65 protein-coding genes and 1 pseudogene (1 of these 66 cut by a window edge) are annotated in these 52,630 nt (G+C 67.6%); 24 read left to right on the top strand and 42 right to left on the bottom strand.

Annotation, left to right across the window (positions count from 1 at the left end; translation table 11 throughout):
* From D9C15_RS29915 to D9C15_RS29865, 11 genes are all read right to left on the bottom strand, one after another.
* Window positions 1-279, bottom strand: the 5' portion of a protein-coding gene (locus tag D9C15_RS29915) for a nucleoside triphosphate pyrophosphohydrolase family protein (RefSeq protein ID WP_128003090.1). Its footprint begins 63 nt before the window's first position; 279 of the gene's 342 nt are visible here — the first part of the coding sequence; the start codon lies at window positions 277-279; its stop codon lies beyond the left edge, outside the window.
* Between the two features lie 118 nt (window positions 280-397).
* Window positions 398-1,390, bottom strand: coding sequence for a deazapurine DNA modification protein DpdA family protein (locus D9C15_RS29910; RefSeq protein WP_128003088.1), 993 nt, complete (start codon window positions 1,388-1,390; stop codon window positions 398-400).
* Window positions 1,390-2,100, bottom strand: a complete 711-nt coding sequence (locus tag D9C15_RS29905) for a DUF7694 domain-containing protein (RefSeq protein WP_128003086.1) — start codon at window positions 2,098-2,100, stop codon at window positions 1,390-1,392. The genes D9C15_RS29910 and D9C15_RS29905 overlap by 1 nt, the downstream gene beginning before the upstream one ends.
* Before the next feature lie 104 nt (window positions 2,101-2,204).
* Window positions 2,205-2,441, bottom strand: coding sequence for a hypothetical protein (locus tag D9C15_RS29900; protein WP_128003084.1), 237 nt, complete (start codon window positions 2,439-2,441; stop codon window positions 2,205-2,207).
* Between the two features lie 5 nt (window positions 2,442-2,446).
* On the bottom strand, window positions 2,447-3,079 hold the full coding sequence (locus D9C15_RS29895; protein WP_205854948.1) for a uracil-DNA glycosylase: 633 nt from the start codon (window positions 3,077-3,079) through the stop codon (window positions 2,447-2,449).
* Window positions 3,080-3,093: 14 nt separating this feature from the next.
* A complete protein-coding gene (locus D9C15_RS29890; protein ID WP_128003082.1) occupies window positions 3,094-3,420 on the bottom strand; it encodes a DUF7688 family protein in 327 nt (108 codons plus the stop codon).
* A 118-nt stretch (window positions 3,421-3,538) separates the two neighbouring features.
* The gene (locus D9C15_RS29885) at window positions 3,539-3,808 is read right to left on the bottom strand and encodes a hypothetical protein (RefSeq protein WP_128003080.1); all 270 of its coding nucleotides are present in this window, start codon (window positions 3,806-3,808) and stop codon (window positions 3,539-3,541) included.
* An 8-nt stretch (window positions 3,809-3,816) separates the two neighbouring features.
* Complete coding sequence (locus D9C15_RS29880; RefSeq protein WP_128003079.1) at window positions 3,817-4,611, bottom strand: hypothetical protein; 795 nt, start codon at window positions 4,609-4,611, stop codon at window positions 3,817-3,819.
* A gap of 194 nt (window positions 4,612-4,805) precedes the next feature.
* On the bottom strand, window positions 4,806-6,467 hold the full coding sequence (locus D9C15_RS29875) for a phosphoadenosine phosphosulfate reductase domain-containing protein (RefSeq protein WP_128003077.1): 1,662 nt from the start codon (window positions 6,465-6,467) through the stop codon (window positions 4,806-4,808).
* Window positions 6,468-6,665: 198 nt separating this feature from the next.
* Window positions 6,666-7,526 carry an XF1762 family protein gene (locus D9C15_RS29870; RefSeq protein ID WP_128003075.1) on the bottom strand — a complete coding sequence of 287 codons (861 nt, stop codon included), beginning with the start codon at window positions 7,524-7,526 and terminating at the stop codon, window positions 6,666-6,668.
* A complete protein-coding gene (locus D9C15_RS29865) occupies window positions 7,523-8,728 on the bottom strand; it encodes a phosphoadenosine phosphosulfate reductase domain-containing protein (RefSeq protein ID WP_240668651.1) in 1,206 nt (401 codons plus the stop codon). The genes D9C15_RS29870 and D9C15_RS29865 overlap by 4 nt, the downstream gene beginning before the upstream one ends.
* 109 nt (window positions 8,729-8,837) lie before the next feature.
* Between D9C15_RS29865 and D9C15_RS29860 the strand changes: the two genes are divergently transcribed.
* Window positions 8,838-9,263, top strand: coding sequence for a plasmid fertility inhibition factor family protein (locus D9C15_RS29860; RefSeq protein WP_128003073.1), 426 nt, complete (start codon window positions 8,838-8,840; stop codon window positions 9,261-9,263).
* On the opposite strand, the gene D9C15_RS29855 is transcribed toward D9C15_RS29860, so the two are convergent.
* Together D9C15_RS29855 and D9C15_RS29850 are read right to left on the bottom strand one after the other, a co-directional pair.
* Window positions 9,260-9,535: a hypothetical protein gene (locus tag D9C15_RS29855; protein ID WP_128003071.1), complete on the bottom strand. Its 276-nt coding sequence runs from the start codon at window positions 9,533-9,535 to the stop codon at window positions 9,260-9,262. The two genes, D9C15_RS29860 and D9C15_RS29855, sit on opposite strands and share 4 nt — an antisense overlap.
* 57 nt (window positions 9,536-9,592) lie before the next feature.
* Window positions 9,593-10,210, bottom strand: coding sequence for a DUF7673 family protein (locus D9C15_RS29850; protein WP_128003069.1), 618 nt, complete (start codon window positions 10,208-10,210; stop codon window positions 9,593-9,595).
* 940 nt (window positions 10,211-11,150) lie between these two features.
* Between D9C15_RS29850 and D9C15_RS29845 the strand changes: the two genes are divergently transcribed.
* Together D9C15_RS29845 and D9C15_RS29840 are read left to right on the top strand one after the other, a co-directional pair.
* The gene (locus D9C15_RS29845) at window positions 11,151-11,366 is read left to right on the top strand and encodes a hypothetical protein (protein ID WP_128003067.1); all 216 of its coding nucleotides are present in this window, start codon (window positions 11,151-11,153) and stop codon (window positions 11,364-11,366) included.
* 213 nt (window positions 11,367-11,579) lie between these two features.
* Window positions 11,580-12,125, top strand: a complete 546-nt coding sequence (locus D9C15_RS29840) for a hypothetical protein (protein ID WP_128003065.1) — start codon at window positions 11,580-11,582, stop codon at window positions 12,123-12,125.
* Here the strand turns inward: D9C15_RS29840 and D9C15_RS29835 are convergent.
* Entirely contained in the window at window positions 12,102-12,308 is a 207-nt protein-coding gene (locus tag D9C15_RS29835; protein ID WP_445669285.1) for a hypothetical protein, read from the bottom strand. The genes D9C15_RS29840 and D9C15_RS29835 overlap by 24 nt on opposite strands.
* Window positions 12,309-12,418: 110 nt before the next feature.
* Here D9C15_RS29835 and D9C15_RS29830 point away from each other — a divergent pair, with 110 nt between their 5' ends.
* Together D9C15_RS29830 and D9C15_RS29825 are read left to right on the top strand one after the other, a co-directional pair.
* On the top strand, window positions 12,419-12,685 hold the full coding sequence (locus D9C15_RS29830; protein WP_128003062.1) for a hypothetical protein: 267 nt from the start codon (window positions 12,419-12,421) through the stop codon (window positions 12,683-12,685).
* A gap of 71 nt (window positions 12,686-12,756) precedes the next feature.
* Window positions 12,757-13,242: a hypothetical protein gene (locus D9C15_RS29825; RefSeq protein WP_128003060.1), complete on the top strand. Its 486-nt coding sequence runs from the start codon at window positions 12,757-12,759 to the stop codon at window positions 13,240-13,242.
* Between the two features lie 269 nt (window positions 13,243-13,511).
* Here the strand turns inward: D9C15_RS29825 and D9C15_RS29820 are convergent, their stop codons facing one another.
* The 14 genes from D9C15_RS29820 to D9C15_RS29755 all read right to left on the bottom strand — a co-directional run bounded on the left by D9C15_RS29820 (window position 13,512) and on the right by D9C15_RS29755 (window position 22,661).
* Window positions 13,512-13,940: a hypothetical protein gene (locus D9C15_RS29820; protein WP_128003058.1), complete on the bottom strand. Its 429-nt coding sequence runs from the start codon at window positions 13,938-13,940 to the stop codon at window positions 13,512-13,514.
* Window positions 13,941-14,134: 194 nt separating this feature from the next.
* Window positions 14,135-14,446 (bottom strand): hypothetical protein, encoded by a 312-nt coding sequence (locus D9C15_RS29815; RefSeq protein ID WP_128003056.1) that lies wholly within the window; start codon window positions 14,444-14,446, stop codon window positions 14,135-14,137.
* Window positions 14,447-14,609: 163 nt separating this feature from the next.
* The gene (locus tag D9C15_RS29810; RefSeq protein ID WP_128003054.1) at window positions 14,610-14,912 is read right to left on the bottom strand and encodes a hypothetical protein; all 303 of its coding nucleotides are present in this window, start codon (window positions 14,910-14,912) and stop codon (window positions 14,610-14,612) included.
* A gap of 2 nt (window positions 14,913-14,914) precedes the next feature.
* Complete coding sequence (locus D9C15_RS29805) at window positions 14,915-15,469, bottom strand: thermonuclease family protein (RefSeq protein WP_128003052.1); 555 nt, start codon at window positions 15,467-15,469, stop codon at window positions 14,915-14,917.
* Window positions 15,470-15,677: 208 nt separating this feature from the next.
* On the bottom strand, window positions 15,678-15,914 hold the full coding sequence (locus D9C15_RS29800; RefSeq protein ID WP_128003050.1) for a hypothetical protein: 237 nt from the start codon (window positions 15,912-15,914) through the stop codon (window positions 15,678-15,680).
* Window positions 15,899-16,453, bottom strand: a complete 555-nt coding sequence (locus D9C15_RS29795) for a hypothetical protein (RefSeq protein WP_128003048.1) — start codon at window positions 16,451-16,453, stop codon at window positions 15,899-15,901. Before D9C15_RS29795 ends, D9C15_RS29800 begins: the two co-directional genes overlap by 16 nt.
* Window positions 16,454-16,547: 94 nt before the next feature.
* Window positions 16,548-17,060: a hypothetical protein gene (locus D9C15_RS29790; protein WP_128003046.1), complete on the bottom strand. Its 513-nt coding sequence runs from the start codon at window positions 17,058-17,060 to the stop codon at window positions 16,548-16,550.
* 14 nt (window positions 17,061-17,074) lie between these two features.
* Window positions 17,075-18,520: a 3'-5' exonuclease gene (locus D9C15_RS29785; RefSeq protein ID WP_128003044.1), complete on the bottom strand. Its 1,446-nt coding sequence runs from the start codon at window positions 18,518-18,520 to the stop codon at window positions 17,075-17,077.
* Between the two features lie 15 nt (window positions 18,521-18,535).
* Window positions 18,536-18,814, bottom strand: coding sequence for a nicotinamide mononucleotide transporter (locus D9C15_RS29780; protein WP_128003042.1), 279 nt, complete (start codon window positions 18,812-18,814; stop codon window positions 18,536-18,538).
* A gap of 75 nt (window positions 18,815-18,889) precedes the next feature.
* Window positions 18,890-19,099: a hypothetical protein gene (locus D9C15_RS29775; protein ID WP_128003040.1), complete on the bottom strand. Its 210-nt coding sequence runs from the start codon at window positions 19,097-19,099 to the stop codon at window positions 18,890-18,892.
* Window positions 19,100-19,255: 156 nt separating this feature from the next.
* Window positions 19,256-20,248 (bottom strand): PRTRC system ThiF family protein, encoded by a 993-nt coding sequence (locus D9C15_RS29770; protein ID WP_240668650.1) that lies wholly within the window; start codon window positions 20,246-20,248, stop codon window positions 19,256-19,258.
* A 31-nt stretch (window positions 20,249-20,279) separates the two neighbouring features.
* Entirely contained in the window at window positions 20,280-20,903 is a 624-nt protein-coding gene (locus D9C15_RS29765) for a PRTRC system protein A (RefSeq protein WP_128003038.1), read from the bottom strand.
* The gene (locus D9C15_RS29760) at window positions 20,896-21,651 is read right to left on the bottom strand and encodes a PRTRC system protein B (protein WP_128003036.1); all 756 of its coding nucleotides are present in this window, start codon (window positions 21,649-21,651) and stop codon (window positions 20,896-20,898) included. Before D9C15_RS29760 ends, D9C15_RS29765 begins: the two co-directional genes overlap by 8 nt.
* On the bottom strand, window positions 21,648-22,661 hold the full coding sequence (locus D9C15_RS29755) for a PRTRC system protein F (protein ID WP_164886916.1): 1,014 nt from the start codon (window positions 22,659-22,661) through the stop codon (window positions 21,648-21,650). The genes D9C15_RS29760 and D9C15_RS29755 overlap by 4 nt, the downstream gene beginning before the upstream one ends.
* A gap of 29 nt (window positions 22,662-22,690) precedes the next feature.
* Between D9C15_RS29755 and D9C15_RS29750 the strand changes: the two genes are divergently transcribed.
* A complete protein-coding gene (locus D9C15_RS29750; protein ID WP_128003032.1) occupies window positions 22,691-22,924 on the top strand; it encodes a hypothetical protein in 234 nt (77 codons plus the stop codon).
* Here D9C15_RS29750 and D9C15_RS29745 read toward each other — a convergent pair.
* From D9C15_RS29745 to D9C15_RS29725, 5 genes are all read right to left on the bottom strand, one after another.
* Window positions 22,896-23,102 (bottom strand): PRTRC system protein C, encoded by a 207-nt coding sequence (locus D9C15_RS29745; protein WP_128003030.1) that lies wholly within the window; start codon window positions 23,100-23,102, stop codon window positions 22,896-22,898. The genes D9C15_RS29750 and D9C15_RS29745 overlap by 29 nt on opposite strands.
* 15 nt (window positions 23,103-23,117) lie before the next feature.
* On the bottom strand, window positions 23,118-23,621 hold the full coding sequence (locus D9C15_RS29740) for a PRTRC system protein E (RefSeq protein ID WP_259372617.1): 504 nt from the start codon (window positions 23,619-23,621) through the stop codon (window positions 23,118-23,120).
* A gap of 72 nt (window positions 23,622-23,693) precedes the next feature.
* A complete protein-coding gene (locus D9C15_RS29735) occupies window positions 23,694-25,517 on the bottom strand; it encodes a PRTRC system ParB family protein (protein ID WP_164886915.1) in 1,824 nt (607 codons plus the stop codon).
* 80 nt (window positions 25,518-25,597) lie between these two features.
* Window positions 25,598-26,446 carry an N-6 DNA methylase gene (locus D9C15_RS29730; RefSeq protein ID WP_128003024.1) on the bottom strand — a complete coding sequence of 283 codons (849 nt, stop codon included), beginning with the start codon at window positions 26,444-26,446 and terminating at the stop codon, window positions 25,598-25,600.
* Between the two features lie 51 nt (window positions 26,447-26,497).
* Window positions 26,498-26,788 (bottom strand): hypothetical protein, encoded by a 291-nt coding sequence (locus tag D9C15_RS29725; protein ID WP_128003022.1) that lies wholly within the window; start codon window positions 26,786-26,788, stop codon window positions 26,498-26,500.
* 296 nt (window positions 26,789-27,084) lie between these two features.
* Here D9C15_RS29725 and D9C15_RS29720 point away from each other — a divergent pair, with 296 nt between their 5' ends.
* From D9C15_RS29720 to D9C15_RS29680, 9 genes are all read left to right on the top strand, one after another.
* On the top strand, window positions 27,085-27,327 hold the full coding sequence (locus D9C15_RS29720) for a hypothetical protein (RefSeq protein ID WP_128003020.1): 243 nt from the start codon (window positions 27,085-27,087) through the stop codon (window positions 27,325-27,327).
* Between the two features lie 84 nt (window positions 27,328-27,411).
* Window positions 27,412-28,002, top strand: coding sequence for a JAB domain-containing protein (locus D9C15_RS29715; RefSeq protein WP_128003018.1), 591 nt, complete (start codon window positions 27,412-27,414; stop codon window positions 28,000-28,002).
* Window positions 27,999-28,196 (top strand): hypothetical protein, encoded by a 198-nt coding sequence (locus D9C15_RS29710; RefSeq protein WP_128003017.1) that lies wholly within the window; start codon window positions 27,999-28,001, stop codon window positions 28,194-28,196. The genes D9C15_RS29715 and D9C15_RS29710 overlap by 4 nt, the downstream gene beginning before the upstream one ends.
* A 90-nt stretch (window positions 28,197-28,286) precedes the next feature.
* Entirely contained in the window at window positions 28,287-28,742 is a 456-nt protein-coding gene (locus tag D9C15_RS29705) for a hypothetical protein (protein ID WP_128003016.1), read from the top strand.
* A gap of 47 nt (window positions 28,743-28,789) precedes the next feature.
* Entirely contained in the window at window positions 28,790-29,227 is a 438-nt protein-coding gene (locus D9C15_RS29700) for a hypothetical protein (protein WP_128003014.1), read from the top strand.
* Entirely contained in the window at window positions 29,224-29,805 is a 582-nt protein-coding gene (locus D9C15_RS29695; RefSeq protein ID WP_128003013.1) for a hypothetical protein, read from the top strand. The genes D9C15_RS29700 and D9C15_RS29695 overlap by 4 nt, the downstream gene beginning before the upstream one ends.
* Window positions 29,806-29,879: 74 nt before the next feature.
* On the top strand, window positions 29,880-30,539 hold the full coding sequence (locus D9C15_RS29690; RefSeq protein ID WP_128003011.1) for a hypothetical protein: 660 nt from the start codon (window positions 29,880-29,882) through the stop codon (window positions 30,537-30,539).
* Between the two features lies 1 nt (window position 30,540).
* Window positions 30,541-31,077, top strand: a complete 537-nt coding sequence (locus D9C15_RS29685; protein ID WP_128003009.1) for a hypothetical protein — start codon at window positions 30,541-30,543, stop codon at window positions 31,075-31,077.
* A 217-nt stretch (window positions 31,078-31,294) separates the two neighbouring features.
* On the top strand, window positions 31,295-31,792 hold the full coding sequence (locus D9C15_RS29680) for a hypothetical protein (protein ID WP_128003007.1): 498 nt from the start codon (window positions 31,295-31,297) through the stop codon (window positions 31,790-31,792).
* 340 nt (window positions 31,793-32,132) lie between these two features.
* Here the strand turns inward: D9C15_RS29680 and D9C15_RS29675 are convergent.
* Window positions 32,133-32,402 (bottom strand): annotated as a pseudogene (locus D9C15_RS29675) (DNA repair protein); the annotation flags it as partial.
* Window positions 32,403-32,508: 106 nt separating this feature from the next.
* Here D9C15_RS29675 and D9C15_RS34525 point away from each other — a divergent pair.
* The 3 genes from D9C15_RS34525 (at window position 32,509) to D9C15_RS29660 (ending at window position 35,559) form a co-directional block, all read left to right on the top strand.
* On the top strand, window positions 32,509-33,018 hold the full coding sequence (locus D9C15_RS34525; RefSeq protein ID WP_205854946.1) for a P-loop NTPase family protein: 510 nt from the start codon (window positions 32,509-32,511) through the stop codon (window positions 33,016-33,018).
* Between the two features lie 224 nt (window positions 33,019-33,242).
* A complete protein-coding gene (locus D9C15_RS29665) occupies window positions 33,243-33,743 on the top strand; it encodes a chemotaxis protein CheW (RefSeq protein ID WP_128003005.1) in 501 nt (166 codons plus the stop codon).
* A gap of 37 nt (window positions 33,744-33,780) precedes the next feature.
* Complete coding sequence (locus D9C15_RS29660; protein ID WP_205854945.1) at window positions 33,781-35,559, top strand: methyl-accepting chemotaxis protein; 1,779 nt, start codon at window positions 33,781-33,783, stop codon at window positions 35,557-35,559.
* Window positions 35,560-35,738: 179 nt separating this feature from the next.
* Here D9C15_RS29660 and D9C15_RS29655 read toward each other — a convergent pair whose 3' ends face one another.
* From D9C15_RS29655 to D9C15_RS33770, 4 genes are all read right to left on the bottom strand, one after another.
* Window positions 35,739-36,740, bottom strand: coding sequence for a site-specific integrase (locus D9C15_RS29655; protein WP_128003003.1), 1,002 nt, complete (start codon window positions 36,738-36,740; stop codon window positions 35,739-35,741).
* The gene (locus D9C15_RS29650) at window positions 36,737-37,669 is read right to left on the bottom strand and encodes a tyrosine-type recombinase/integrase (protein ID WP_128003000.1); all 933 of its coding nucleotides are present in this window, start codon (window positions 37,667-37,669) and stop codon (window positions 36,737-36,739) included. Before D9C15_RS29650 ends, D9C15_RS29655 begins: the two co-directional genes overlap by 4 nt.
* The gene (locus tag D9C15_RS29645) at window positions 37,666-38,901 is read right to left on the bottom strand and encodes a site-specific integrase (protein ID WP_128002998.1); all 1,236 of its coding nucleotides are present in this window, start codon (window positions 38,899-38,901) and stop codon (window positions 37,666-37,668) included. Before D9C15_RS29645 ends, D9C15_RS29650 begins: the two co-directional genes overlap by 4 nt.
* 84 nt (window positions 38,902-38,985) lie before the next feature.
* Complete coding sequence (locus D9C15_RS33770) at window positions 38,986-41,481, bottom strand: SMC family protein (RefSeq protein WP_205854944.1); 2,496 nt, start codon at window positions 41,479-41,481, stop codon at window positions 38,986-38,988.
* A gap of 160 nt (window positions 41,482-41,641) precedes the next feature.
* Here D9C15_RS33770 and D9C15_RS29635 point away from each other — a divergent pair, with 160 nt between their 5' ends.
* The 6 genes from D9C15_RS29635 to D9C15_RS29610 all read left to right on the top strand — a co-directional run bounded on the left by D9C15_RS29635 (window position 41,642) and on the right by D9C15_RS29610 (window position 47,548).
* Window positions 41,642-42,001: a hypothetical protein gene (locus tag D9C15_RS29635; protein ID WP_240668648.1), complete on the top strand. Its 360-nt coding sequence runs from the start codon at window positions 41,642-41,644 to the stop codon at window positions 41,999-42,001.
* The gene (locus D9C15_RS29630; protein ID WP_128002996.1) at window positions 41,961-43,151 is read left to right on the top strand and encodes a tyrosine-type recombinase/integrase; all 1,191 of its coding nucleotides are present in this window, start codon (window positions 41,961-41,963) and stop codon (window positions 43,149-43,151) included. Before D9C15_RS29635 ends, D9C15_RS29630 begins: the two co-directional genes overlap by 41 nt.
* A complete protein-coding gene (locus D9C15_RS29625; RefSeq protein WP_128002994.1) occupies window positions 43,148-44,890 on the top strand; it encodes a site-specific integrase in 1,743 nt (580 codons plus the stop codon). The genes D9C15_RS29630 and D9C15_RS29625 overlap by 4 nt, the downstream gene beginning before the upstream one ends.
* 10 nt (window positions 44,891-44,900) lie before the next feature.
* Window positions 44,901-46,784 (top strand): site-specific integrase, encoded by a 1,884-nt coding sequence (locus D9C15_RS29620; RefSeq protein ID WP_128002992.1) that lies wholly within the window; start codon window positions 44,901-44,903, stop codon window positions 46,782-46,784.
* Window positions 46,781-47,200: a hypothetical protein gene (locus D9C15_RS29615; RefSeq protein WP_128002990.1), complete on the top strand. Its 420-nt coding sequence runs from the start codon at window positions 46,781-46,783 to the stop codon at window positions 47,198-47,200. Before D9C15_RS29620 ends, D9C15_RS29615 begins: the two co-directional genes overlap by 4 nt.
* Window positions 47,201-47,317: 117 nt before the next feature.
* The gene (locus D9C15_RS29610) at window positions 47,318-47,548 is read left to right on the top strand and encodes a hypothetical protein (RefSeq protein ID WP_128002988.1); all 231 of its coding nucleotides are present in this window, start codon (window positions 47,318-47,320) and stop codon (window positions 47,546-47,548) included.
* A 35-nt stretch (window positions 47,549-47,583) separates the two neighbouring features.
* On the opposite strand, the gene D9C15_RS29605 is transcribed toward D9C15_RS29610, so the two are convergent.
* The 4 genes from D9C15_RS29605 to merP form a co-directional block, all read right to left on the bottom strand.
* Window positions 47,584-50,040: an AAA family ATPase gene (locus D9C15_RS29605; RefSeq protein ID WP_128002986.1), complete on the bottom strand. Its 2,457-nt coding sequence runs from the start codon at window positions 50,038-50,040 to the stop codon at window positions 47,584-47,586.
* 85 nt (window positions 50,041-50,125) lie between these two features.
* Window positions 50,126-51,811: a mercury(II) reductase gene (gene merA / locus D9C15_RS29600; protein ID WP_128002984.1), complete on the bottom strand. Its 1,686-nt coding sequence runs from the start codon at window positions 51,809-51,811 to the stop codon at window positions 50,126-50,128.
* A 33-nt stretch (window positions 51,812-51,844) separates the two neighbouring features.
* Window positions 51,845-52,252 carry an organomercurial transporter MerC gene (gene merC / locus D9C15_RS29595; RefSeq protein WP_128002982.1) on the bottom strand — a complete coding sequence of 136 codons (408 nt, stop codon included), beginning with the start codon at window positions 52,250-52,252 and terminating at the stop codon, window positions 51,845-51,847.
* 26 nt (window positions 52,253-52,278) lie between these two features.
* Window positions 52,279-52,548, bottom strand: a complete 270-nt coding sequence (gene merP, locus D9C15_RS29590; RefSeq protein ID WP_128002980.1) for a mercury resistance system periplasmic binding protein MerP — start codon at window positions 52,546-52,548, stop codon at window positions 52,279-52,281.
* Window positions 52,549-52,630: the final 82 nt, after the last annotated feature.

The raw sequence follows: 52,630 nt of genomic DNA, 5'->3' as shown, positions 1-52,630 counted from the left end.
AAACAGCGCGAGCTTGTCGCCGGCGCGCTGCTCGATGGCGACGCGATCGAGGCCGAATTGCTGCTGCACGAAGGTCATTGCCGCGGACACGTCGCCCATCTCCTTCTGCATCCGGTCCTTCAACGATCCCGCGCCGTCCGGATGCTCGTCGGTGTGGAAGTACGCGAGCTTCTTTGCCGTCACCTGCGCCAGCTCACCCAGTTCCTCGAGCAGCTTGGCCAGCCCGTTCGCCGTCATCGGCATGCGTGTCTCCTTGCAGTTGATCGCCGGCCCGCGCACGGCCGACCGCCTCGACCGCCGGCACAGCCACGATATGCCGTGGCCGCGCGGCGAGCCACCGTAAATGCCGGCGCCCCGCCCCCCTGAAACCTCCGGTCGGGCCCGGCGCCCCGAGCGTTCATCCGCCCACCCAGGTCCTCATGCAGTGGTGCCAGGCGCTGATCGCGTCCGTCTGGTTGTCGACCACCAGCTCCAGCCATTCGGCCAGCTCGGCCGAGGCCTCCTCGCTCGGCTCCTCGAACAGTTGCAGGTCGTAGGGAACCTTGGGCAGCGAAAGCTGGCCCGCGTTGCGCCGCACCCAGTCGTGCATCACGCCGATGCGCTTCTCCGCGGTCCTCCCGGTCGGGTGCTGACGCCGCGCGGAAAAGTCCCACGCCATCGAGTCGACGCTCGCGATGCGCGGGTGGTCGCTGAGGAAGCGCAGCGCATCGCCCTTCACGCCGAACAAGTGCAGGCCCACGCCGGCCGGCAGCTCCCGGTCCAGCGCCTCCACGACGGCCAGGATGCCGTTGGGCCCGTGCACATGGCGCCTGCACATCGAGCCCACGCCCATCAGCGACGGCCAGGCGGCCAGGGGCAGGTGATCCAGCGACCAGCGGTAGTGGTCGACCTCCCAGCCCTGGATGACCGGCATGGGGTCCGGCAGCCCGCGATCGCGCGCCTGCATCCTCACCTCGGACAGCAAGCGGCAGGTTTCCGCGAGCCGGAACATCACGTCGATCTTCGACGACGCGATCTCCGGCTCGACGCACTGGTCCCAGCTCGCGTACCAGGCCCAGGGCCAGCTTTCCACCAGGTCGAGATACTGCTCGATGGTCCACGGGTAGCCGCGGTAGCGCGACATTGCCACGAAGCCCGCGCTGTCCAGCGCCGCATCCAGGCCGGCGAACTGCACCGGATCCGGCTTGCGCACGCTGATGACCTCGCCGTCCTCGTCGCGCACCATGAACGCGTTGGTGCTGAAGAGCACGCTGTAGCCGGCGTTCCTGGCGGCCTTGAGGATCTTGCCGCCCGGTGTCGGGATGCCCACGCGCAGCAGCGGCCCGGGTCGGCTGGCCGGCGCGCTTTCCTCGACGTCGGCTTCGGGGGCCTCCAGCACCTCGTAGCCCATCACACGGTCTCCGGCAGTTCGCGCTGCGTCGCGCCCACCGCCTTGGCAGCCTCGGCGCCGGCGACCTCGCGCACGGCAAAGCCCACCGGCATGCGCACGGTCGTTTGCATGAACACGAACAGGTGGAACTGGTTCGCGGTGTCGCACAGCCGCGACTCGGCGGGATAGAGCTCGAAGCCCTCGTGCTCGGGCCCGACGATGGCGTTCTTGATCGCCTGCAGCTCGCGCCAGTCGCGGATCACGTCGCGGTCGCGGCGCTTGATGGAGAGCCACGCGACGTCGCCCAGGTCCGGGCCGAACGGCGCCTTGATCAGCTGCACGTTGACCTGATGCGTCTCGCTGAGGAAGACCGAGTGCTGGCGCAGGACGCGCACTTGGCGCTGCGCGGTCGCGAGGTCGACGCCGAAGCGCTTGGCGATCGCCGCGGCGTCGAGCGCGCTCTCGGGCAGCTCGGCCGCGTAGAAGGGAGCGAGCTTGAGTGGCGCCGCCGGCGCGGCCTGCTGCTCGGCGTGTTCCAGAGCGCAAGCCCACGCAGCGAAGGCTGTCGAGCGCGCCGGCCCGACCAGCCGCGGCGCGTCGTCCGGGTGGCTCAGCGTGAAGGCATAGCTCGCTTCGCGCTGCACGGGGCCCGGCGTGCGCTGCACGCTGTAGCCCTTGGCCTTGAGCGCCGCGATCGCGGCGTGAATGTCGTTGGTGTCGAAGTCGGTCATGCGAGATGCCCGTCAGGTCCGTTGTTGGACCTTCAGGATCTCGCGGGCCTCCGCTTCTTCAACCCCGCCCGCCGGCTGCTCCCCGCGACGGCGCGGCGCGGGCGTCAGCGCGCCGGCACTCTGAACTCGCTGGTGCTGGTCCAGCTCTCCCCGAGCTCGTCGTAGGTCGAGCTCGCGATCCGCCAGCGCGACAGGTCGCGCCACTCCTTGCCCAGCAGGTTCCTGCATTGGGCGCCGAGGCCTCCCATCTGGCTGATGCGCAGCTCGTGGCCACGAGGCAGCTCGTGGAGGAGCTGGTAGAGAGGCTGCGGGCCTGCTTGCGCAGCGTGTTCGTCGGCCATGCCGCTCATCCCTGCCTTCGCGCCTTCACGCACGCCTGCATGCCCTCGGCGAACGCACGCGCGCCACCGTTGGCGGGGTGCCGCACTGCCGCCGCTGGCGTGACGCCGAGCCTCGCCAGCTGCTCGGCAGCCTTCTTGCCCACCGCGATCACCTGGGCCTTGGGGTACGCGGCCAGCAGGACCTGGAGCGCTTGCTTGCCGAGCCCGAGTTCACCATCCGTTGGCGTGCGGTTTGTGCTCGGGCTCCCGATCACGAAGGGATGCAAGGGCACCGCGTTCCACATCACCACCTGCTCGGCGATCTGCAGGGCATAGAGCGACCGCCATACCAGCGTGGCTGAAGGCTCGGCGAACGGGGCTTCCCGCGTGGTCAGCCTCGAACCCTGCTCGTCCACCCGCGGCACCGCGCCTTCGACCACAAGCCGCTCGCTGGTGAAGGCCAGGCCGGTGTGGCGCATGCCCTGCCAGCCAGGCGCTTCGCCGCAGAGGATGAAGCGCGCGTCGCAGTCGAGGTGGCGTGCGAGCCGCGCACGCTTGGCTGCGGGCCCGTTCGTGTCCAGGTCATCCGCGCAGATGTCGGCCCAGGGGTTGAACAGCCCAGGCCACCCGCTCGGCAGCGAGCCGATCAGCTCGAGCACCAAATGTTCCTGGCTCACGACAGCCCTTGGTTGGCACAGGTGCCCTGTGCCGCGAACGTGTGGCGCGCCACTGCCTCGCCGTTGATGCACGCCAGCTCGATCGAACTCCCTGGTGCGAGCGGGTCCGTCCGGCCCGGCCAGGCCTCGGCCGTGAACCGGCGCATCCACGCGAGGTACTGGGCGTAGGTCTCCGGCGGTTTGCCTGCGAAGTTCGTGCCGTTCAGGTTGTGGAAGATCACGGACATGCTCGTCTCGTCGCCCAGCCAGATCCACTCGCCTTCGGCATCGCGGATCTCGTGCGTGTAGTCGCGGTCTCGCGCCATCGTCGCCTCGCTTTCCATCGTCGACTCGCTCCTTTCGTAAGCGAGTCTCGCGCGACGGCGGCCAGCTTCAAGTCCCCCGCGGTGTGCACCGGCACGCATGCACCCGCAGGGGTGCCATCTTTCCGGTGCCGCGGCGCTACAAGGGGCGCGCCAGCGGCATGAGGGCCTTGCCGCCGTCGGCGTCGCCCCATGTGACCTGGACGCGACCGTCGAGCAGCAGGACGTCGGAATCGCCGGCCAGCCGCTCGACTGCAAGGCACTGCTCATCGGTGAGCCGATAGTACGGCCGGCGCAGACGCGCGGTGAAGGCCTTGCTGTCGCCCTTGTGGACCTTGTTGGGCAGGGTCGTCAGGCGCTCCATCAGCCGCCGCGGCGTGGGCTTGGTGGCGACGACTGTCGTCGGCATGGGTCGCCTCACCGACCCACCACGGCCAGCTGCTCTGCACGACCGGCGAGCACCTGCAGCGCAAGCTGCCACGTCGTCTCGGTCAGCGCATCCACGGTCGTGTGCGACAGGGGCTTCCTGCTCGCGTGCACCTGAAACGTCGCGGTGTGCCCGTCGACCTCGATCCTGACTTCCGTCACCGCGCGCTGCAGGCCCAGCGCCAGGCGCTCCGGGTCGCCGAGAGGCTTGCTGTCGGCCGCGCTCCCGCTCCCAGCCCCTTCACGCACGCCGTGCGCGACCATCGAACCGCTGAAAGATGCCGGCAGCCAGCCGCGCGCGAAGCCGAACAGGCCGGCCGCCACGCGGACGACATTCACCCCCCCTGAACCGCTGCTCGCCACCGCCTCGGGCAGCGGCCTGCCGCTCAGCTCGAACTCGGCGTAGTCGCCCAGGTGCACGAGGTCGGGATTGAGCTTCTGCCCCTCGACGTAGAACCAGGTGTCGAACTCGGCCTTCACGGCTGCGGCCGGCACTTCCTGCGCGCCGGCGAGCACCGTGATGCCCTTCGCCTGTGCCAGACGGGTGATGGCCGCGACGATGCCGGCGTAGGCCTGCTCGCTCGGCCCAGCCCCCTCCTGCCGCTTGAAGGCAAGCTGCAGCGGCCGCGTGCGGCCGGCCAGCGCGTCGCGCGCGGCGCCGTCCAGGCCGACCACCTCGGTCACGAGGCCGGTCTCGGCATCCTTCGGAAGGGCGTCACCCGCCTGGGCCACCCCACAGAACGCCATCGTCAGGACGATCGTCAGCGTCAGCGCAACGTGCTTCATCTTCGGCTCCCATGTCGGACTGATGCAGTATCCCCGTGCGGCCCGGCGGCACAACCCCAAGTGGCACCCCAGCTGCACTCGGCGCGAGATTGGCACCTCCGGCGGTCGCCTGTCCAACCGAAAGTCGGGTTCTACGACCCCCCGAAACCTCCCCTTCCCGCCTGCTGCCACCGATCATCGGCGGCGCTCCAACATCAGGCCGCCGCCAGGTCGAAGAGGTCCGCTTGACGCGGGTACCGCACGGTCAGCCTGGCTGCCAGCTCGTCGGCGCTGCGCTGACCGTGGAGGTCGTGCCGCTGGCGCCATTGCGATCGCCGCAGGATCTCGTCCACCCGCGCCGACTGGCCTTTCGCCGGCCGAACGATGCCGAACGACAGATAGGTTTCGTAGCCGGCCGTCCAGTAGCCGCTCAGCATGGGCCTGTTGCCCAGCATGCGCTCGAGCTCGAAATCGAGGAACAGCCAGGCCGCCTCTTCGTCGATCTCGCTCTCCCCCTCAACGTCGACCACAGCTCTTCCGCTGGCCAGCGTGCGCAGCCCAGGCCCGCACGTTTCGGCGAAGTCCTCCCACGCGGGATTGCGCAGCCCTGTGACCTCCAGCTCCGACGTCACGTCGTCGTTCCAGCCACCCACGAAGATCTTGCCGAGCTTGGGCACCTCCGTCTTGGGGAAGGGCCGCAGCTTCGGGGGCGTCCAGATCGCGCCGTCCTCGACCTCCTTCCAGATGCGCAGCGCGCTGAAGGGCGCGGCAATCGCGTACTGCGACCAGCGCGCGTCGATCGCGATGAGCTGCGCGGCGCTGACGATCGGCACGCCGGAGAGCTTCTGTGCGCTCAGCGTGTAGCGCAGCAGCTCGGCCAGCATCGCCGGCGAGTAGGTGTCGGCGCCGACCTCGATGAACCCGTCGACGATGCTGCGGCCAACGAACTGCCGACGCGACCAGTCGTACTGCGTGAAGGCGATGAAGTCGCGCAGCGCCGCGAGCGGCTCCATGTAGCCGTAGCGCCCGGGGTCCGTCTCGATCATCTGGCGCAGCGACTTGTCCTCACGCACTGCGGTGCAGGCCCAGCAGCCGAAGCGGCTCGAACACGGCTTGGAGTGCTTCTGCATTTCCGCGTCGGCCACCACCACGCAGCTGCTGCCGCCGGCGGCCTGGTAGGTCTGCATGGTCTCCTCGAACGTGCTGTACGCCGGGATGACGCCGGCGTTGGCCAGGCCCAGGTACTGCCACACGTCGTCAACCGTCCAGTCGAGCACCGGCGTGAGTCGCAGGCGCCCTTCCTTGTCGGTCCACAACGACACGGCCTGCTCGCCCCGGCCGCGAACATTGGACGCGCGCACCATCGATTCATCCCTCCGCACCCCTGTCATGAGCACCGGCTTGTTCCAGCCCTTGGCCTGCAGCTCTCGCTCGATCAGCGCGAGCTCGCGCTCGTTCGGCAACCGCTTGAGGTCGGTCTGGCAGTCGCGCCGCGAGTCAGGAAAGGTCGGCAGCGCGCGGCCGCCGATGACACGCACCGGGTATGTGTCCCAGAACGCGGGCTGCGCCACCCGCACGATGGCCGTCACACCGTGCGCCTTCGCGAAGCGCGCCGCCTTGCGGATCTCGCCCGAGACCAGTCGCTGAATCTCGGGGTTCTCGACGCCCACGTCGCTGTGCGCGATGACCACCAGCGGTTGCCGCCCAGCCTTGACCTGGTCGCTCGCCGCCGTCAGCGTCAGGTTGAGCAAGACCGATGAGTCCTTGCCGCCGCTATAGAAAACGACGGCCGGATGGCCGTCTGACATGAATGACCGGATTGCTTCCAGCGCGATAGCTTCCGGAGTTTCGTGTCGAAGGTCGATGAGCTGCTGCATTCGAGGTCCTGGTGTTCCCCAGGATCTCGCCGGCGACGTGGTCTTCAAGGCCTGCGGCACCGACGCCCAACGGCCGCGTGGAACGATTCCTCGCGCCTCGCTCGACACGCTGTTCCACTCGGCCGCCACCGCCTCCCAGGGCACGCCTTCAGCTGGAACACGCGCGCTCGCATAGCTGGTGAAGACTGTTCCAGTGCCTCAGCGGCCCCGCTCTTCGCCTCGAAGCACCTTGACCCACACCACCTTGCGCCCCTCGTCTTCGCCGCGGCGCCGCGGCCGCGCCGCGGAGCCCCAGTGGCCGCCGGCGCTCTTGCCTACCGGATCCCAGCCTGCCGCATAGAGGCTGGCGCCGGTTTCGTCCTCCGAGGTGTACGTGACCAGCCGCCTGTATCCCATCGCCGAGGCCGACTTCGCGATCGCGCCCAGCAACTTGGTGCAGCCGTTGGTCACCGCAGGGTCGACCGCTACGCGCCGCACTTCGGCCGTCAGGCCGTCGTCCAAGTGGCGCGCCACCGGCCTGGCGCACACCGCCACGCCCACCAGGTCCTGGTCTTCCTCGCGGCGCAAGCCCAGAGCGAACTTGTGTCCCTGCACCTGTCCCAGCCGCCGGTGCAGCCGCTCCACCACCTCGTTGGCCTCGCGCAGGCCCACTGGCACCACCTCGAACTCGAAGCGCGGGCGGTTCGCCACAGCACGCCGGATGGCCGACACCGGGTAGTACTCGGCACTCCCAGGACGGCGGGCCAGCTCCACGCGCACATCGCCCGTCGGATGGATCCAGTTCACCTTGCCGGGCCCGACGCCATCGACGACGACGTCGTCGTTAAGGCGGCAGACGCCAGCCGGGTGTTCCGTCAGCGGCGGCGTGCTGTCGATGCGCGAGCGCGCCGCCACAGCATCGCTGAACCGCGTGTACACGGCGCCCGGCAGCTGCAGCATCGCCGCGCCGCCGGCGACCGTGCTACGCACCAACCAGAAGAGGCGAGAGGAAGCGGACGCGATGTCCACCGCCAGCTCGGGGACGCCGCCAGCCCGGGGCGCCATCGTCGTTGAGTTCATGCTTCGATTCCTTCGTTGTCCTCGAGCGGCAGGCCCGTCGCCGAAGCCTTGGCCACTGCCGCTGCGATCAGTTCCTGGTACCGCGCCAGCACACTGTCGCGATCCGTGTGATTCACCTGCAGGCCTACCGAGACTGCGACGTCGCGTCGCACGCATGCGATGAGCTCTGCCTCTTCGGCCGTGGGCGTCACTGTCGGCCAGCCCTTCACGAACAGCAGGTGTTCGGGCAAGCGCGATTCGGCTTCGACGCGCGTCCTGGCGCGCTCCTTGGCCTCCAGCAGCCTTGCGCGAAGGCTCGCATCGAGAAGGTCGGGTGCAACGTCGCCGAGCCAGCGATTGCTCTGGAAACTGAAGGTCGACGCCACCTCTAGCTCCACCATCTCGCGATAGATCTCGTGGTTGTCAGCGCAGTTGCTGGACGCGCGCAGGTCGTGCTCGGAGCCCATCACGCAGAAGGCGCAGGACACCCTCGTGCTCCCGTAGATGCGGTAGGCCTCATGCAGCAGGTCGCCGCGCGAGCGCACGTAGTCGTTGACGTCCTGGCGGCGCCAGCCCAGGATGGCGTTCCAGGTGTGGCCGATGCCGCGCTTGCGGGTGAGGCGCTCGTCGCGCTTCCACGCGGGCATCTGGGCGCGCCTGGCGCTCTCCTCGCGCCGGATGCCGACCGCCGAGACCACGTCCCCATGCGGGAAGCGCCTGCGCATTTCGCGCGCCAGCACCTGGCTCTTCAGCTCGCTGGTGCAGAAGCGCTGGCTTGCGCTGCTCCACGGCATGATGAGCTTGACGCACTCCAGGTCGGCGTAGCGCGCCACGTTGCCGGCCCACCGCGAGAGCCACCGATCCATCATGTCGCCGGCCTGCCGCCGCACGACGACGAGCTCGACGCCCAGCCGCTGCGCCAGGCGCTCGCACACCGGCAGGCTGTCCCGCCACTCGACGCGCCCGAGGTGGGCGTGGATGAGGAAGCGCTGCCCGCTATGGCCCACATCGTCCAGATGCGCGCAAATGCGGTAGGCGAGCGCCTGTGAGTCCCGGCCGCCGCTGACGCCGATGAACACCGGCGCCGCGGCATCCAGCACCGAGCCGACCTCGGGAGGCACCTCGAGCGCGAACCTCGCCGCGCCGTCGGCCAAGCCGAACAGGTCTGCCTGCGCCGGCAACTCGCCGACCTCTTCGGCCCGATGAATCTTGATCACGTTCACCGGGTCAGGCTACGGGCTGCGAGACGCTGTTCAACCCGCAGCCCTCGGTAGACTGACGCGGTCCGCCTCATCGCAAGAGACGATGAACTCGAACCCGAGAACCTGGCCCGTGCAACTGTCGAACGACCACGCCGGCTACCAGCGCCTGGAGCTCAAGCGCCGGCACCCCGACAGCCCCGACTACGAAGTCATCGTCGTGCGCACCAGCGCGCTGCTCGAGCTGTGGTCGCGTGACGTCGGCTACTTCCTTCCGCCCGTCGATCAATGGGCAGCGGACAAGCGCAACGGCATCCGGGACTTCCTCGATCCGGCTGATCCGGGCTTCGCCGAGATGCCCGTGGTGTCAATGCACACGCGCACGCTTGCCGAGTGGTCATGGCGCCCGCCGTTCCGCAGGTTCTCAGCCGTGCCCGTGGTTGCCTTCACCAACGGGCGCCACCGCACGCGCTATCTCGCCGCCGCCGGCGCGCAGACCTTGCCTGTCGAAGTGACCCGGCGAAGCGCGCCGATGCTCAAGGCCCTCTGCGGCGCCTAGCTCGCGCAGGCCGACTCCAACTCGTCTGCCCACGCCGGGCAGACGTAGACCATCCCGGCCCCTGGCGACTTGCGCCCCAGCGCAACGACGGCGTGCGGTTGACGCAGCCCGAACCAGCAGGATCGGAGCGACACCTCGCCGCGCAGCAGCGCCGCCACGACGTTGCATCGATGTTCGATCTTGAATCGCCACGGGCGTCTTTCCCAGACGTGCATCCGTTCCACAGAGCCGAAGTCGCCCATGTCGGGGGTCAAGCTCGAAGGTTTGCTCATGCAGGCTCCTTGATGCCTGGCTGCCAGGGTGGGCGTCGTGGTTGCGCAGCCGCCATGTCAGGCTTTCTGCACCCACCGCGGAGCCACCTCGCCCTCGCTCGCATCCAGCGGTCGCTTGCCCGGCCGGGACCAGGCGAACTGGTGGACGCGCATGATGTGCTCCGCGACATCGGCCGCGCTGCGCGCGTCGACGTGCAGCTCCAGGGTGATCTTCTCGGACCCGTCCTTCGGCGGGATCTCCTCGCACTCGAACCTGAGGGACACGTCTCGATAGCCAGGGGCATCGCCGTAGGTCACCAGGCGCGCATTCAAGTGGGCGCGGTCCGGCGGCACCGGCGGTTCGGGCGGCGCAACACCCCAGTCGCGGATGACCGCTTCGATGCGCTTCTGGCCATCCGGGATGATCTTGTACAGGTCCGCGCGGCCCCACCGCAGCGCGTCGATGCAGGTGATGACGTCGTCACTGATTGCGATGTCGACCGCGCGCAGCTCGAACAGGTCCAGCGGGTAGGCGTCGCCGTTGTACAGGGCCGCGATGAACCTGGCCACGCGCCGGATCTGTCCGCTGTCGCGCGTCTCCGCCAGCGTGAGCAGCCTGTCGAGCGCGTGCGCCGCCCTCGCCTGCGCTGCTCGCGACCGGCCCTCGAAATCGCTGCCCTCGTCCTTCGTTCCCATCGCGCCCCCATCTCGCCGCCCTGCTGATGCCGCGCCAGATTGTCGAGCACGCTGGCTGCCGCCCAAGGGCCGGGCCGCAGCGGCGCAGGCTGGGCGATCGCCCTTCCCAGCTCGCCTCCTGCTCGCCAAGTGGACAAATGAACATGCGCCGCCTGCGCCAAGCCCCGAATTTCCACTACCCACGGGCGCCGTCGAGTGGCAAACTCACAGGGCTTCCTGCTGGCGATCGTCGCTGGTACAGCCTTCACCGAAAGCCGTCATCGGCCGTAGTTGAAGTCCAAGGTGCCCTGCACCCTGGCGTTCGCAGTCGTGACCTGCACTTCAATCGTCCACCTTCGGGTGGCCAAGTCGCGCAAGCGACGAATCCCGTCCGCGCAAGCGGGCGAACCAGTCCGTGCTGGTTGGCGTTGACCTTCGGTCTTCGCGCCTCTTGTCGATGTGCACGTGATGCATCGACCTCGACGTCGGCCTCGCAAGCCGGAAGAGCTATCCGCTCTTGAGCGTCTTCATCTCTTCGCGTGGCGACGCGAAGTCAACTGTGCTCGTCTGGTTCACGCCTGATGAGACTTGGCGAAGCACATCCGTGTGCTCCGCCTGTATCCCTGGGACGAAAGTCCTGAAGTGTGTGGAAGACCCGTCGCCTCGGCGTGGGTCTTCTGCCGATCCATGGGCGCGCTCTGCGTGCCTTCAACCCGAATGGGGAACGTAGCTTCTCCATCCGGGGGACGTGTCGTTCCCCTTTTGCATTTGCAAAGGAGAACGACCATGTCGAATCACACAGCTCGCACTGTGTCCCGCCTCTGTGGCGGTACCGGCTTGCCGCAACGTCCCGTTGTGCTGGCCAAGAAGCCTGCCGCGCTGCTCACCGCGTTCGTCCGTCCGTCGGTCGACGTGGTCGTCCCGCTGCCCCAACCGCTGCCCCTGGCTGCGTGAGGAGCGCATGGACAAGCACCTGTGGCTCAGCCTGCTCCGTCTCATCAACGAGGGCAGCGCCGAAGAGCTCCAGACGAAGAAGGAAGAACTCCTTCAGAGCCTGGAGCGACTGCGCATCACTCGTGGCCCTGTCCGCGGGGATGTCCTGCGCGTCGTGCGTCTGATCGACGAGGAACTCGTGTCCCGTCTGCATCTGGACCAGCGACGCAAAGGACGTCGTTAGCGGATGGTTCGAGGCGCCTCGCGAGGGATTGCTTGTCGGGATGATCGAAAAGGATCGCCCACATGTAGTCCCGCTCGAGCGCCTCGCGGCCGCCCTCGATGAGCTGAAGAGACTGGCCTGAACGATCCATCGTGATGGCTTTCATGCTACCCCACTGGGGACGCTTTCGTCCCCCTGGGGCCGGTTCGTCCCCGTCATCCAACGGAGCGAACCATGCATCAGCAACTGCCCAGCATCGGCCCCATCCACGCTCAGCACGCCGTCTCGGACACCCCGAGTCAGCGCGACCTGGCCGAGGACTTGGCCTGGGCCCGCCTGTACCGTGTCGTGCACCAACCTCCCGCTGCCGCGGAAGTGGTCAAGTACATGGACGGCAACCCCGAAGCCAAGAGCCGCAACGAGGCGCTCTACCTGCTCGCCCGCCAGACCTTGCACACCAAGGCCCTGGCTGATGAACAGAACGAGCGCACCGTGGCGTTCTTCCGCGCGATCTTCGTGAGCGCGCCCATCGGAGCCTTGCGGCTGGTGAAGTCCTTCTTCATCGGCATCCACAAGGTATTCGGCCGCCCCGAGCAGGACCTGCAGGCTTCGCAGCCCAAGGCCCGCGTCTCGAAGGCGAAGGCACGCATCGACGTGCTCGGCAAGGTTCCGGAAGTCGCCCAGACGCTGACCGGTTTCGCCCCGAGCTCGCCGGCCGTCGTGCCCGAAGCCCAACCCGCCGACCCGGCGCAGGCCTCACGCAGCAGCAAGGCAGCGTGAGACCTCGTTGTCGATGAGCCACGCGAGCATCTCGAACTCCCTCGAGTCTTCCGCGTAGTAGGCCTTGCAGTCCGCGACGTACTTCCTGAGGTCGTCGAGCGTGCGAACGCCCACCACCGGCAAACCGGTGATGCGCTCTAGCCGCTCGACCTCCTTGCGGGTCAGTCGGATTGCGTTGCCCAACCGAAGCATTTCCAAACTTTCGCAGACATTGATGGCGGTTTCGCATGTTGAGTGCGAATCGACGTCAAGAGTTTCGCAGAGCTGGACTCCAGCATCCCGAAGGAATCCTCATGACGATGACCGTCGAAGCCCTCCAGATCATCGAGCTCGATGCCTCCACGGCCTCCGCGCCGATGGTCGATCACTACATCCAGCTCGTGCGCAACAGCGCCGCCGACTCGACGCCCGAAGCGTCCGAGTACGCGGCCTCGCTGCTGATCAAGCTGGAGCACCTGGCGCGCATCCAGCGCACCGAAGCCGTCGATCCGAGCAAGCCCCAGGACTTCCTGGCCCCCTGGCTCATGATCGAGCCGCAGCCCCTCCAGGCCGCGGCCTGATAGCCGACCAGCGGGTCGTTCGCAGCCATCCGGCTCGAACACCCGCAGGTTGCCCTGTCCGGGCGGCGAGGATGAGCTTCAGCTTCACCGAACACCGTGCGACCGGCACGGCTGCGACCTTCCCAGGTCGCGCATCAAGCGGGTGTCACAACACCTGCGTCTTCATCAATCCCGAGCGGGGTGTCCTACTCCCGGTCGGGGTAGCGGCGCCCTTCTCGCACAACAAGAAAGGACGTCGTATGGCACCTCGCAAACAGAAGCATCCGGCAAAGGTCGAGCAGCGCCGCCGCTTGACGATCTTCTTCAACAAGGAGGCCCGCAAGTCTGCGGCCGACGCGCTGAAGAAGGCGTCGTGGCTGTTGGCTGCGGCCAATGCGTACCTTGGCTTCGCCAAGGATTCGGTGGCCTACCTGGTCATCGTGGCGGTCGGCTGGTTGGTCGCGCAGACCCTGGCCGTCATCCTCCTCAGCCTCGAGGAGGAACAGGTCTCGAAGGAGACCGAGGAGCAGGACCATGCAAGCACTTCTGGAATCACTGGCAAGCGCACTCAACCATGACCCGATCTTGGCCACCTACGCGATCGCGTGGCTGGCCTTGAACGCCTGGGGAGTTGCTGCCGTGGTCCTGGCGTACTGCACACGCCTGCACGAGCGCGCTCGCTCGCTTCATCCGATGCCGCACCGTCTGTTCCCACAGCGGCGCCAGCGTCGGTAGAGCAATCCGAGCCGCTTCGACAACAAGCGCGCCCCTCACACTCGCCCTGCACGGTCATTCGATCGAGCAGGGCTTTTTCCTTTTCTTTTGGCTGGCCGCCCCTCGGTCCTGATCAGTCGCCACGCCCGAAGCCAGCCCACAACGCAGACGCGCCAAGGCATGTGGCGACGGCTCCGAAACACCAACCCGCCCATACAGGCGCCCAGTCGGGCAGGTAGCGAAGGTTCTCAACAGCCATGTTGGACAGCACGACCAGCCCCAAGGGCAAGAACGGCGCGGCGAAGACCAGCACAGCCAGGCGATCAGCCAAGGATTGCGGCTTTCTCAAGGCAACAGGCACGTTGGCCCGTCGCAGCGAAGAAAGTATGCGGGTCAGTGCGAAGCCGATGCTGACAAAGCAAACCAAACTGAACGCCCGCATGGCGACTACTTCCGGGAGCACATCACCTCCTGGAGCCGGAACCACCCAAGACAGGATGGCCACCGGGAGGATGAGCAGCACTACCCCCAAACCGGCAAGTCCCCTCGCATTGGCTGACATATCGAATGCTCCTGTTCAAGCCGAGGCTGTTGTGAGTTTGACCCACTGCAGACGATTATCGGCAAGCCGAAGTGGTCCGCCCGTCCACCCTGGTGCCCGGCGCGATTCGACGTTGGCCAAGCCATCGTCGTCACGTCGCTCTGGATGACCATCGACCCAGCCCTGCAATGAGCTTTGGCCGCCATGCCTCCGCCTCAATTTCGCTTGCCGAGCTTCGCCAGCACATTTGCCACCTTCACGCCGTACTCCGTCAGCCTCCAAGTCGGCGTAGACGCTTCCGCGAAGCGCTCGATCACGCCGCGTCGCTCCAACGACCGAATGGTCAGAGTCTGCGAACCCTCGTGGCGAACCAGCGACTCTCGGCGCCGCGCTGCCATCAGTTCACGAACCTTCACCTTCTGCTTGTCGCTCATGGTCAGCGCTTCGGCGATCAGCAGGAAGTCGTCCAGATCTCCTTCGCCCGACCTTCTCATCGCCACGTCCGCACGTTCGGCCGCACGCGCCAAGTCTGGCAGTCGAGGCTGCTCGCCTCTGCCAGTATCGTCCGGCAGGCGCCGAGCTTCACGAAGCGTCCATGCGAGTCGAACTGGAAGCCGAGGTGCTTCAACGTCTGCGTGGTGTAGCGCTTGCGCAGGGTCGCGTAGATCTTCGGCCGCCGCCGAGCAGCGATCACCGTCGCACGCCCAGGCCGGCGAACTCGCTGATGAAGCCCGCCGGCGGGTGCGAGCGCAGGCTCTCGACGATCGCGGGGCTCACCTCGCTCGCAGCGTTCAACGCCATCGCGATGCCGCCGGCCAGCCTGCCGCCCGTTGCGGCCGCAAGCTCGGCTTGCTCCTTCTCCGACAGCGTGCCCAGCACCGCGGCGGCTCGAATGAGAAGTTCCCCGGCATGCGCCGCCTTTTCCGCAAGTTCCTTCGTCAATGCCATCACCGGCCCTTTCTCGTTCGTCGCGACGGCATGCGCCGCCTTCATGCCTATTGGATCGTGTCGGATGCCCGTTTCAACTTGCGCCACTCCCAAGGCGGCACGGGCTTGGGATCGGCCCACAGGCCGATCTTTGCCTCGCGCGCCCGCTCTTCGAGTTGGATGAGCTCCGGGTCCAAGCTGTAGGCCCTGTAGACCCACGCGAGCCCGCGGCGCACTTGCTCCGTGCTGACGTCGCGGCCGTCGATCGTCATCGACACGATCGGCCTCCCGTGGCGGTCTACCTCGCGCCATTCGATGTGCACCAGCTTCTTCCACACCAGCTCTCGCAGCGACTGTTCCGAGCGGTTTCCCCAGGGCTGCTGGTGCTCCGGAGCGTCGATCCTCGCAAGGCGCAGGCGGACCGACCTCCCGTCGAGCTCGACCTTTGCCGTGTCGCCGTCCGAGATGCCCGTGACGACAACATCCGCCGCGTGCAGCGGCTGTGCAGCGCTCTCGATTGCCCGGGCCAGCTGGGCGGCAGCGGCGATCTCGCCCGCGCTGGTCTCGCCCGCCGACACCATCGCGAGCAGCGCCACGATCAGGGTCGTGATCAGTCCTTGCATGCTTGCTCCCCGTCGCAGCCGAAGTAGCCGTGCGGCAGATACCTGCCGCACTCCTTGCACGTCGGCCTCTCGATCAGTTCCGCGCCGCCCCAGTTCATCGGCCGGCCGGTCGTTCGATTCCCTCGCTGTCCCCTTCCGCCGAGCGGCCGGTGTACGTCGTCGTGCTTTCGCTTTCCTTGTCGCGGCATCTGGCGATGCTCCCTTTGCCCTACCGGCGCCGGCGGGCCTTGGCCCGCTCTGCCTTCTGCAGTTGCAGCCGCTGCCGCACCGCCGCCGCGTAGCACCACGCCAGATCCAGCGTCTCGGTGCTGCGCAGCCCCTTCGCCCTCAACTCGAGTACGCCGCCGACGACGGTCACGATGACCGGCCGCGGCCCCTTGTCCCGCACGATCGCGCTGGTCTCGCGCGTGACGGGCCGCAGAGACTTCGTCACCACGGCGCACACCCCGCGGCTTCTCGCACCTCGGCTGCGAACTGTTCGAGCTGGCGGGCGATGCGTGCCGCGTCGTCGGCGCCGATGTGCATCGCCGCGCCCTTCACGCGCGCCAGCGCCGTGGCCGCCTCGAAGTCCAGCGCTTCGAGGTCCGCGGTGTCACGCCCCTCGTACACCGGAGCCTCGCACTTGGGCCGCATCTGCTGAGCGGACACATCCAGGAAGAAGCGACGGTTCGGCGCATGCACGTGGTAGAGCAGTTGCGTCGACACGTAGACGCAGGCGTCGCCGGCGGGGCCGGTGACGATCACCGTCTCGGCGAGCACGGTTTCGTCTGCATCGCCGCGCGCCATGCCCAACTCAGCCGCCTTCCAGATCTGCTCGAACAGAACGACCGCGCACTGCGATTGGCTCGGCCGGCACAGGACTGGCTTGCCGTCGCTCGCTGACAGCGTGCGCGAAACCGGATCGACCACGAGGCCGTTCAGATCGCGTTCCGCCGCCTGCATGATTGCCCACTGCAGCGTTCTCACCGGGTGTCTGAAGTCCATGTTGACCTCCTTCGATGCGATCAGGATCGCATCCGCGACTCGGCCTTCAAGCCCTGCGCGTCGCGCGGCAGGCCGGCCAACGCCTGATCCGCCATCACCCCTCCACCCCGGCCCACTGGCCAGCGCCCACAGCCTCTGCGCGCTTGAGCATCTCGCGCCCCATCTCGCCGGCCCAGGAAAGGAATGCCTCGCGGCTGCGCGGCGCCGCCGTGCGGTTCATGCAGAACAGCGGCTGATGGCGCATGCCCATGCCATCGCGCATGTCGCACACCAGGTCGAAGGCGCCGGACCCATCCCACTCCACCACCAGCGTGTCGGCCAGGTCGACGCCGAAGCCCGCGATCAGGAGCCGGTGAGCCACGGGCACCACCTGGTCTATCGCATTGGTCACGCTGGCGCCACGGTTGCGGCCGAACCGCTCCATGTCGACCAGCAGCAGGCGCGCAAGGCACGCGTGCTCGAGAACGCCGGCGACGGCGAGGATGCCATCGTGATGGCGCACCGGAGCCTCGTTGGGGCTCGCGCAGTACAGGCGCAGGTGGCGAATCAGTGCTCGGTTCATCGTGGGTCTTTCGTTGCGGTCGAAAGCCATCATCTGAGCGAACACGCCACGTTCAATCCTTAGCGCGGGCGCTGATGCCGCAGCTGCAGCCACTCGTCGAACGACTCGCACAAGCGCACGGCCTCCTTGGCGCGCGTCAGCGCCACGTAGAGCAGGTTCACGTCCGCCTCATCGACGTCTTCCGCCGTGAGCTCTCGGCCGTCCTCGAAGAACTTCATGAAGTCGTCCGCCAGCCACACCTGGTCGAACTCCAGCCCCTTGGACTTGTGCGCGGTCGAGAAGAAGATGCCGTCGAACGAGCCCCATGCGTCCTTCTCCAGCGCCACGTGCCGCGACTTGATCTGGTCCACCAGCGCGGGCACACGGTTGCCGTAGTCCTCCACGACGCGCACCAGGTGCCGCAGTTCCGGGTCGGCCGCGTCCTCGGCCAGCTGCTGCAGGTCGTCGAAGCTCCCGAAGCTGCGAAGGTAGGGGTCGCGAATCAGGCCGGCGTCACCTGACCAGAGGTAGAAGGCGTCGAGCACCTTCTCCATTCGGTAGCCGTCCGTTCCGCCGACGAAGTGGTAGCGGCGGTTGGTCTGCAAGAACGCGATCGCTTCCTCGAAGACGACGGCATTGGTCCTGGCCAGCACCGCGAACGATCGGTTGGTGTCCACCGAGAGTCGCGTCTGCGTGCGCCCTGCGCCGACGATGCGCAAGGTGCATTCCGGCTTGAAGTGTCCCAGCAGCGCGTTCGCCATCTGCGCGATGCCCGGCCCGAACCGGAAGCTGCGCGTGAGCTGCAGTCGTTCGTCGGCTTGGTGGATCTTCAGCGCGTTGGCCGAGCCGCGGAAGGTGAAGATCTGCTGTGCCGAGTCGCCCACCAGCATCAATCCGCCGTCCTGCCGCCGTACGATGTCGTAGGTGCACAGGTTGAGGTCTTGCGCCTCGTCCACGCCGATCAGGTCCTGACCGCGCAGCACCGGCCCATCCATCTGGAAGAGCTTCAAGTACCCGTCGTGTGGCATGCGGAGCTCGCCGCCGTCGCGCCTGCACATCCGCTCCCACACCGCGCGCGCGAGCTCGACGACGGTTCCTGGGTCTGCCATGCGCTCGGCAATCTCGGCCGGGACATGCGCCGACGTGATCTGGTCGTCCAGCGAGCCGCACCAATTCTGGATCGCCTGCAGCGCCCCAGCGGCCGCCAGAGGACCGCAGCGGAAGGCTCGGGACACCGATGAGCCATAGGTCTTGCCGACGCGCTGCGCCGCAGCGTTGCCGAACAACTCGATCGCCTTGCGCCATGCGATCGAGTGCGTTGTCCGGCAGGTCACGTTGGCGGGCATGCGTGCCGCAGCCTCGAGCTGGATCGATTTGTTGAAGGCCAGGTAGAGGATGCGAGAGCGCGCCCGCGCGCCCGCGTACAGCTTCATCGTCGTCGTCTTGGCTGCCCCCGCCCCGGCCTCGACCACCAGCGCCCGCGCGCGGCTGGCGACGATGCGCTCTTGCTCTTCAGTGGGCTGCATCCCCGTACTCGCGCGCTACCAGGAAACGGGCTTGTTCACGAACAGCGACCGCATCGTGTGCGTCCGCTCGCCGCCCCACGACTTGAAAGACCAGGCGCACACGACGATGTTGGTCACGTACATCCCGATGCTCCACCACAAGCCCATGCGAACGCACAACCCGATGAGCACCACGTTGGCGACGATCCACGTTGCGAAGCCCGCGCGGCGCTTGCGCGCCACCTGGATCTGGCCCATCACGGTCAGGATCCAGCCCAGCACCTGCAACACGTCGATCACCTGCGATTCCGTCATCAGACTCCCCTGTTCTCTTGCACGAGTTCATTCTTCGCCACAAGGCGGTGGCTTCAAGGGCCGCCGTCGCGACTGTCAGTGCGCCACTTCCGCGCGCTCGGCGGCCGTCACCGGCTCGAGCGAGCCTTGGACCACGGCCACGAGCGTGCGGCCCAGTTGGTCCGCCAGCAGGCCGCCCGGCAACTCCGCCACTCGCAGCGTGAGCGCCCAACCACCGCCCTCGTCGGGCGTGATCTGGTATCCGACCTGAATGGTCGCCAGCCCGGCATCGCTTTGAGTGCTCATTCCGATCCGCTTCCTTCGCCGGCGCCAGCCGCCGCGCACCCCCACATGCTGGCGGGATCGCGCCGGGCGCGCCAACGGAAAGTCGGGTGCTACGACCCCCGCTTTCCTCTGCTCGACAAACTTGATCGGCCCCTGCCGCTCCTACCGCGCGGCCGGTCACGATTGCGCCATGCCGCGCGGTCTCCGCCGCTTGATGCCGAATCGGCGCCACACGGCGGGGTTGACCTCGATGGGGCCGGCGCGCTTGGCCGCAAGGTTCACCAGCACGCCGTGCTGCTTGATCGGACCCTGGAACAGCTCGTACAGCAGCTGCGACGCCCAGCGCACCGCCATGTCGTTGACGAAGAGGCCCTGAGACTGCAGAGAGATTCGCACCGAGCAGGACGGCGCGTCGTCCTCCTGGCTCTCTTCGAGCAGCTGAGGAAAGAGTTCGGTCACGCAGGGCAGGCGATCCCACTCGTACTTCTCCGGCAACGGGTGCGGCTTCGGTTGCCCGAGCACGACCTGCGCCGAGCTCTCGGTGTTGCCGAGATCGAGCCAGTAGGCCGCACTCGACCCCCGGCTGAACAGCCAACGGTGCAACTCGCGCCGCGCGCGCGCCGAGTCCACGCAGCTGATGATGATCGACGGCCCGCTGCCGTAGTCATGCGAGGGCGGCGGCTTGTAGTGGGTCGGCACGGCATCCCAATCCAGACCGAAGTACTGGTTGAGCCGGTTGATCGTCACGACGGCCTTGTGCAGGCCGACGTCGGCCGGGCTGTAGATCTGCCGGCCCACGTTCGATTCGCTCACCGTGTCGCCATCGAAGGCCGTCACGTGCAGCCCGTGCGGATGCCCGAGTGCGCGGATCGCGATGTCTAGGCGTGCGAGGCAGTTGGCCATCTGCGCGCCATTGCCGCCCACGCCGACCAGGTGCACCCGGACGCGCTGGCTCAGAAGGTGTCGGCCGATGCAGTGTTCCATGTCGATTCTCTTTCTCTTGCAAAGCATCATCGCCGCGAGCTGGCCGTCTTCAAGCCGGCGTTGTCGCACGGCCGCGCGCGTGACGCACAAGTGACGTGACCGCGCCGCCATGTCGAACGCATAATGGCCTGCGCGTTCGATTCGCCCCTGTCTCACCTCCCTGGGCAGGGCAGATGCGCCTTCCACGCCCCGGCGCTTCTCGTGCCGGGGCGTCCTTCTATCCGCCAGCCGGCTCGCTGGGCTTCGCGTCCCACGGATGCGGCAGGTCGCGGAACAGGCCGTTCACGACAAGGCGGAAGCACGCCGTGGGCCGCTTGCGGTCGAGATTGCCGAAGACGCCGCAGACGCGGACGCCCTGGTCATCACGATCGTCTTCCGATGACCAGAAGGCGCGCAGTCGGCCATGCGAGTGCAGGTCGATCGCCAGAACCTCCTGCTCAGCCAGGTCATCGATCCGGTAGTTCACGTGGCCCGGCCCTGCGGCCAACGCGCGATGCATGCTCAGGCGCAAGTCGCCGCTCGTCGTGTCGTAGATGAGCGCACCGGCCACCTCGTTCGGCAGCGCCGCCCTCGCATGCTCGACGAAGGCTTCCAGCAGCGCACGCGGAATGCCGCCGAATGTGAACCTGATCGTCTCGCGAACCTGCCCGAACGGCAAGCGCATATCGACGTCGCCGCTGCGCGCCGTGCACTCCAACCACGGCGTTCGCATCTGTACGAATAGGCCGTTGCTTCCCAGCACCATGCGCTGGCCGAGCGGCTGCGGCCCGAGTTCGCCGAACATCGGCATGGCCACCACCGGGCAGGTGGCCTGAATCGCCAGGTCGCGCGGGTCAGTCATGGCGTCCCCCCTTCGGCTGCTGCATCGCCTCACCGAGCGAGCGGTCGAGGCTGACCAGCACGCGCTCCGGGAAGGCCGGATGCTTGCCGTCGAGCATGTCGCGCCAGAAGGCGTAGGAGCCGCCTCGGTAGTGCACCAGTTCCTGATGCACGTTGGGATGCGTGAACCAGCTGTCGAAGAAGGCGTTGTTCCATTCCTCGATCTTCTCGGCCGTGGCCCGCTCGGGCAGGTCCACGTTGCCCACGCAGATCTGGCCGCTCTCCCACACGTTGAAGTACGGCGCGCGGAACAGCTTCGTGCCCTCGGTCGGGCGAGCGCCTCCCTTCACCGCCCATACGTACCACTTCCGCGAGGCAGTCGCGCAGAACACGAGACCCGGGTGGCCGACGACTTCGGAACGCTCGGCGCCGCCGAGCTTGCCTTCCTCGCATCGGAACCAGATGCGCCGCTGCGTCGGCGGCACCCACCAGGCGACGGCGCCAGAGTCCCGGTACAGCAGCCTGTCCGGGATGAAGCCGCCCTGCCGGCGCTTCGTGAGGCGCCCCGCCAGCCGGGCCACGGCGAATGCCGTCATCGGCCGGCCCGGAAGGATCGTCGCTGCGCCGTTGGGCTGCGCCGCCACATCGTGCACGGTGGCGAAGCTGCTGCCGCCCTTGGTCGCGTAGATCAGGATCGCGCGCGACAGTTGGACCGTGGCCGCACCCTCTTCCGAAACCGTGAATCTCACTTCCTGTCGTCCTGCGCTCATCGCCTGCCCTTCGTCTGTGCAGGCCAGTCTCCCTCCGTGAGCTGCCAGATCAAGTCGTCCAGCGCCTTCACGGCGGCGCACCACTTTCCCATGAAGCCGAACCATCCGGCGAGGGCTTCTTCGTCCCCCGCGTCGATCGTGTCCTCACCGCATGTCTCGAAGTAGTCGCCGCTCTCCGCGACCATCTGCTCGTAGTCGTCTAGCACCCGCGTCGTGAGCTTGTCTTCCTCGTCCCAGGCCAGTACGCCGGAGAAGCCGACGAACCGGCCGTCGCGGCAAGACCAGTCGTAGCCGTCCATGTCCACGGCGAGCAGCTTGAGCACGCTCTCGACCACGCCGGTGACGCGGCGGTCCCGCGAGGCGCCGGCGAGTTGCAGCAGCGTTCTGCGCCCCAGCGGCTTAGCTCGTCCGCCAAGCGCCCAGGCAGGGAACGTCTTGTTGAACATCGCGCGCGTCACCATTCCGTTGCGCATGGACTCGCGCTCCTGCGCATCGTCTCCACAGCATTCGTCCAGCGCAGCTTCCTCGTCCTCTTCGCCGTACCAGTAGGTGTCGCTCGCGCACTCGATGACGATCTCGGGCGTGTAGATCGGCAGCGTGCGCCACGCGCTGCGTTCCAGCGCGTTGAGCACGGTTCTTCCGAGCTTCGGTCTGCGGCTCTCCAGGTATTCCAGCGCCGGACCCACGTTGCGCACGCCGAACGAGGCCCCTCCCCACTCGACCACGCAAATCGGTCTGGCGCCGCGTCCGTCATGCTCGTCGCTGTCGCGCAGCGTCATCGAAAAGTACGGATGCAGCATGCGCAAGCCGCCCAGCTCGCGGCGCGCCCACCCTTCGAGCACGGCCTGGCAGGTCTTGATGTGGTCAGAGCCCGGGCGCGCCGGCATCAGGGAGGCGTCGAACACACCCGCACGAATGAGCGTTCTGGCGAACGAGGCGCCGCGACGCCGCGAGGCCTGGGGCACAAGCTCGCGAGGAATGCGGGGATCGAGGAAGGGAAGTTGGAACATGGTCATAACAGTGGCGGCAGAAGCGCACCGTGCACAACCATTCGCTCCTGACGCTCCTGGCGGTCGCCGCGAGGTTGACCCCGCACGTCCTCGGCGAACTGCTGCACGATGCCGCTCACACGAACGAGTCTCTCGTCCCCCATCGCAGCTTCAAGAGCTTCGGCCTCACCCGTGGCAGGCTGCGCAAGCAGCCGATCCAGCCGCGCGGCGTAGCGAGCGACCGGATCGGCGGCGTCAGCCCTTGGTGCCGACCGCGCGCTTGAACGAGACTTCTTGGACGCCACGGACCACCTCACCGACTTGGGCTTCGGCCGTCAGCAGTTCGGGGTACTGCGCCCCGTAGACCTCCTTGACCTGATCGACGGACAGCCCGGGAATGTCGGGCAGCGTCATGCCGTTGTACTTGAAGCAACGGGCCACTGCAGCAACGACGATGGACATGATGGTTGCCTCCTTTCAGGCGCCGAACAGGTCGGGAACGCCGGCGCCGCCGACCGACGCCGGCTGCTTGGCTTCGTTGCTCTCCGGCACCACCGGCTCGCCATCGTCGCCGGTGCCTCCGTTCTCGTCGCCGCTCTCGTCGTCCTCGTGCTCTGTGCCCGCAGCCGCCGGCTTGGCCGCGGCCTTGGGTGCCGCCTTCGCGCCTGCCTTGGTCACCGCGTCGGCACCGTTCTTCACGGACGCGGCCTTCGCCGCTTCCAGCACTTCGTTGGTCGCCGCCACCTGCTCGTCCAGGCTCGTGCGCGCGGTCGAGTAGCTCGTCAGCGCCTGCACGAAACCGGCGTCCAGTTCGTCCGGCGTGGCGGTCAGCTTGAGGGGCATGGCCAGCGCGGGCACTTCCTTGCTGCCGTCCGTGTTCTTGGGCACGACCATCACCGTCATGAGGCCGCTGCCTTCGTCTGCCGACAGAAGCAGGCTGAACGCGCCCTTGACGGCCATCGGGAAAAGCTCTTTGAACATCGTTGAATCTCCTGTTGCGCGAGGGATGACCCTCGAAGTCATCCTATGAGCCATCCCTCGCTTGTCGAGGGCTCACGCCGCGTGCGCGGGCTCCGGTTCTTCGCGCCGCTCGGCCGAGGCGTCCTGCGTCGGCGCGACCGGGCTCTGCGCCGCAGCGCGCTCCGGGTACTTGAACTTGCGGCGCGGGTAGCGCATCGCCTTGGGCACGGTCCCCTTGTAGGCGAAGCCATCCACCGCCAGCAGCGCCTGGATGAACTCGCTGCGCTTGCCGGCCTTCGCCTTCGCGTAGCGCTCGCCCATCGCCTTCTTGAGCCCGACTTCCTCGGCAAGCGATTCGAGCTCGCTCACCGTCAGGAGATTCAGGTAGTCCTCGCTCAGCGTGAAGTGCCGCGCCTCGTCCACTTCGAGGTAGTTCAGCAGCGCTTCCAGGCCCTCGGTGTCGATGCCGTAGGCGGCGGAAGCCGTCACCGCCTTCACCAGAGAGTCCAGCGCGCTCGTCGCGACACCATCGGCCTGTTCCAGCATCTTGCGCAGCGGCGCGTCGCCCAGGTTCGGCTTCTTGACGCCGGCCAGCTTCACCGCCACATCCGCATACCGATCCGAGTTCACCGCCCGCGTCTCGCGCGCCAGCACCAGGGCCGTCAGCACGCGCTGGTTGCGCTCGCCCTGTGCCATCAGCTGGTTCGCCACCGTCTTGCGCCAGAACTCGACGCGGTGCGTGATCACCTTGCCGGGCACCTGGTTGCGCGGCTTTTGCGCCTCGGTCGCCTGCTCGCTCGGTGCCGCGCCATGCGCCTTGCCGCTGGTCGCGGCCGGAGCGTCCTTCTTCGCCGGCGCCGGCTTGTTCGCTTCGCGCTCGGCCTTGCGCCGCGCCGCCACCTTCGTGCTGTTGCAGGCCGCATCGAAGCACAGCGACTCGTCGACTTCGCCGTAGTGGCCCGGGATGGCCGACACGCTGCACCCGAAGTTCGCGCAGCCCTTGCACGCTTCCATCTGCTCGGCGCCGACGCCCAACGGGCCGTCCGCAGCGACCGTCAGCGGCACGAAGCCGTCCTCGGGCTTGATGAACTTGATCACCTGGAAGCGCTCGCGCAGCGGCTCTGCCTTCGATTCGAGCGCCGCCATCGTGAGCTCGTCGTAGTGGCTCGGGTGCTGGCAGTAGCCCTCGCCGATGGACGCATCGAAGAGTGCGGCCTGCTGCCCGGAGTTGTGCGGGCAGCCGACGCACTGCGCAGTGTCGAAGATGGCGTCCGGCAGGCGCTTGGCGAACTGGCCGAGTTGCTTCTTGAGCACCTCCACCGGCACCCGGTGCTGCAGGATGCCCGCCAGCACCTTGACCTGGCGCTCTTGCGGCAGGCCCGCCAGCAGTTCGGCGTGGCCGATGCCGATGTGCGGGTGGCGCTCGATGACGGCCTTCTGCACTTCCGGCGCGCAGTTCAGCAGCAGCAGCCGGTTGTCGAGTTCGCGCAGTTCCCAGCCGAGCTGGTTCGCGGTCTTCTGCTTGTCGCCGGCGTTGAAGCTCAGCAGCGCCGCCGCGCCCTTCGCCTCTTCGATGGCGCTCGGGTTGTCGCGGCCCTTGTTCTCGATGATGCCGAGCGCGCGCGCCTCGGCGTCGCTGAGGTCTTCGATCGTGACGGGCATGTCGTAGTCGTCGCCGTAGTCCTCGCTCGCGATGATCCAGCGGCGGTGGCCGTAGACGATTTCCCACACGCCTTCGCGCGTCGGGTGCGGCCGCACCATGATCGGAGACTTGACCCCGCCGGCGGCCTTGATCTGCGCACGCAGTTCGGCCATCGCCTTGGGGTCGTAGTGCTCGCGGTAGTTCTGGCCCGGCACGATCTGCCGCACCTTGAGGGTCGGCTGCGCCGGGATGTCCAGCGTCGTTGCGTCGTTCATTGGGACTCCTTCTGTGAGTTCGCTTCCTGTGAAGCGTGCAGTCATGTTCTCGTGCGGGCCTCGGCCTTCAAGGGCCTCGCTCAGTCCGCGAAGAGGTCGACCTCTGGCGACTCGACCGCTGGCGCTGTCGCCTCGCGCCGCACCTGGCGCGCGGGCACACGCGGCGTCGGCACGGTGGCTGCCTGCACCGGCGCTGGCCCGCCCTGCTGATCCGCTTCTTTTGGCGTCGCCACACCGACCGCGCGGCGCAAGGCGTGCAGTCGGCTCGGGTGGAGCGCAGGCAGCACCACATCAGGTGTCTGGTTCCGCGTTGTCGCGTGGACGACGACGCCGAGGTCTTCGTGCCTGCCCAGAGCGTTCCCGCGATACACCAGCAGCTCGCCGAGGTCCACTTGCCCCATGCACAGGTTGGCCAGGACCTGGGTAGCGCACATGTCGGCGCACAAGTGGTCGAGGTCGATCGCGGTGATCGACCAGTGCCGCAGCGCCGCGCCGCCCTTCGCTTCCACGATAGTGCGCAGGAAGGCCAGCACCTGCGCGCCGGAGCCGCACGCGGGCTCGCACATGCGCAGGAGGCGCCCCGGCTCGGGGTCGGGCAGGCTCGCCGGCGCGATCATCCGGTTCATGAACTCGGTGATCGCGCTCGGCGTGAAGAACTGTCCCAGGTGCCCGCGGTGCCCGCGCGAGGCGAGCGTCTGGTAGACCTCGCCGAGGACGTCCTCGAATGGCCTGCCCACGACGGCGCGCGCGTACTCGCCCGAGGCATCCGCCAGCCATTGCCGCATGTCGGGCGGCGCCGCATCCGCGCGGCGTAGCCCGAAGCCTGCCAGTACGTCCGCCACCAGCCAGGCCAGCAGCTGGTGCGGCTGGTGCCGCCCCATGCCGACGCACGCTTCCACGATCCGCTGGGTTGCCTTCATGCCGTTCATGAGTCCTCGCTGCGTTGCTTTCGATGCATGCTCTCGCCGCCGCCAGCCGCTTCAAGGTCTGCCGCGCTGGCCCGCCTGGGATGCCGGCATGCTTCGAGCGGCACACCCGAGGTAGGCGCGCGCGATGTCGGCCCAGGCCAAGCGCGGGTCGCCCGTGATCGCCTCGGACCAGTCCCACACGAAGGGCGCTCCCTGCACGCCCTTGGCCCGCACCTCGCGCACGCGGCTCGGCGTGATCCCCATCGCGCTGGCGACGGACTCGATGGTCCGGCCGTTGGCCCGCATCAGCCGCGCGACCGTGGGCCCGGTCAGGTGGTCCACGTCCAGGGGCAGCGGGCTCACGTTCGGGTCCATGAGGGCAGGATCACCCCCGCAATGCGCAGGTCAACCGCTGGCCCTGGACAAGTGAACACGCGCCGATGCCTCAGTGGCATTGCGCGCCGACTGCGGTCTTGCCATACTGACTGCACCTTTTCGGCCTTCGGCCGTCCTCATCACGAGGAGGTATCCATCGCTGCGGCGGTGGCGTTAGCGGTCGTGACCCGCACGAGAATCGGCGCGTTGCCCAGCGGCAGCGCCATCAACCCGCAACTGGGCATCAGCCCAGGCGGCCGGTGCCCTCTTTGTTGGAGGACACCATGTCATCTGGTCGCCAGCCCTACGGCGCCCCCTGGATCCCGCTCGGCGTCGTCCGCGTCGTGAAGCTCAAGCGCGAAGGCGCGTTGAGCAGCGGCGACCTCGTTGCTACGCACAACCTCGGCACCTGCGCGGTTGTCTCCGTCCAGTCCACGCACACGATCCTCGTGCGCTCCCTCGAGACGGACACCTATCACCAACTGCATTGCGTTTTCGGCCCTGGCGTCAGCTTGTCCGACGCCTGATCGAACGCCGCCTCAACTTCCCATCCCCCGAGGGACACCGTCCCTCGTGGCCGGTGTTCCCTCTTCATCCGAGAGGACGACACCATGAACCTCGCCATGCTCGATCGCTCCGAACTCGAGTCGATCGTTCTGGACCCACCCGCGGCCGTGCCGGAGCACTTGATCTGCTCCGACAACACGATCGCCGAGTACATCCCGCAGCCCGTCACACTGCGCCAGGGCCGCCTGCGCCACGTGCTCGCGGCGGCTCACGAGCTGCTCACACGCATCGCGGCCGACTCCGTGCGCGGCAAGGTGCTCATCAACGCCCCTGCGGAGTTGAAGAACTTCCTTCGCGTCTACTTCGCCGGCGCCGAGCGCGAGTCGTTCGTCGTCGTGTACCTCGACGCGACGCATCGCGTCATCGAGGTGGAGGAACTGTTCGCGGGCACCATCTCCGAAACGCGCGTCTACCCGCGCGAGATCGTCAAGCGTGTGCTGCACTTCAACGCGGCCGCCATCTGCTGCGCCCATCCGCATCCGTCAGGGTGCACTGAGCCTTCGCGCGCCGACGAGCATCTGACCGCCACCATCAAGGCCGCCCTGGCTTTGGTTGACGTGCGGGTGATCGATCACATGATCGTTGCCACCAATGGCACCGCGGTCACGTCGATGGCGGAGAGGGGGCTCATGTGAACGAGCTCACCGACAAGGCCGGCGATCACTGGGTGCCCGCCTGCGGCGGCACCGAGAAGCCCACGAAGACCCGCACCGGTCGGACGCTGCTCTACATGTGGAACACCACGAGGGGCGAGCACGCGTACTACGACTGCGAGCGCGACCTCTTCCTGACCAACGAAGAAGCCAGCGCGGCCCTCGCGCTGAACTGACGCCCACGCCGCCCGCAGCGGCGCGGGGCACAGGCTTCGTCCATCCATCGCGAGCGCGCCGCCGGCGCGCCCCCTTTCTGGAGCATCACCATGCAATACATCGAGATCGGCCCCGTGCCGGCCAACGAAAGCTGTGCCCAGGTGGGCAGCCCCGACTACACCGAAGCCTCGCAGCGCGAGTGCGAGGTGTTCCGCCGGATGCTGCACCGCCTGTTCCCGGTCCCCGAGGGAGTGTCGGTCGCCTACGTCGCCCGCACCCACCCGCACGACTTCGGCACCTACCGCGAGGTCTCCATCCGCTACGACGAACACGACGGTGCCGCCGTCGACTTCGCGTACCAGGTGGAGCTCTCCGTGCCGGACGAGTGGGACCCGATCGCGCAGTACGAGCTCGCCTGGTACGAGCGCAAGAACGCCTACACGGCCGCGGTGCGCGACAAGCGCCTGCAGCCCGAAGAGGTCCCGACGCACTTCGGCACCGTGAAGCCCCCGAGCCTGCCGCCCGGGTCGCGCTTCTCGGAGCTGCTGACGGCCTTCCCCCTCTGAATCCACCCTGGTGCGCGCTGCGGCGCGCACCTCCACGGGAGAACACCATGAGTCTTCACCTCGGCGCGTCCAGCGCCTCCATGCCCCTGGTCCTCCAGGATCCCGCATCCCTCTCGCCGGAAGCGCGCGCACTGCGCCGCGCGGAACTCATCCGCGCGCACCGCGCTGTCGGCGTCGACCCGCAGTACCTGAGCCTTCCGGACGGGCAGCAACTGTGGTTCGTCCACGTCGTGCTCGACCTCGAGGTGCACGCGGGTTGCCTCGGCTTCACGCGGCACCTGTTCGAGTACGCCGCCGGCGCCACGCCGGACGAGGCCGACCAGGCCGTGCGCTCCTACTTCGCGGCCGTCGCTCCCGACGTCCACGTCATCCAGGCCCACGCCAAGCCCTCGTCGGCGGAACACCCGGAGGAACTCACCTTCCCCGAGCAGGTCCGCCGCCTGGACATGCCGCCGCGGCCGCTCACGAGGACGCTGCTGTCATGAGCCAGCACCTCTCCATCGCGCGCACCTCGCGCGGCAAGCCCGCCTACGTCGTTGGCGGCTGGGATCGCCCCTTGTCCGAGTTCTTTATCCGCGCCTTTCACGGCTCGGAGCCGAACGTCAACAAGATGCGCCACATGTCAAGCGGCTACCCGGACCTGGACTCTCTCGAGGCGGCACTGCACTACCTGCAGCTCACCGTCCCGTCGAGCTTCATGCGCGAGTTGCACATCGACGCGCGCTGCAACGCCGGCAATCGCATCGTGCGCCACGACTTCAGCCTGGTTCCACGCGTCCTGTACGCCGAACCTGACTCGTCTGGGCGAATGCACGCGCTGTTCCGGGCACGTCGCCCCATCACCCACTCGACGCTGAACCTCCAGCAGCACGAGCGGATGGTGGTCGTACAGGACGAAGGCGCACCTCCGCTGCTCACCGAGAACTTCCGCAGCGGTCGTCCGTTCGCCCTCGGCGGGCTCATCGTCACCAACGAGGACCTCGAGCTGATCCTCAGCGGGCCATGCGACGAACGCTTCTGCACGGAGGCTTTCGGCCGCCGGGACCTGCCGGTGGCGGCCTGACCTGCATCTTCACCCCATCGAAGGGGCGCTCGCCAACAGGCAGCGCCCCTTCTTTCATCCACAGGAGAACTCTCTTGAAACCCGACATCAACCGCCCGATCAACGAGATCAATCGCGTGGTCATTCATCTGCCCGACGACGCGACGTTCTACAGCTCCCGCAGCTACCTGCCGGTGGCCGTTGATCTGGTCGATGGCGTGCAGCGCCCGACGCTGCTTCGCCCGAGCGCGCAAGGCATCAACTACATGGCGCAGTACGAGATCTTCTCCGCACTGTGCAGCGATCGCGCCCAGAAGGCCGTCGATCACGAACTGCTCGTGGCCGGCCTCCCCGTCACGCCCGAGCGCTACCTCGGCATGTGGCGCACCGCGATCGCCGAGTCGGTTTCGGCGGTGACCGCGCAGCAGCAGCACGGCATCCAGGCCTTCGCCGTCCTGCGCGCGCCGCTGGCGGCCATGGCCGGCGTGAAGTCCTCCTGGACGACGTGCCCCTTCGGGACATTCGCCGTCTTCCAGTCGAAGTTCGGCGAGCAGTTCCGACTCGCCGACGACGGCACCTTCACGGTCGAGCTGGACCTGGCCAAGCCGGGATTCGCGCGCGCGGCCTACTACGCCGCGTCGATGATGTGCAGCAAGTTCGACCGTGACTCGGCGCAATGGCGCGCCGGCATCGAACTGCGCGCGGCTTCAGCCTCGCGCGTTCAGGCGGGCCTCTTCGAGACCGCGGAGGCCTGACATGTCCTACCGCATCGAATACCAGTGGGCATGCTGGCGGCTGCCCGCGACGCCCGAGCGGGGATCCATCCCGCGGTTTGTCGTCGCCATCGAAGGCGGAGACAACAACCTGAGGGACGCGGTCACCGGCAAGCGCGCGCGGGACTGGGACGTCTGCATGCTCGGTAGCGCAGCGCAAGTGCTGAAGAGGGCTGTGTACTTCGCGGGTGCGTGCGAGGGTGGCTCGTTGAAGCCTGGCTCTCGCGACTCCTCGCCCGAGGCCTACATCCGCCGCATCCGCCGGCTCATCGAAGCCGACGATGCCTTGCCCGCGCACGGCAATTGGTACCCGAACGTTCGGGTTCCCGAAGCGCATCCGCTGGCGGCCCACGCGCAGCAGCTCGGTCTCAGCACCGCACGCGAGCAGCGCTACGGCGAATGGCTCGTGCAAGTCACGCTGGGCCCTGCGAACCGCGACCTCGTCTTCGACTTCGCCGATCGGTATCCCGATCTGCAGGCCTGGCAGCTGGCCGACGTCAGCGGCCTGCCGCGCAGCTGAATCCCATCAAGCAGCGACCCCGGGCCCCAAGCCCGGGGCCTCTCTGAAACCTCTCAACGGCGGTTTCAGAGAGGCCGCGATGTCGCGCCCTTTTTGCCCTTCAACACAGGAGATCCCCATGCCAGTTGAACCCGCAGGAAGTTCCTTGTCTTCGTCTTGCCCCACCGTCCTTGTGTCCACAAGCCCCACCAGCTCGCCCGTGGCTCCGGCACCCAGCATGGACATCGTCGCCGCGCTGGCCAACCCGACCTCTTCGTCATGGCTCAAGAATGCCTTGCGCACCGCCGCGGGCAGAGATCCTGTGGACGCTGCGAACGATGCAGAGTTGCTGGCATCGTTGCTCGCTGCCCGGTGCTCGGCACACCTTTCCGGCACCTGCCCATCCTGCCGTGCTGCGGTCAGCTATAACGCATGGGTTCCGGTCGAATCGGAACCTGGTCTCATGGCTTGTCCATTCTGCTTGCGCGCGATCAGGGTCGACGAGGTCTACTCACCCTCGTCCCCCGCCGATTCGTCGCAGAATCTGGCATCGCCTACTGCGGCCGCACTGCACAGACGCGATGAAGCCGTCCCAGTCATCTACGTGATCACCCGATCAGATGGAACGGATTGGAGGTACCTGGGCCGCCACACCGCTTCTCAACACCGCGACTACCTCGTGCAGTGCGCTGAGGTGCTACTGCCCGGCGAGACGCTCTCCTACAGCGTCGCATGACCACCGCGCGCCGCAATCGCCCGCGGCCTCGTCAGCGTGCACGGGTTCGATCACCTCTGTCAGTGGACCGTAACCCCCGCAGGCCTTACCTCCTGCATGGTTGCTGTCGCCACCTCACCTTCCCAGCCGAACAGGCATCCCACCAGCATCGCTCGCTCCGCGCGCTCACCGATGCTCAGCGAACGATTCAGTTCGCTGATCACCCTCTTCGCCTCCGCGTAGCAGCCAAGGTTGAGCGACGTCGGCCGGACGCCGAGCTCTCCGCGTACGCACAAGACCACGTTGCCGCCCTGTGGAAGCCCGGGCAACACTACGTGGCACCGCTCTGGAAGCCAATCCGTCAATCCGTCACCTCCGCGACCTCCGTCGCCATGCTCTCCAGGTCGATGATCCGGTCGGCCATGCTGGTCAGCTCCGGCGTCTGCGACACGAAGAACTCGCACGCGTAGCCGCCCAGGCGCAGCACCTCGCGCTTCATGTTCATGAACATGCGTTTGCGCTCCGGGTCGAGCGGCCCGTCGGCCTCGTCGCTGAACAGCGTGCCGATCTTGCGCCCGGTGATGCCAGACAAGTAGAGCGCGATCGCTCTGGTCAGGCACTCGTTGATCCACTATGCCGAGAACCCGGATATGCCGAGCTTGCGATCCGGCCGGCGTCCCGGCCGCTGCAACTGCGCGGCGGGTACCTGCGAAGCGACGCGGCATAACGCGGCTGACTTGGGGACGATCGGCGCCAACTCGCGCGGAGGCACGAGCCTGAGCCTGATGAGCGGCGGTGAGCGAACCTTCATCGACGCCTGCCTCACGCGCGCGATCGCCCTGTACTTGGCCCAAAACACCGGTCGGCGATTCGACACGCTCTTCTCCGACGAGGCCGATGGGCCGCTGGACCCCGAGCACAAGCGCATGCTCATGAATATGAAGCGCGAGGTTCTCCGGCTCGGCGGCTACCAACAGGAGTTCTTCATCACCCAGGCCCCGCACCTCGCAACGATGGCCGATGCAATCATCGACCTCGACGCCATGCAGGCCGATGCCCAGTCGGCGGATGCTCTGGTTGCCGAAAGGGCTCATAGATGGGTTCAGTCGGTGCACCTCGAACATCGACGCGCACCACACAGGTACTCCTCATGCTGCGCTCAGAACGTACACGATGCGCGCAAGACTAACGCTCAGATGCGAAGCCCGTACATCAGTGCCCGGCCAGGGACGACTCCCCAGACTTGACCCGCCGAAGTTCGGCATGCCGATTGCAACCGGACTCTGGCTTCGGCGGCCGTGAAAGGGTCGAAGGGACTCGCAGCATTTGCTGCGGGTAGGTAACCGCCGAGCGGGAAGTGTGCTCAGCGGCTCACTGCAGGCCCGAATTGCGTGTGGATGTCCTCGCATTTCGGCCTTACCCCCCCCCCCAGAACTTCCGATAGTCCTGTGTCAAGACCTTCTTACGAGTCATGAGCTCCCACACCCAGCAAGAACTCCTTGCCGTCGCCGCCAGCGCGACGACAGCACCGAACGAAGTCCTCACGCTGCGCCTGGGCGCCGAGGAGTACGGCATCGACATCCTGCGCGTGCAGGAGATCCGCTCCTACGAGGCGCCCACACGCATCGCCGGCGCGCCCGCCCATCTGCTGGGCGTGACCAACCTGCGCGGCGTGATCGTGCCTATCGTGGATCTGCGCTGCCGCTTCGGGCTGGAAACCGTCTACGGCAGCGGCACCGTCACCGTGGTGCTCGCGGTCGCCGGGCGCACGGTGGGCGCGGTGGTCGATGCGGTCAGCGACGTGGTTGCGCTGACACCGGCGCAGATCAAGCCGGCGCCCGAGTTCAGCGGCGCCATCGACATGGGCAGCATCACGGGCATCGGCATGGTCGAGCAGGGCGATCGGCCGCGGATGCTGATCTTGCTGGACATCGAGCAACTGCTCGCCGACGCCGATCTCGCGCCGACCTGAATGACTTCGCAAACAAGAAGGACCGAAAGGAACACCCATGGACATCGTGAAGAACCTGAAGATCGGCACCCGGCTCGGCCTTGGCTTCGGTTTCGTGCTGCTGCTTCTGGCCATCGTGGCCGGGCTCGGCCTCAACCGCATGGCGGCGATCCAGTCGAACCTGACTGATATCACCGAGGTCAACGATGTGGAGACGCGTCTGGCGGTGGCCATGCGCATCGCCGTCAATCAGGTGGCGACCGGCGCGCGCGAGATCGCCCTGCTGAGCGACGCGGCCGAGATGCAGAGCGTCTCCGAGGCGATGAAGAAGTCGCGCGCCGCGTACGACGCGGCCGAGGAGAAGCTCGGCAAGATGTTCGAATCGATCGCCGAGACGACCGCCAAGGAAAAGGAGCTGTTCGCCAAGATCAAGGAATTCAAGACGGCCACGCGGCCGCTGAACAACAAGGCAGTCGAGCTTGGCCTGGCCAACAAGGCCGAGGAGGCGACGCGCGTGCTGCTGAAGGAAGTCAAGCCGGTGCAGGCACAGTGGCTGGCGGCGCTCGGCGAACTGGCCGACCTCGAGGACAGGCTCAACGAAGAGGCCGCCGCAACGGCGGCAGCGGCGTACAAGCAGGCCCGCATGTTACTGCTCTCGCTCAGCGCCCTGGCCGCCGTGCTGGGCGTGCTGGCTGCCTGGCTGATCACGCGCTCAATCACGCAGCCGGTCGGCCGAGCCGTGACACTGGCGCAGACGGTGGCCAGTGGTGACCTGACGTCGCACGTGGCCGTCGATGGCCGCGACGAGATCGGCCAGTTGCTGTCGGCCATGTCGACGATGCAGAGTAGCCTCGCCAAGGTCGTGGGTGAAGTGCGTGGCAATGCCGAGAGCGTGGCCACTGCCAGCGCGCAGATCGCGCAGGGCAATGCCGATCTGAGCCAGCGCACCGAGGAGCAGGCCAGCGCGCTGGAAGAGACCGCCGCGACCATGGAACAGCTCGGCACGACCGTCAAGCAAAACGCCGACAACGCCCAGCAGGCCAACCAGCTGGCGCAGGCCGCCTCGGGCGTGGCCGTCAAGGGCGGCGAGGTGGTGGGCCAGGTGGTGGAGACGATGAAGGGCATCAGCGAGAGCAGCCGCAAGATCGCCGACATCATCGGCACGATCGACGGCATCGCCTTCCAGACCAACATCCTGGCGCTCAACGCGGCGGTGGAGGCGGCGCGCGCCGGCGAGCAGGGGCGCGGCTTCGCGGTGGTGGCCGGCGAGGTGCGCACGCTGGCGCAGCGCAGCGCCGAGGCGGCCAAGGAGATCAAGAGCCTGATCGGCGCCAGTGTGGAGCGCGTCGAGCAGGGCACGGCGCTGGTGGACCAGGCCGGGCAGACGATGAACGAGGTGGTGACGTCGATCCGCCGCGTGACCGATATCGTGGGCGAGATCAGTTCGGCATCGGTCGAACAGAGCAGCGGCGTCAGCCAAGTCGGTGAGGCAGTGGGCCAAATGGACCAGGTGACGCAGCAGAATGCGGCGCTGGTGGAGGAGAGCGCTGCGGCGGCAGAGAGCCTGAAGACCCAGGCCGGCGCGCTGGTGCAGGTGGTCAGCGTGTTCAAGCTCGCGCACGCATCGTCGGCGCATGCGACACCGGTTGCCGCCGTACCCGTCGCGGCGCAGGACTGGAGGAGTGCCGAGCGGCGCAGCCCGGCGCGGGCGAAGAACGTGACGCGGCCGGCTTTCGGCAAGAAGGCGGCGGCGGCACAACTCAAGACCCCAGAGGCCACACCAGCCGAGACTGCCCCGCAAAAGACGGGCACCGACGGGGAGTGGGCCAGCTTCTGATCGCTGTCTCAGCAATGTAACTCGAAGCCCGGCACGCCGGGCTTCGGCACGTATGGCAATCCGTGCCGCTATGGCGGTGCTCATGAGGCCACATGTCGGCCTATGAGGGTCGCTCGCGAACCGCGCTGTCGACGGAGGCAGTTGCAACACTGGCAAGCGAATGCCGGGGTACCACCGGTTCAAAGCGCGCTGAGGAACGCCATCAACTTGTCCTCCGGCCGATAGCGCATGGACCCCACATTGGGAGGCGCCACTTTGTCCAGCACACGCTCCTTCAACGTCAGATCGGCATCGAGGTAGATCTGAGTGGTCTCCAGCGATTCGTGGCCAAGCCACATCGCGATCACCGACCGGTCGACTCCAGCCTGAAGGAGTTCCATCGCCGTGGTGTGGCGCAACACATGTGGCGTCACGCGCTTGCGCGTCAAGGATGAGCAGGCCCGGGTGGCTGTGGCAACGTGCTTGGCCACAAGGTACTGGACGCCGTCGGCGCTGAGGCGGCTGCCTCTGGCATTTGGGAACAATACGGCGGGCTCAGGTCCCAAGTCGCTGCTCATCCATGACCGCAATACTGCCTGTGTCTGTTTGGCCAGCGGCGTGCAGCGCTCCTTGCGGCCCTTCCCGAGCACGTGGACGTGGGCGCCCGTGCCGAGCCTGACATCGGCGGCTCGTAGGCCGGTTATCTCGGACAGACGCAGCCCGGTCTGGACCGCAAGCAACAGCAGAGCATGGTCGCGCCGCCCCGACCATGTGGTCCGATCCGGTGCCGCAAGCAAGGCTTCGACCTCTTCATGAGTCAGATGGCAGACCTGCTTGCGAGTGCATCGCTTGCTGGGAATCGCCAGGACGCGCTGGATCAGGCCAGCATGACCCGGCGACTCAAACGCAGCGTACTGAAAGAACGACCGAATCGCGCTCAGCCGTAGGTTCCGGCTTCTGGCGCTCACGCCGCGTTCGTGCTCCAGGTCGGCCAGGAACGCCGCGATCAGCGGCGCGTCGAGCTGCTCCAACGCCAGCGCGCTAGGGACAACCCTGAGGCGCTTCTGGATGAACCGGAGGAAGAGCCGGAAGGTGTCACGATAGGAGGCGATCGTATGCCCGCTCGCCTGCCGCTGCTGCATGAGTCTTCGGGTGAAGAACCCCTCCAGCAGCACAGCGAGGTTGCCAGTCGCGGCGGTCATGACAGCTTCTCCCAGTGACGCTCGAACCGGGCGAGCGCCTGGCCCATCAACTCGGGGCACGCGTTGAGGTACCAATAGGTGTGCTCGATGCGCACGTGACCCAGAAAGGTAGACAAGGTCGGCAGGTGGCGCTCGACATCCTGGCCGGACCGGTACCAGCGCAGCAACGTGTGGATGGCAAAGCGGTGACGGAGATCATGCAGCCGAGGGCGTGGAGCACCCGCGGGGCCGTGTACCTCCGCCTGATCGAGCAACTGATAGAAGGTCCGATGGATGTGCGCCGGGTCGAGTGCCGTCCGCCGACCCGAGATGAAGAACTGCGGCGGCGCCAACCGTTTGGCGAAGCGATCGCGATGCGCGCGGTACTCCGCGAGTGCTGACCTGGTCGAGCCAGTAATCGGAGCCTGCCGAGATTTGCCGAACTTCGTCTGCCGGATGGTCAGCAAGCCTTGGTCGAGATCGACATCGCCGACCTCGAGACGGATCGCCTCACCGAGCCGCATCCCGGTGACGCTGAGCAGCCCCAACAGGCTGTGGTAGGTCGCCCCTCGCAGGCCATCTGTAGGAGGCAGCGTCAACGCGCAAGCCATCAAGCGGGCGAGTTCATCGTCCGAGTACAGGTACGGTTGTCGCCGATGCCGATGTGAAGGAAGGAGATTGGCGGGGGTGACCTCCGTGGCGGGGTCGAGCAACCGGTGGTGGAGCGTGAAGCCGCGAATCCGACGCAGCCGATCGGCAGCGAAGCCAGGGCGCGTGGATGGTTTGCTTAGGGCCCACTCTACGGCGGCCGCCGCCGTGATGGTCGTGACGCCGCGCCGGTCGAGAAAGTCCGTGAAGTCGACCAGCGCATCTTCGTTCGCCCGAAGCTTGAACCCGAGCGCTCGCCGGAGTGCAAGGTAGTCGGTGGCGGCCTGTCTCAGCGGCGTCATGGCGCACCTCCCGGCCAAGAAGGAGCGATGGCCCGCAGGGAGGGAAAGTCCACCTTCGCATAGATCGTCGTTGTCTGCTGCTGGCGGTGACGCAGCACTTCGCCGATCTCGCGCAGCGACGACCCCTCGCGCAGCAGTCGGGTGGCCAAGGTGTGACGGAGCACATGCGCTCCCTGGCTCGGCCCATCGATGCCGGCGCGCTGAAGCGCGCGGCGGACGATCGCTGCAACAGCGGTCCCGCTGGAGAACCCCTCAATCGGTGCCTGCGCTCGGACGAAGACCTGCCGGGAGGGGCAGCGTGGCCGGGCCTCGCTCAAGTATTGGGCCAGCGCTTGGCCCACTTCGTATGGAAGCGGGAGGCGATCGACTCGGGTTCGTCCATTGCGAACCAGTAGTTCGCCGGCGTGCCAGTCGATGTCCTCCAGTTGTAGTGCTACTACCTCGCCAGCCCGCAGCCCGAGCCGCGCAAGTAGGAGGATGACCGCGTAGTCACGACACCCACTCGGCGTAGCCCGATCGCATTGGGCGAGAGTGAGCAGAACCTGATCGTCCTGGAGCGAGCGCGGGATCGATGACTGCGACCAAATAGCCGGCGCCGGTATGTGCGAAGACATATCGGTGTCGAGCCAGCCGCGGTAGAGCGCGAACCGTAAGAACGCCCGAACGCCACCGACGACTCTGCATGCAGAGTTCGGACGGCACGTCTTCGTCGCCAGCCTGACGTGGGCGATGACATCTCGCGCCGTAACGGTGTTGAACGTCAATGATCCATCGGCGAAGAGGAACGTCAACAGATTCCTGGCCGTGATCCGATTGGAGTGAATGGTCGCAGGTGCCAGATTGCGCTCGTGGCACATGTAGTCGACATACTCGGCCTCGATCTGGTCAGCCTCGCTTGGAGTGCGCTCGGGTGAGCGCATGGAGATGACGCCCTGTGCCGCGAGATGCACGAGCAGCCGCAGCAGCGTCGAACGGTCTTCGGCCCTCGGGGCGCGACAGCGCCTGCGGCCCCGCAAGAAGGCATCGACCAAGTCTTCGGCTACTGCCTCGGCGGCTACGCCGCGTCCGTCCAACCACCGGCTGAAGTCTCCAACCAACCATGCGGCGCGGCGTCGCGAGTCGCGGCTATAGCCCTTCGCTGCCAACGAGTCGATGAAGGTATCGATGCACACGCCCAGCGGGCCTTCGCGCATCCGCATCAGTGCGCGCGGGCGCACAAACAACTCTTCCATGAGGGTCTCCTTCCGGGGAAACCGTCCCCGGTGGAGTCGAACATATGCCAGTGAGGCGCCAATCGTGAACCCGAGTAGCTCGTGTCACCGATGGGCAGCATCGATGTCCGCTCGCGGCTCGGCCTGCATGGCGTCGAGGTCGATGATTGCGTCGGCCATCGCCGCGAGATGCGGGGTCTGGGTGATGAAGAACTCCTGCCGGTAGCCGCCGAGCCGAAGTACCTCGCGCTTCATGGCCATGAACATGCGCTTGTGTTCGGGGTCGAGAGGCCCATCGGCCTCGTCGGTGAAGAGCGTGTCGAATCGCCGTCCGGTGTTCTGGGCCAAGTACAGGGCAACCGCGCGCGTCAGGCAGGCGTCGATGAAAGTCCGCTCACCGCCGCTCATCAGGCTCAGGCTCGTGCCTCCGCGCGAGTTGGCGCCGATCGTCCCCGAGTCAGCCGCGTTATGCCGCGTCGCTTCGCAGGTACCCGCCGCGCAGTTGCAGCGGCCGGGACGCCGGCCGGATCGCAAGCTCGGCATATCCGGGTTCTCGGCATGGTGGATCTCATGCCGTGATCGGCATGAGATCCATACCCGCTCGCCACCGCTGACCAGCTTCAGGCTCTTCGATTCGTCCCGCGTCCCGTCGTGCACGATGATGTCGAAGTCCTCGCGAAGCTCGCCCTTCCCGTTGGTCGACTGCGTGATCACCTGCAGCGTGAACCGCGGCCCGTAGCAGGCCAGCAGCAGCTCGTTCGCCAGCGCGGAGAACGTCGGACCCGCGTCGTCGATGTCCAGCGCGATCACGCCGTCGTTGCTGAGGCACTTGGCAAGCAGCGACCAGGTGGCCAGTTCGTCCTCGACACGCTTGGCGGCACGGATCGCCGCCCCTTCCTTGGCCGCGATGTCAGCCAGTTGTTCGCCAAGCGCCTTCGCGCGCTCGTCGCGCTGCCGGGCGCAAGACTCGGCGGCCTCCGCTGCTGCTGCGGCCTGCGTCGCAGCCTCGACCTCCTGCCTTGCTGTGTTCAGCCCTGCGGCATCCAGCGGCGGGGGAAGCAGAGCAACCTGTTCGGCGGTGCGGGTCAGCGCCTCGTCGCGAACCACGGCAACGCGGCTGAGCTCGTCCTGGACTCGCGTCCGAGCTGCAGCGATGTCGGCACGTTCGGCACGCTCGTCCCCCGTCTCAGGCGCAGCCTGCTCAGGCAGCGTGGCCAGTTCCGCAGTGTGTCCATCGATCGTCTGTGCCGCACGGGTCACCTCGTCTCGGCGCGCGCACAGCAACTCGATGTCGCGCAGGCGCTGGTCGGCGGTCTCGAGCATCTGTTCGGCCTGGTTGCGCAGTTGCGCCTCAGCGGGCAGCGCGCGCACCGCCGTCTCGGTGTCGGCGATCTCCTGCAGGGCAACCCGCTTCTTCTCGGCCAGACCGGTGAGCGCCGCGTCCGCCGATGGCAACAGCGCCTTCGCCTCGCGCGCGTCACCGAGCAGTTGGCACTGCCCCTGGATTTCCATGCCTGCACACGGCACATGAGAGGTCAGGCCGAAGCGCCGCTGCAGGTCCGCTTGCCGCAACGCGATCTGCCCGGCCTCGCGGTCGATCGACTCGACCTCGCGTCGCCGCGCCACAAGAGTCGCCTTGGCCTTCTCCAGCACGTCGACGCTTGCCTGCCGCCGGCCCACGATGGCCTGGCACCGGGCCACGACACGCCGCGCAAAGTCCCGGCGCGCTGCCGCGCGCTCGACGCTCTCGCGCAGTTGGGCCACCGTAGTCAGCACCGCGATGTCCTTCACCAGTTGCGCCCGCCGCCGACCGTGCGCATGGCATCGCTCGGCGATCCGCTGCTGGAGGCTTGTTTCGCGCTGCTGCAAGCGCGGCAACTCCTGGGACAGCCGCTGGGCCGCCGAATCGTGCTCCTCCTTCGCCCGCCTGGCTTCGTCGGCGAGCGCCCGGCGGCGAGCCTCAGTCTCGGCGGCGCCAGTGCGCTCGGCGGTGACCGTGGCCAGCTTCTGGCGCGCAGCGTCCAACCTCGCGGCTGTCGAAGTTCGTTGGGCCGTTGCCGCAAGCAAGGCCTGTGACGCACCGTCGAGCTCTGCGAGGCTGCGCCGCGTGACCGCCGCGTCCTCCTGCGCCCGCGCCAATCCCTGGCGGACCACAGCCAGGCCGGCCTTGAGCTGCTTGACGACGTCCGCCGCGAGCGCCCCTTGCTGCCGTACCTGCTCCAGGCCCAGCAGATCGGCCAGCAGCGTCTTGATTTCCGCGTTCTTGAACGCCGACAGCGGCCGCTTCCCTTGGGCAGAGAAGACCGACGTGAAGAAGGTATCGGCCGGGCACAGGATCTCTGCGACGGCCTTCTCGTACGTCTCGACCTTGCCGTCCGACACGTTGCCGTCGCGGAGCACCACCGGCGCCCAGCCGGGCCCGCAGTGCTCGAACAGGAAGGCCTCGGTCTTCTTCTTGCCGTTGACCCGCAACACCAACTGGCTCTTGTAGCGCTTGCCGCCGTGCCGCCAGACCAGTTCCTTGGTGCTCTCGGGCAGGAAGACATGGTCGTAGTAGGAGAACGCGCCCAGGCCGTCCGCACCTGCCCGCGACGGCATCACGAGGTAGGGGTGTTAGGTTGCATTCGCGAGTGTCAACGCCCTTGGTTTGAGCAGCCTCGCTGCCTACAGTCACCTCACGCCCGGGCAGCCCAGCCTCTTTCAGAGGCGAGTAGCCCGCCGCGTCCCGCGTTTTCGAACAACGCCACAGGAGGTCGCGAACATGGTCGCGCGCCGACTACGCAGTTCATTCAGTGCCTCGACGTTGACACGGCTTCGCCAGATGCCGGCCTGCGACGCGCTTGCGCTGCTGGCCACCCACCTCAAGGTTGACCCGACGTATCGGCCAATCAAGGACGATCAGAGCCAGCGTTGGCACCTGAGCACCGGCCGCGGCGATTTCGAGATCGTGACCACGGGTCCCAAGTGGTACGACACACGTGCGAGGCATGGCGGAGGTGGCGCCATCGACTTGGCGATTTACCTCCTGGATGTGCCATTCGTCGACGCCGTCAAGCTTCTGACCCGCAAGGCAGCGCCTCATGGTTCAGATCATCCGCAAGGCCTCGCTGCCGACCCCTGATGAAGTGGCCGCGCGAACGCGCGACGCTGCCGAACAGGCGCGCGCTGTCGCCGTGCGCGAGCCTCGGCCCGCCGGATTCCCGCTTCTGTTCACCAGACACTGGCAGTTGATCGAACCGGCGGTCGCCTTCCTGCATGAACACTCGGTCCAGCGCGCCCATACCGACGACACGCGGAGGACCTACGCCGAGATCCTGTACGACTGGTTCGAGACGCTCGAGCAGAACGACATCCCGTGGGAGAGCGCCGACGCGGTCGACCTCGTGGCCTATCGGAACCGCATGATGGCGCAGCCGAGCCCCCACACCGGCCGCCCGTACCGGACGACGACCATCAATCATCGCGTTCGTGGCGTGCTTCGGTTCTACGAGTGGGCAGTTCGGACGCAATGGTTGAACGCCTCGCCGCTGGCGGACAAGACGCGCGACCTCCGGCTCGCACGGCATCAGCGGCCGACGCAGGCCAGTCACGCTGCGACCCATGAACACAGCATCTTCATCCTTCGGCAGTACGAGGCGTTGCCGAGGCCGTTGGTCTCCGAGCAGGCGCGCGAACTCCTCGCGGAGCTCGCACCGCCCTACGACCTGATGGCACGCTGGCAGCTGTATACGGGCCTGCGCATCAGCGAACTGCTGCGCCTCAGCGTCAACGACATAGGCCATCGCCGTGCGTCAGCCACGCTGCACCACGCGATCGAGGTCATTCGCAAGGGCCGCAAGCCCGGCCACGTGATCGCGCCGGCCAGCCTGCTCGACGAGACCGACGGCTACGTCAGCGGCCATCGCTTCGCCTGGCTCGCGCGCGCTCGACGCAAGGGTCGCATCTCCGAGCACAAGGCATTGTTCGTCAACGCCCGCGGATCGCCCGCGGGCAAGAACGCCTATCAGCGAGCCGTGAGCCAGGCGGGTCTGGCCTGCGGGTTCAAGGCCACCACGCACCTGCTGCGGGCCACCTTCGCGTGCATGCTGCTCGCCCGGCTCGAGCACCTGGCCGACCGAGGCGCCAAGATCAACCCTCTGATCGTCGTGAAGGTGCTGCTTGGCCACGAGCACCTCGACACCACCGACCGCTACCTTCGCGCCGTTGCCGTCGACCCATGCGTCCTCAAGGACGTGCTCGACACGCTGCTGTCGGAGACGGGGGCGCCATGAAGTCGCCGCGCCAGAGCATACGTCGGGTCCTGTCGCACGAAGCGGTGGCGGCGCCAGCGCACGACGCGCAGCCCGCTCGCTTCGATGCCCCTCGTGTGGTTCGCAAGACGGTCGTCGACTTTTCGTCACTGTGCTTGCCAGAGGACGTGCGGCTCGCGCTGGCACAGGCGTTCTGGAGCCACCTCGGAGCCCGGTCGCCCCGCAGCATCAAGTCATGCTGGACCTCGGTGCTGACTTTCAACCGCTTCGCGGCCGAATCGGGAGCCGTCGCGTCGCTCGCGGACCTGGACCGACGGATGCTGGTGCGCTATGTCGAGTGGCTCAACGCCCAACGGCGCTCGGACGGCAGGCCATGGGCAATCTCCACGCGAGCTGGGGTCTACAGTGCGTTGCGCCGGCTGCTGCGCTGGCTCGAACGCTGTCGCCCCGATCTCGTCGGCCACATCGACCACTCTTTCACGCCCTTTCCAGGGCGCGGCCGCGACGACCCCTCACGCGCGACGCTGCCGGCACGCGAGCTCCGCGCCATCCTGCGTGCTTGCGAAGCAGACATCGCTGCGATGAGGGAAGCGCGCGCATCGGCCGCCGCGCAGCGCGCTGCCGATGGCGACAAGGTCGGCTCTTTGGGTTGGCTTCTTGCCGAGGTCGATCGACGCTTCGGCGGCATCGTGCCCAGCGGCCTCGAGCTGCAACGGCGCGGCAACCATCCGTTGCAGCTGGCGGTGCGACGGTGGGGCGGCGCCAAGCAGATCGAGCCCTGCCTGTACCCGCGTGCCGTCTCGCTGCTGCCGTACTACCTGGCCATCATGATCCACACGGCCGGCAACCCCGAGCCCATCGCCGAACTCGCGCGCGACTGCCTGCAGGAGGTCCCCCTGCTGGAGAACCGCCAAGCGCTGGTGTGGTTCAAGGCCCGCGCCGGACGCCTGCAGCGACGCACGTTCGAACGTGACGCCCCGTTCGAGCCGCCGGCGCTGATCAGGGACATCCTCGCCTGGAACGAGCAGTTGCGGCCGCTCGCACCACCGGAACAGCGCAACCGCCTCTTCATCTTCAAGGGACTGCGCACCGTGAACGCGATGTCCACCGTCACGGTCCACCACCTGCTCGCGCAATTCTGCGAACGCCATGGCCTTGCTGCGTTTTCGTTGGTGAGCATTCGGCCCAGCGTCCTGTGCAACTTCTACCGCGCCAGCGGCGATCTGCTTCGAACGCGGGCTTTGGCCAACCACGCCAACATCGCGACGACCGTCCGCTATGTCGAGGTGCCGGTCGTCCGCAGGCACAACCACGTGCGCATCGCCGCATTGCAAGAGGCCTTCATCGAGCACCTCACAGCGTCGACCAAGTCGTCTCCGCCGGTGGCCGCGGCGTCACCGCCGAGCGCGCGGCTCCCATCGGGCGAGCTGGTTTCGATGTTCGGCTTCGACTGCAAGGATCCGCTGGCCGGCACCGCGCCGGGTACACGTCAGGGCGAGCTCTGCACCAACTTCATGGGCTGCTTCACCTGCCCCAACGCCGTGATCGCGCCGGAGCCGCTGACGGTGGCTCGTCTGCTCCAGGCGCGTGACCACCTTCGCGCCGCGGCAGCGACGCTGCATCCCGCGCGCTGGCAGGCCTTCTACGCGCCCCAGCTACGCATCCTCGAGGAGGACATCTTGCCGCGCTTCGCCGAACGAGAGCTCGCGGCGGCCGAGTCGCTGTTGTCGCAACTTCCGCCGCTGCTGGACCTGCGCTGAGGCCGCTGCCATGCCAGCCCTGCAGGACATCGTCACCGACCGTCCCGCCGTCCCCGCGGGCGAACGCGCCGGCGATCGTGGATGGTTCCTGCTCGACTCGAGGTGGGAAGACGATGTCTGGATTCTTGCGCCAGGCAACGCGCTGGAAGAACGGCAGCCTGTGCGCCTGCGCTGGGACTTCGATCTGCGAGACGGCCGACGATTCACCGACGAGCGCTACGCCACGCTGCGGGAGACCAGCAGGCAGCTCGTCGCCCTCATCCGATCGCGCTCGCTGTCCACCGGCCTGCCTCTGCGTCCGAGCACGGTGGCGCAGTACTTTCACACCCTGCGCTGCCTGCTTCAATGGATGGACGGTGAGGGCTTCAGCCGCTTTGGAGCGCTCGACCCGCCGGCGCTGCTGGAATTCCAGCAGTGGCTGCGCACGCGCCCCCTGACTGGCCACCCCTCGCAGCGAGCGCCGGGGACCGTGCAGCGCCACCTGTACCTGTTCGCGTACTTCCATCGCTTTCGCGGCGAACTCGACGACAGCGTGTGCTTCGACCCCTTTGCGGGACACGATCAGCGCCAGGCCGCCGGCTATCACGAGGGGCTGCGTCGACCCTGGCCTTACACGCCGGACACCGTAGCCGTGGCATTGGTGCAGGCGGCCATCGACATCCTCACCCGCGACGCTCCCATCGTTCTGCGCGCCTGGCCGACTTATCGGCAGGCGGCGACCGGCGGTCGTGGTGCGGGCCATGCCCACACCGGAAGAGCGACACGGGCACTTCGAAGCGCCAGCGCCGGCATCCCCGATGGTGATTCCCCGGTGCGATCGGTCCGCGAACTCGTCCTGCGCACCGACTTGCTGTATGCCGCCTGCTTCGTCGTCATCTCCTACTTGGTCGGCCCGCGCGTCAGCGAGATCCTGCACTTGAAGGCCGGCTGCGTGCAGCACCGTTGCGCCGACGGCGCCAGCGAGCCGGTCACCGTGATCGTCGGGGCGATCTTCAAGCGCCAATCGGGCTACCACGGGCGGCCGCACGAATGGGTTGCACCTCCTGCCGCGGTGCAGGCCGTGGCGGTGCTCGAAGCCTTGTCCGCCGGGCACCGCGCCGTCTCCGGACGCGACGAGTTGTGGTTGCGCCGCTGGCACGGCAACGGCGCGACGGAGTGGCACGAGGTCCTGCCCGAACTGCTCGAGATTCCGTCGATCGCACGGATCAACATCCAGCTGCAGCGCTTTGGCGCCTGGCTGGGCCTTACGCACCAGGACCGGCCGTGGCGGCTCTCCACGCACCAGGGCCGCAAGACCTTCGCCAGGTTCGCGGCGTTGCGCGACAGGACTTGCCTGTTCGCGCTGGCCCAGCAACTCGGTCATCGCGAACGGGCCGAGACCGACCATGGCTACGCCGGCTCCGACTACCGGCTCGCCCAGGAGATCGACGCCGAGATCCTGCAGCAGTCGGTCAACGCGTGGGAACACATGCTGGCGACACCCGGCCTGGGCGGCCGCGCCGGCGAGGAGATCATGGCCAATCGCCCGCGCTTTCGGGGCAAGCGCATGAAGGAAGACCTCGCAAGCTACGCGCGCCTGCTGGTGGACGCGGGGCTTGTGCTCGGCATCTGCGACTGGGGCTTCTGCGTCTATCGCGAAGAGCACAGCGCCTGCCTCGGCAACGTGGCCGGCCCGAACCCCGCTCGCCGCGAGCCGTCGACCTGCGCGCGCTGCAAGAATTTCGTGGTGTCGCAGCGGCATCGACCCTATTGGGTCGAGCAAGTCCACCGCTGCGAGCGGTTGCTGGACGAGCCGGCCCTGCCGCGGCAGACCCTGCGCATCGTCCGCGCACGACTCGATGAGGCAAGGTCGCTGGTCCGCACGATCGACAGCGATGGGAAGGAGCGATCATGACGAAGCAGGGGCGCGGCACAACCAAGACCGCATCGGCCCAGCGCCTGCGCGAGGCGCTGACGACGATGGTTCGACAGCGTGGCGGCAGCGCCTCGCCGCCGGCACTGACCGCCACCGCCCTGTGCGATCTGGCCGGCATCTCGCGCAACGCGCTGTACCGCTACCACCCCGATGTCGTGCAGGCGTTGCACGCGGCTCAGCAGAAGCACCTTCGGCGCCCCGATGACGCCGGGCGCGCGGCGCGCCTGCGCCGCGACAATGCCGCCTTGCGCGAGCAGCTCACCAAGCTCGCGGCACTGGTCGACCACTACTTCGCAGCCTGGCAGGAGACGCGGCTGCAACTCGTGCGGCGCGACCGGGAGTTGGCCGAAGTGCGCCGCGCCCACAAGCCCCAGGTGGTTTCGCTGCAGCGCTGAACCTCCGCCGCAGTCTCGCTCCGAGGGAGGGAGTGCGGCCGGGGGTTGACTTTGACACAGGGGCAAGCTCTACGCTGCGAGCGCTCGGGGCAGTGGTGCCCCGCTTGGAGGTCTGCGATGAACAGCGACCTCGGATCCTTCCTTCGCCTCGCGCGAGGGCTGTTGCGGCTCTACAGCCTGGCCGTCGCGAGTGAGCACCGCGGCGTTGCGGATCACCTGCTGTGCGCCCTGGAGCAGCTCGCGAAGAGCGAGCCAGCGATTGAGTACCTGCTCGATCGGGCATACCTGCGTGGAATCGGTCACCATGATTCGGCCGATCCGCACACGCAGCGAGCCAAGCCGCAATGACCGATGCCGGCGCTGCCGGCTTGGGCCCGCGGCCGCTACGCCGCGGAGACGGACCTTTGCGCTTCGCATCGGTCCGCCTTCAGCGCGTCGAGGTCGATCACGGCGTCGGCCATCGCCGTCAGCTCCGGCGTCTGCGAGACGAAGAACTCGCGCTCGTAGCCGCCCAGTATGAACATGCGCTTGCGCTGGGAGTCCAGCGCGCCGTCCGCCTCGTCGGTGAACAGCGTGGTGTAGCGGCGGCCGGTGTTTCGCGCCAGGTACAACGCGATCGCGCGGGTCAGGCATGACTCCACGAACGTTCGCTCGCCCCCGCTCATCAGGCTGACGCTCTTGCTTTCGCCGGTGTCGCCGTCGTGCACGAGGATGTCGAAGCCCTCCTTCTGTTCGCCCTTGGCGGTCTCCAGCAAGGTGTGGATCGACACCGTGAAGCGCGGTCCGTAGCAGGCCAGCAGCAGGTCGTTCGCCAACGCCGAGAGCGCGGGCCCCGCATCGTCGATCGCCAGCGCGATCAGGCCGTCGTTGCTCATGCAGCGCGCGAAGAGGCTCCAGTTGCCCAGTTCGTCCTCGACGCGAGCGCTGCGCGCGTGAACGCGCTCGCGGCGCTCGGCCAGCGCGGCCACTTGTTTGGACACCTCCTCGATCGTCTGCGCTTCGCGCACCGCCGTCAGCATCGATTGCTCGGTCGCGCCGAAGGCTTCCCGAGCGGCACCCAGCGCTTGAGCGGCCTGCGTCACCTGTCGCTCGTCGAAGGCGGGCGGCAGCGACGCAAGCGCGTGATCCAGGCGCGCCAGCGCCGCCGTGGCCTGCCTCGCCAGTTGTTCCTGTTGCTCCTCGATCGCCTGGCGTGCCGCGGCGATTTGCTGGCGCTCGGCGCGCTCGTCGGCGGTTTCGGCAGCCGCATCGGCGGCCAGCGCAGGGCCCAGCGCCTGCAACTCCTGGTCGATCTCGACCAATGTCATCTGTGCCTGTGCGCACGCCGGCGCCTTCGAGCACATCACGGCCAGGCGACTCACCCGCTCGCGCGCGGCGGCTTCGCGGTGCTCGGCCCGTGCCAGGTTCTGCGGTGCGCCGGCCAGCGCTTCGCAGCGCTGGCGCGCGGCGAGCAGTTCCTGCTGCGCCGCGGCCTTCTCGACGGCCAGCCGGGCCAACTGGGCATGGGCGTTCGGGATCAGCGATTGCGCCTCGCGCGCGTCACCCAGCAGCTTGCAACGGCCCTGCAGGTCCGTGCCGACGCAGGGCACCTCGCCGGTCAGGCCGAACCGGCGCGCGAGTTCCTCGGCTTTCAGCGCGGCCCGCCCCGCCTCTTGCTCGATGCCTGCCACGCGGTGTTCGGCAAGCCGCACCGCCCCTTGGCAGCGCGTCAGCGCGTGTGTCTGCTGGCGACAGGCTTCGGTGAGCGCGCTGCGCAGCGCCTGCACACGCTGCGCGAGCGGCAGGCGCCGGTCCGCACGCTGTACCTCGCCGGCCTCGGCAAGCACTGCCTGGCAACGCTGCCGGGACAGGGTCAGCGCCTGGCGCCGCGAGCATTCCTGCTGACGCCGTCCGGCGACCCGCTGGTCAAGTTGCTCCAGCCGTTGCCGCTCGACCTGATCCCTGGACTGGAGCGCACGGCGAGCCTGCGCGGTGGTGTCGAGAGTGGACTGGCGTTCGGCCGCGAGCTGTGCGCGGCGAGCTTCGGTGGCCCGCGACTGCTCGCGCTCGACCGCCACGCGCGCATGCCGCGCCTGCGCTGCCTCCAATGCGGAATGCGCCGCCGTCTTGGCACGCTCGGCCGCCGCCATGCGTTCGCCCGCTCCGTCGAGCCGCCGGCGTGTCGCCTCCAGGCGCACCCCCTCCGCGTCGAGCCCGACCAGTTCCTGCCGGATGGTCGCCAACCCCGCCTTCAACAGGCGCACCGTCTCCGCGGCCTTCTGGCCCAGAGCCTGGATCTCTTCCTGCCCGAGCAGGTCCGCCAGCAGCGACTTGATCTCGGCGTTGCGATAGGTACTGAGCTGGCGCTTGCCCTGCGCCGCGAACACGGAGGTGAAGAACGTCTCGGCGCTGCCGCAGATGGCCTCGACGCAGCGGGTATAGGTTTCGACCCGGCCGTCGGACACCATGCCGTCGTCGAGCTGCACCGGCCGCCAGTGCCCGGCATCGTCGAGCGTGTGCAGGAAGGCCTCGGTGCGGCGGCGGCCACAGAGGCGGATGACGATCTGCGAGCGGTAGCAGCGGCCCTCGTGCGCCCAGGTCAGGTCTTTCACGCTTTCGGGCAGGTACACGTGGTCGTAGTAGGAGAAGCCGCCCGCACCGGCCAGCGCGGCGCGGCTCGGCAGTCCGATGTAGGGCACGAGGCAGTCCATGATCGTCGACTTGCCGCTGCCGTTCGCCCCGACGATGGCGATCAGTTGCGCGTCCTGGGTCAGGCGCTCGAGGTCCAGCGTGATCTCGTCGCGGCCCAGGCCGTCACGAATGCCGCGGAATCCCTTGAGGGTGAGTGCGAGAGGTTGCATGGAGAGCCCCGAGGAAGCAGATGCCTCAGGCTCTCATGAGCAGTCTCTACGTCAAGGCCAATCAACTGCGCCCATGGCACGCGTCTCAGCCGGCACAGCACGAGAGCTGCGTGACGTCCTTGGTGAAGGTCTGCGCGCACAGCTTGAGCCCTTCCACCATGGTCAGATACGGGAACAGCTGATCGGCCAGGTCATGCACAGTCATGCGCGCTCGCAGCGCGAGCGCAGCGCTCTGGATCAACTCACCCGCATCGGGTGTGACGGCCCGCACGCCCAGCAGCCGCCCGCTGCCCGCCTCGGCTACCAGCTTGATGAAGCCTCGGGTGTCGAAGTTGGCCAGCGCGCGCGGCACGTTGTCCAGGGTCAGCGTGCGCGTGTCGACTTCGAGGCCCTTGGCCCGCGCCTCGGTTTCGGTCAACCCGACAGTGGCCACCTGCGGGTCGGTGAAGACCACGGCCGGCATCGCGCTCAGGTCGAGTGCAGCCTCTCCTCCGGTCATGTTGATCGCCGCGCGCGTGCCGGCGGCCGCGGCCACGTAGACGAACTGCGGCAGGTCGGTGCAGTCGCCGGCGGCGTAAATATTCTGCACGCTCGTGCGCATCGCAGCGTCGACGACGATGGCGCCTTGTTCGTCGACGACCACGCCCGCTGCGTCGAGTCCGAGGCCATGCGTCGCAGGCATGCGGCCGGTGGCCACCAGCACCCTGTCGGCACGCAGTTCACCGCGATCGGTCGCGAGCACGAACTCGCCGTCGGCGTGGTCCACCCGGCTGGCTTGCGTGTGTTCGAGCACCGTGATGCCTTCGGCGCGGAAGGCCGCTGTCACGGCGTCACCGATCACGGGATCGTCGCGGAAGAACAGCGTGTGGCGCGCGAGCACGGTCACCTCGCTGCCCAGCCGCGCGAAGGCCTGTGCGAGCTCCAGCGCCACCGCCGACGAGCCGATCACCGCCAGACGTGGCGGGATGACGGCGCTGGCCAGCGCTTCGGTGGACGTCCAGAACGGCGTGTCCTTCACCCCGGGGATCGGCGGGACCGATGGCTGCGCACCGGTGGCGACCAGGCAGCGGTCGAAGGCCAGTTCGCGCTCGCCGCCATCGTTGAGCCGGACGACCAGATGCCGGCTGTCCTTGAAGCGTGCCTCGCCGCGCAGCACCGTGATCCCCGGAGTGCTCTCGAGGATGGCCTCGTACTTCGCATGCCGCAGTTCGTCGACGCGGGAGCGCTGCTGTGCGAGCAGGCGACCACGGTCGATGACAGGCGTGCTCGCCGCGATCCCGCCGTCGAAGGGACTCTCGCGCCGCAGGTGCGCTACGTGCGCCGCGCGGATCATGATCTTCGAGGGCACGCAGCCCACGTTGACGCAGGTACCGCCGATCGTGCCGCGCTCGATGAGCGTCACGCGCGCGCCACGTTCGGCCGCTTTCAGCGCCGCAGCCATCGCGGCGCCGCCGCTGCCGATGACGGCGACGTGCAACGCCTCGTCCCCACCGGGTGCCTTCTGGCCACCGCCGAGCCAGCTGCGCGCCTTGTCGAGCAGGCCGTCGCGCGGCCGGTCGGCATTCCCATCGGCGACACGGGCTCGATAGCCCAGCACGGTCACCGCCGCCACGAGCGCCGTCATGGGCGTGTCGGGGGCGAGCGTGAGCTTGGCCGTGCCCTTGGGGTAGGACACCTGCGCGGAGCGCACGCCGGGGACTTTCTCCAGGGCTTGGCGAACATGCGTGGCGCACGAGTCGCAGGTCATGCCGCTGATCACGAGTTCGGTCATGGGGTTGCTTTCACAGGTGCTGACGCGGCGCCTTCAGGAGTGCCTGGGCGCGACCTCGCAGCCTTCGGGCCCGCAGCGCCGGTTTGCAGGGGAGACGAAGTCCCACACCGACACGGCGACCATCGTCGCGAGGCCCACGTAGAGGAGCTTCTCGGCTACGGTGAAGCTGGCGACCAGCACGATGGCCGGTCCGATCATGCCGAGCACGCTGCGGTGCCACTGGCGGTGACTGAACCAGCCCAGCGCATTGGCCAGCAGCGCGAGCCCCGCGAACAGCGGCAGCAGCACGGTGACGAACAAGGCCTCGAACTGGCTCAGGAAGCCGAGCCCGAGGGCAGCACCGAGGCTGGCAAGGGCCGGGAAGCAGGCGCCGCAGCCCATCGCCGAGACGATGCTGCCCAGCGCGCCGGCCTTGTCGGCAATGCGCGTCATGACGTTCATGGTGGCCTCCTTGCCGCCGCTGCGGTTCAGCGCTTGACGGTGGACGGGTAGCCGGCGTTCTCGGTGGCCTGGGTCAGCTTCTGCACGCTGGCCTTGGCATCGTCGAAGGTCACCACGGCCTGGCGCTTGTCGTAGCTCACGTCGACCTTGCTCACGCCGTCGACCTTCGAGATCGCCGTCTTCACCGTGATCGGACAGGCCGCGCAGGTCATGCCGGGCACGTCGAGCGTGACGGTCTGGGGCGCCGCTTGCACCGCGGCGGCGGCGAACACGGCAACCAGCAACAGCTTCTTCATGGCGAACTCCGGGTCAATAAAACAAGGCTCTGTTGAATTTCGAGTGGGTCACCGGGCATGAGGGTTGACCGCGCGGAAGTCG

It is taken from the genome of Piscinibacter defluvii, assembly GCF_004011805.1.
Lineage (GTDB): Bacteria > Pseudomonadota > Gammaproteobacteria > Burkholderiales > Burkholderiaceae_C > Piscinibacter > Piscinibacter defluvii.
This window is presented reverse-complemented; position numbering and strand designations above follow the sequence as displayed.

Bases quoted from the DNA above. Each gene is read 5' to 3' on its own strand.
- D9C15_RS29910 (WP_128003088.1), bottom strand. From the start codon at position 1,390: ATGGGCTACGAGGTGCTGGAGGCCCCCGAAGCCGACGTCGAGGAAAGC.
- D9C15_RS29905 (WP_128003086.1), bottom strand. From the start codon at position 2,100: ATGACCGACTTCGACACCAACGACATTCACGCCGCGATCGCGGCGCTC.
- D9C15_RS29900 (WP_128003084.1), bottom strand. From the start codon at position 2,441: ATGGCCGACGAACACGCTGCGCAAGCAGGCCCGCAGCCTCTCTACCAG.
- D9C15_RS29890 (WP_128003082.1), bottom strand. From the start codon at position 3,420: ATGGAAAGCGAGGCGACGATGGCGCGAGACCGCGACTACACGCACGAG.
- D9C15_RS29885 (WP_128003080.1), bottom strand. From the start codon at position 3,808: ATGCCGACGACAGTCGTCGCCACCAAGCCCACGCCGCGGCGGCTGATG.
- D9C15_RS29880 (WP_128003079.1), bottom strand. From the start codon at position 4,611: ATGAAGCACGTTGCGCTGACGCTGACGATCGTCCTGACGATGGCGTTC.
- D9C15_RS29875 (WP_128003077.1), bottom strand. From the start codon at position 6,467: ATGCAGCAGCTCATCGACCTTCGACACGAAACTCCGGAAGCTATCGCG.
- D9C15_RS29870 (WP_128003075.1), bottom strand. From the start codon at position 7,526: ATGAACTCAACGACGATGGCGCCCCGGGCTGGCGGCGTCCCCGAGCTG.
- D9C15_RS29855 (WP_128003071.1), bottom strand. From the start codon at position 9,535: ATGAGCAAACCTTCGAGCTTGACCCCCGACATGGGCGACTTCGGCTCT.
- D9C15_RS29850 (WP_128003069.1), bottom strand. From the start codon at position 10,210: ATGGGAACGAAGGACGAGGGCAGCGATTTCGAGGGCCGGTCGCGAGCA.
- D9C15_RS29845 (WP_128003067.1), top strand. From the start codon at position 11,151: ATGGACAAGCACCTGTGGCTCAGCCTGCTCCGTCTCATCAACGAGGGC.
- D9C15_RS29840 (WP_128003065.1), top strand. From the start codon at position 11,580: ATGCATCAGCAACTGCCCAGCATCGGCCCCATCCACGCTCAGCACGCC.
- D9C15_RS29830 (WP_128003062.1), top strand. From the start codon at position 12,419: ATGACGATGACCGTCGAAGCCCTCCAGATCATCGAGCTCGATGCCTCC.
- D9C15_RS29825 (WP_128003060.1), top strand. From the start codon at position 12,757: ATGAGCTTCAGCTTCACCGAACACCGTGCGACCGGCACGGCTGCGACC.
- D9C15_RS29820 (WP_128003058.1), bottom strand. From the start codon at position 13,940: ATGTCAGCCAATGCGAGGGGACTTGCCGGTTTGGGGGTAGTGCTGCTC.
- D9C15_RS29810 (WP_128003054.1), bottom strand. From the start codon at position 14,912: ATGAAGGCGGCGCATGCCGTCGCGACGAACGAGAAAGGGCCGGTGATG.
- D9C15_RS29805 (WP_128003052.1), bottom strand. From the start codon at position 15,469: ATGCAAGGACTGATCACGACCCTGATCGTGGCGCTGCTCGCGATGGTG.
- D9C15_RS29795 (WP_128003048.1), bottom strand. From the start codon at position 16,453: ATGGACTTCAGACACCCGGTGAGAACGCTGCAGTGGGCAATCATGCAG.
- D9C15_RS29785 (WP_128003044.1), bottom strand. From the start codon at position 18,520: ATGCAGCCCACTGAAGAGCAAGAGCGCATCGTCGCCAGCCGCGCGCGG.
- D9C15_RS29780 (WP_128003042.1), bottom strand. From the start codon at position 18,814: ATGACGGAATCGCAGGTGATCGACGTGTTGCAGGTGCTGGGCTGGATC.
- D9C15_RS29775 (WP_128003040.1), bottom strand. From the start codon at position 19,099: ATGAGCACTCAAAGCGATGCCGGGCTGGCGACCATTCAGGTCGGATAC.
- D9C15_RS29765 (WP_128003038.1), bottom strand. From the start codon at position 20,903: ATGACTGACCCGCGCGACCTGGCGATTCAGGCCACCTGCCCGGTGGTG.
- D9C15_RS29760 (WP_128003036.1), bottom strand. From the start codon at position 21,651: ATGAGCGCAGGACGACAGGAAGTGAGATTCACGGTTTCGGAAGAGGGT.
- D9C15_RS29755 (WP_164886916.1), bottom strand. From the start codon at position 22,661: ATGTTCCAACTTCCCTTCCTCGATCCCCGCATTCCTCGCGAGCTTGTG.
- D9C15_RS29745 (WP_128003030.1), bottom strand. From the start codon at position 23,102: ATGTCCATCGTCGTTGCTGCAGTGGCCCGTTGCTTCAAGTACAACGGC.
- D9C15_RS29740 (WP_259372617.1), bottom strand. From the start codon at position 23,621: ATGTTCAAAGAGCTTTTCCCGATGGCCGTCAAGGGCGCGTTCAGCCTG.
- D9C15_RS29735 (WP_164886915.1), bottom strand. From the start codon at position 25,517: ATGAACGACGCAACGACGCTGGACATCCCGGCGCAGCCGACCCTCAAG.
- D9C15_RS29730 (WP_128003024.1), bottom strand. From the start codon at position 26,446: ATGAACGGCATGAAGGCAACCCAGCGGATCGTGGAAGCGTGCGTCGGC.
- D9C15_RS29720 (WP_128003020.1), top strand. From the start codon at position 27,085: ATGTCATCTGGTCGCCAGCCCTACGGCGCCCCCTGGATCCCGCTCGGC.
- D9C15_RS29715 (WP_128003018.1), top strand. From the start codon at position 27,412: ATGAACCTCGCCATGCTCGATCGCTCCGAACTCGAGTCGATCGTTCTG.
- D9C15_RS29705 (WP_128003016.1), top strand. From the start codon at position 28,287: ATGCAATACATCGAGATCGGCCCCGTGCCGGCCAACGAAAGCTGTGCC.
- D9C15_RS29700 (WP_128003014.1), top strand. From the start codon at position 28,790: ATGAGTCTTCACCTCGGCGCGTCCAGCGCCTCCATGCCCCTGGTCCTC.
- D9C15_RS29695 (WP_128003013.1), top strand. From the start codon at position 29,224: ATGAGCCAGCACCTCTCCATCGCGCGCACCTCGCGCGGCAAGCCCGCC.
- D9C15_RS29685 (WP_128003009.1), top strand. From the start codon at position 30,541: ATGTCCTACCGCATCGAATACCAGTGGGCATGCTGGCGGCTGCCCGCG.
- D9C15_RS29680 (WP_128003007.1), top strand. From the start codon at position 31,295: ATGGACATCGTCGCCGCGCTGGCCAACCCGACCTCTTCGTCATGGCTC.
- D9C15_RS29665 (WP_128003005.1), top strand. From the start codon at position 33,243: ATGAGCTCCCACACCCAGCAAGAACTCCTTGCCGTCGCCGCCAGCGCG.
- D9C15_RS29660 (WP_205854945.1), top strand. From the start codon at position 33,781: ATGGACATCGTGAAGAACCTGAAGATCGGCACCCGGCTCGGCCTTGGC.
- D9C15_RS29655 (WP_128003003.1), bottom strand. From the start codon at position 36,740: ATGACCGCCGCGACTGGCAACCTCGCTGTGCTGCTGGAGGGGTTCTTC.
- D9C15_RS29650 (WP_128003000.1), bottom strand. From the start codon at position 37,669: ATGACGCCGCTGAGACAGGCCGCCACCGACTACCTTGCACTCCGGCGA.
- D9C15_RS29645 (WP_128002998.1), bottom strand. From the start codon at position 38,901: ATGGAAGAGTTGTTTGTGCGCCCGCGCGCACTGATGCGGATGCGCGAA.
- D9C15_RS29635 (WP_240668648.1), top strand. From the start codon at position 41,642: ATGGTCGCGCGCCGACTACGCAGTTCATTCAGTGCCTCGACGTTGACA.
- D9C15_RS29630 (WP_128002996.1), top strand. From the start codon at position 41,961: ATGGTTCAGATCATCCGCAAGGCCTCGCTGCCGACCCCTGATGAAGTG.
- D9C15_RS29625 (WP_128002994.1), top strand. From the start codon at position 43,148: ATGAAGTCGCCGCGCCAGAGCATACGTCGGGTCCTGTCGCACGAAGCG.
- D9C15_RS29620 (WP_128002992.1), top strand. From the start codon at position 44,901: ATGCCAGCCCTGCAGGACATCGTCACCGACCGTCCCGCCGTCCCCGCG.
- D9C15_RS29615 (WP_128002990.1), top strand. From the start codon at position 46,781: ATGACGAAGCAGGGGCGCGGCACAACCAAGACCGCATCGGCCCAGCGC.
- D9C15_RS29610 (WP_128002988.1), top strand. From the start codon at position 47,318: ATGAACAGCGACCTCGGATCCTTCCTTCGCCTCGCGCGAGGGCTGTTG.
- D9C15_RS29605 (WP_128002986.1), bottom strand. From the start codon at position 50,040: ATGCAACCTCTCGCACTCACCCTCAAGGGATTCCGCGGCATTCGTGAC.
- merA (WP_128002984.1), bottom strand. From the start codon at position 51,811: ATGACCGAACTCGTGATCAGCGGCATGACCTGCGACTCGTGCGCCACG.
- merC (WP_128002982.1), bottom strand. From the start codon at position 52,252: ATGAACGTCATGACGCGCATTGCCGACAAGGCCGGCGCGCTGGGCAGC.
- merP (WP_128002980.1), bottom strand. From the start codon at position 52,548: ATGAAGAAGCTGTTGCTGGTTGCCGTGTTCGCCGCCGCCGCGGTGCAA.